Below are 57,671 nucleotides of genomic sequence, written 5' to 3' on the forward strand. Positions count from 1 at the left end.
ACGGTGTTCCAGTAATGAATGTTGGCATTTCCCCAGGCGGTGGGTTTCTTGTAGTACACCTGCAGGTTCCCGTTCGCCTGCGCCTGAACCTGCTGTTTGGTTGTGGGGGTCTGGCTCCCGCAAGAGCTGACCACCAGTGCGAGGGTCAGCAACAGTGACCCTCCCATCGTGCGTTTTGACACCATGTTGTCCCCTTCAGCCCACCTGCACCACAGGCAGCAAAATGCTGTCTGCAACCCAGATGTCAGCCTGTTTTGATTTGGTATGAATTGATTAAATACCGACCCCAACACGAAGTCAATGCTTTTCTGGAAGCATTTCCAATCACTCCATCTCCGCTCATTTTTCTCATGGTATTTTACAAATGGCATTGTGTAAGTTAGTTTCTTTTTAGCCATCTTCGCTGAAAGAACCTCAAACCTGACCAGAAACATTTCTGATGGTTGCGCAGTGCCTTCTGGGTGCAGGTGTTTTGAATTCGTTCTCAAAAAAAGATTCCCAAGAAGAACTCTGTAAGACAATTTGCGCACAATGGGAACCAACCAACAGCCTGAAGCCCTCAAAAGATTAAGGTTAGATAAAGACCAGTCGAACCTGCCTGATCCTTTGCAGGCTTCGTTTTTTCAAGAAACAAACTTCTGGCATGAAAGGATGGTGAGTTTCAATGGTTTTGTTGCAAATCTGCTGGGTGGGCACTAATCCTTTCAGAAGCTGCTTCTGCAGCCACTGGACAGGGTTTTCTGTTTACACTTTTCAGGTTTTGCTGCAAAAGCTTGAAATTCTTTCTGAATGTTCTGGATTTTTTCGGAAAGGTCTGGCAAACCTCGAAATCACCACCAACTTTGAAAACGCATTTTTTATCTTCCAGCACGCCTTTCAAGATTTTTCTGAAAGATTTCAGGGCAATTTGAGCAAACGCTCTCTTGACAACGCTTTCAAATCATGATTCACTGTATGCACACCAACTGAAAAGAACCTGAAAGCGTGTTCCACAGGGAGGACATGTGCGCGAGACTGTTACCTTAAATCATGTTGCCCGAGAAGCTGGAGTTTCCCCCAGCACCGTCTCGCGGGTGATCAATGGCACTGCCCAGGTGGCTCCTGAGAAGCACAAAGCCGTTCTGGAAGCCATTCAGCGTCTTGGTTACAGCCCCAACGTCCTCGCCAAAGGTCTGGCACAGGGAAAATCTCTCAGCATTGGTGTGGTGACCCAGGAAATCTCCAGCCCGTTCTACGGAGAAATCCTCAAAGGCATCGAGCAGGGTCTGGACGGCAGTCCTTACCACCCCATTTTTGCCAGTGGACACTGGCGCGCCGACCGCGAGAAAGAAGCCCTGCGGGTGCTCAGCGGCAGACGTGTAGACGCCATGATCGTCCTGGACGGTCTGGTTCCCGAACGCGAACTGCTTCTGCTTGCCAAATCCATGCCCATCATCGTGATCGGACGCCGCATCAAAGGCATGGAAAGGCACTGTCTGGACATCGATCACACCCAGGGGGCCTACATGGGCACCCGGCACCTGATCGAACTGGGACATTCCCGCATCGCCCACATCTCCGGCCCACTGCACAACAAGGCCGCGCATGATCGCTACCAGGGCTACAAAAAAGCCATCCAGGAAGCCGGTTTGCAGCTCGATCTTGACCTGGTGGTGGAAGGCAATTTCACCGAGCAATCGGGTGTTCTGGCCATGGACGCCCTGTTTTCCAAGACCCGCAATTTCACTGCGATCCTGGGAAGCAACGACCAGATGGCCTTCGGGGCAAAGCTCGCCCTCTACCGCAGAGGCATCCGTGTTCCACACGACATTTCTCTGGTGGGTTTCGATGACCTGCCCGGCTGCTCTTACATGACGCCCCCCCTCACCACCGTGCGTTTCCCGACCCTGGAATTTGGTCGTGAAGCCGCCAGGGTGATCCTGCTCATGCTGGAAAACAGGCCCTACACCCTGCACAATTTCCAGTCCCAGCTCATTGTTCGTGAATCCACAGCGCTTTTGCGCTGAGTCCGCAAGGCTCTTTCACGGAGGTTTCAGGTTCCATGACATAGAACCCACCTGAAAGCGGTTTCAACTGGTCAAACGTTTGCTCTAAAGTCGTCTCAACATTCTTGAAGAGGAATGAAGTGGAGGAAAGTATGAAGAAAGCTCTCGGTCTGTTTGTTGTTCTTGCCCTCGGTAGTGCCGCTCAAGCTGCCACCCTCACCATCAACTGCTTCTCCAACCTGAACGAACCCATCGAAGCAGCCATCCCCATGTGGAAAAAGCTGCACCCCGATGTGGACATCAAGGTCAACACCCTGAACTACGGTGACCACCACAACGCCCTCACCACCGCCCTGGCCACCGGCTCCGGCGCTGGCGACGTGGCCTGCGTGGAAATCGGCTTCGTGGCCAAGTTCGGCGAATCCGGCGGTCTGGAAGACCTGACCAAATCCCCCTACAGCGCCAAGCAGTACCAGAACCTGATCACCGGTTACGCATGGGCTCAAGCCTCCAACCCCGACGGTGGCATGTTCGTGTTCCCCGTGGACATCGCTCCCGGCACCCTGTTCTACCGCGACGACATCCTCAAGAAAGCCGGCGTCAGCACCGCCAGCCTGACCAAGAGCTGGGAAAGCTACATCGATGCTGGTAAGAAGATCAAAGCCGCCACTGGCGCTTACCTGCTGCACAACGCTGGCTTCATTGCCCGTGCTTACGTCCGCGCCAACATCGCCGCTGGTGAGAGCCTCTACTTCGACGCCAAAGGCAACCCTGTCCTGAACAGCGCCCGTTTCGTGAAAGCCGCTCAACTGGCCAAAGCTGCCCGTGACGCCAAGATCGACGCCAACGTCGGTGAGTGGAGCCCCGAGTGGACCGACGGACTGAACAAAGGCAAGATTGCCACCCAGCCCTTCGGCGCCTGGTTCGAAGGCACCATGCACGGCGTTGTGCCCGAAACCTCCGGCAAATGGCGCGCTGCTGACCTCCCCGGCAAGAGCTACGCCACCTGGGGCGGAAGCTTCCTGGCCGTGCCCAAGCAGAGCAAGCAAAAAGACCTGGCCTGGGAATTCATCAAGTTCTACGCCCTGAACAAAGACGTGCAACTGAACTCCTTCAAAGCCATCTCCGCCCTCCCCTCCCTCAAAGCTGCCCAGAACAGCCCCCTGATGCGCCAGCCCGTTGAGTTCCTGGGTGGCCAGACCACTGCCCGCACCATGTGGGTCCGTGCAGCCAACAACACCCGTCCCTTCGATGCCAACAAGTACGACGCTGTGGCTGACGACGCTTTCGGCGCTGCCCTCACCAAGATCCTCAACGATGGCGCTGACATCAAGGGCGCTCTGGACGAAGCCCAGGCCCTGGTTGAGCGTCGCGTCAAGCGCGGAAACTAAGCACCTGACTTTTTAGTGCTCTCCTCCCCAAAGCCTCTAGAAGGGGGGCTTTGGGGAGACAACCTTGAGAGCTGTTCAGCAAGCAGCAGCCATTCTGAACAATCAGTGCGCTTTCTCGGACAGCCTTCACCAGAAAGGTGCAAGAGGGTAAGGAGTTTTTATGACCACCACCACCAAAAAAGAGATACAACGGAAGTCCTTCAACTGGAACACTTTCCAGAAGGATGCTGCTCCATACGTTTTTGTCAGTCCGTTTTTTATTCTGTTCGCCATTTTTGGCCTGCTGCCCATCGTCTTTTCGCTGGTGCTGGCTTTCAGCAGCTGGAACTCCGCCGCTGGTCTAAGCACCATGAAATTTGTCGGACTCTCCAATTTCACCTACGTGCTGGCTGAGCCCGAGTTTCGCACCACCATCTACAACACCCTGTGGATCGCCATCGTTTCCGGCCTTCCCCAGCACATGGTGGCCATTCCTCTGGCTTACATCCTGCACACCCAGGTCAAACGCTTCAAACACTTCTTCACTGCAGCGTTCCTGGTGCCTTACGTCACCTCCACGGTGGCCATCGCCATCGTGATCTCGGTGCTGTTCAGCGAGCAGCGCGGCATCGTCAACCAGTTCCTGCTGTGGCTCAACGATTTCCCCATCCTGGGTTCCATCATCCCTGACAAAGACGGTGAAAACTACATCAAGTGGACGTTTGACCGCAACTATACCAAGCCCCTGCTGTGCATTCTGATTTTCTGGCGTTACTTCGGCTACAACACCGTGCTGTACCTCGCCGGTCTGCAGACCATCAGCAGTGACATCTACGAAGCCGCTGAAGTGGACGGCGCTTCCCGCATCCAGCAATTCTGGTACATCACCCTGCCCCTGTTGCGCCCCATCGCCTACTTTGCCACCATCGGCACCGTGGTCGGAAACCTCAACCTGTTTGACGAAGTGCTGATCCTGCTGTCTGGACCACCCGCCGGTGGACAGGACCACAGCGGTGAAACCATTGGCTATTACCTTTACTACAATGCGTTCATTGCCAACGACATGGGTGCTGCTGCTGCAGTGGCCTGGCTGCTCTTCATCCTGGTTCTGATCATCACCGTTCTCACCAACCTGGCCTTTGGACGCAGCGCCAACAGCACGGAGGCTTGAACATGACCACTTCTTTAAACAAACCCACCAAAGTCCGTTCCCTGGAACAACGCGCACTGGGCGGAAAGCTCGCTCTCAACGGTGTGTTGCTGTTCATGGCCATCTTCACTCTGGCCCCTCTTTACCTGATGTTCGTGCTGGCCACCTACGCTAAAGGGCACACCTTTGACCTGCCTGTGCACACCTGGTTCGGTACAGACATGCCTCTGAATTACCAGATCCTGCTGGAAAAAGCCAATTTCTGGCGTGCTTTCTGGAACAGCACCTACATCTCCATCATGAGCGTGGCCTTCACCCTGTTCTTCTGCTCTCTGGGCGGTTACGCCTTCGCCATGTACGAGTTCAAAGGCAAGAAGATCATGTTCGGTCTGCTGCTGGGCACGGTGCTGATTCCCGGTCTGCTGGGTCTGGTGCCTTACTACCTGATCATGCAGCAAATCGGCTGGGTCGGAAAACCCATCGCGCTGTACTTTCCCGGTGCTGCCAACGCTTTCGGCATCTTTCTGATGCGCCAGTACATCATCTCCTCCATCCCCAAAGAACTGATGGAAGCTGCCCGCATCGACGGTTGCTCTGAATTCCGCATCTACTGGGCCGTGGTGCTGCCCCTGCTGGGTCCCGTGATGGCCACCCTGGGCCTGACCACCCTGATTGGTTCCTGGAATGCTTTTTCCAACGCCCTGGTGATGCTGCGTGAACAGGAAACCTTCACGCTTCCCCTGGTGCTGCGCAGCCTGCAGGGCCTGAGCACCACCGAATGGGGAGCATTGCTGCTTGGCACCTCCATTGCCACCATTCCCCTCCTGATCCTCTTCGTCTTCACTTCACGCCAACTGGTTTCCGGGATCACCTCCGGGGCAGTGAAAGGGTAAGGAACTTTCAGATGACTGTCAAATCCGCCGATCCGATTCAAAAAGTTTCTGCTCTGGGCATGCCCCAGTTCCCCACAGGGTTTGTGTGGGGCACGGCCACCAGCAGCTTCCAGATTGAAGGTGCAACCTTTGAAGGGGGGCGCAGTCCCAGCATCTGGGACACCTTCTGCGCCACCGAAGGCAAGATCATTGACCAGACCAACGGAGAGGTGGCTTGCGACCACTACCACCTGTGGGAACAGGACCTGGATCTGATCAAGAGCCTGGGAGTGCAAGCCTACCGCTTCTCCATCGCCTGGCCACGCGTGATTCCCAGCGGCAAAGGTGAAATCAACCAGGAAGGCCTGGACTTCTACGAGCGCATCGTGGACGGCCTGATCGAGCGCGGCATCGAGCCCCACGTGACCCTGTACCACTGGGATCTGCCCCAGTGCCTGCAGGACATTGGAGGCTGGGAAAACCGCGATGTGGCCTATTACTTTGCAGATTATGCAGCTGTGGTTGCTGATCGCCTGGGCAGCCGCGTCAAGAGTTACGCCACCTTCAATGAGCCCTGGTGCGTGTCCATCCTGTCCAACGAACTGGGGCACCACGCTCCCGGCAAGTTCGACCGCAAAGCTGCACTGGCCGTGGCCCACCACCTGCACCTCGCACACGGTCTGGCCCTGCAACGCCTGCGAACCATGAACCTGACCAGCCAGCTGGGCATTGTGCTGAACCTCACCCCTGCCTACGCTGCCAGTGAAACTGAAGCCGACAAAGCCGAAGCCTGGCTTGCCGATGGCAAGGGCAACCGCTGGTTTTTAGACCCCATCCTGAAAGGTTCTTACCCCCAGGACGTGTGGGACCACTACAGCGAAGACGTGCGCCCCACCGTGCTGCCCGGAGACCTGGCCCTGTCTTCACAGCCCATTGATTTCATGGGGATCAACTATTACACCCGTGCTTTTGTGTCCACGGCAGACCAGCAACTTCCCGCAGACACCAAGTACACCGACATGGGCTGGGAAGAATACCCCTCTGGCCTCAGTGATTTGCTGATCCGCCTGCACAAGGACTACAACCTGCCTGACATCTACATCACCGAGAACGGCGCAGCTTACCCGGACAAGGTGGCAGACGACGGCCAGGTGCATGACACCGACCGCATCAATTACCTCTCCGAGCACTTCAAAGCTGCCCACAAAACCATCGAAGCCGGAGTGCCCCTGAAGGGTTACTTCGTGTGGTCCCTGATGGACAACTTTGAGTGGGCCTTTGGGTACAGCAAACGCTTCGGGGTGGTCTATGTGGACTACGAAACCCAGCAGCGCATCCTGAAAGACAGTGCATTATGGTATCAGGACTTCCTGAAACAGCAATAACCCCTGCTGGGCCGCAAGCCCACAGGATCCAGAACCCCGTTTTGCGGGGTTTTAATCCTGATCCCAGCATTCTGCGGGTCGGTGAGGACTTCTATCTGGCGACCTCCACCTTCGAGTGGTTTCCCGGAGTGCAGATCCACCACTCCCGCGATCTGGTGAACTGGAAACTGCTGACCCGCCCTTTGAATCGCACTTCCCAGCTGGACATGCTGGGCAATCCTGACTCTGGTGGCATCTGGGCACCCTGTCTGACCCACGATGGTGAGAGGTTTTACCTGATCTACACCGATGTGAAACACTGGGGCAATTTGAGGGAGCCTTTCAAAGACACCCACAATTACCTGGTGACCGCAGAAAACATCGAAGGTCCCTGGAGTGAACCCATTTACCTGAACAGCAGCGGTTTTGACCCCAGCCTCTTTCACGATGATGACGGCAGAAAATGGCTGGTCAACATGCTGTGGGACTGGCGCAAAGGCAAAAACCCCTTCGCCGGAACCGTGTTGCAGGAATACGATGCCGTGCAGCAGAAACTGGTCGGACCCATCAAGAAGATCTTTTCTGGTTCTTCCATTGGCCTGACCGAAGGCCCCCACATCTACAAAAGAGGTGACTTCTATCACCTGATGGTGGCTGAAGGCGGAACCAGTTACGACCATGCGGTGACCGTGGCCCGTTCCAGAACCCTGGATGGTCCTTACGAACTGGATCCCCAGACGCCCCTGCTGACCTCCAGAAACCATCCAGAGCTGCCCATCCAGAAAGCCGGTCATGCCAGCCTGACAGACACCCCATCTGGCGAATGGTACCTGGCCCACCTGTGTGGCAGACCCCTGGAAACCGGAACGCTGGGACACTGCTTGCTGGGTCGGGAAACCTCCCTGCAAAAGGTGGAATGGACTGAAGAGGGCTGGCTGAGGCTGGTTTCGGGCAAGAACACCCCTGAACAGGACGTTCCTGCGCCCCAACTTCCTGCCCACCCCTGGCCAAAAGAGCCTGAGCTGGACGGCTTTGATTCTCCAACCCTCAACCTGCACTTCCAGAGCCTGCGCATTCCTGTGACAGAACACTGGCTGAGCCTCTCTGAAAGACCCGGTTTCCTGCGTCTGAAAGGACAGGAATCCCTGCTCTCCAGACACAGACAGAGCCTGATCGCCAGAAGGTTGCAAGCTTTCAGAGCAGAAGCAGAAACCTGTGTGGAATTTTCACCCGAAAGCTTCCAGCAGATGGCAGGTCTGGTTGCTTTCTACGATGTGCGCCACTGGGTTTACCTGCGGGTCAGCTTCAGTGAAGAAAATGGCAGAAACCTGCAACTGCTGCAGTGCGATGCAGGCAAATACGATGAACCCACCACAGAAATTCCTCTTGATCCACACCAGCAAAAAGTCTGGATGCGGGTGACTTTCCAGCACGACACCTTCCACTTCAGTTACGCCCTGGATGGTCAGAACTGGACCCGATTGGGGCCTGATTTCCAGTCCAGCAAGCTCTCCGATGACTACGTGAATGGTCTGGCTTTCACGGGCGCTTTTGTGGGCATGTGTGTCCAGGACCTCGGCGGCACCCGCAAAGCCGCTGACTTCGATTTCTTCCGCTATACCGAGCTGGAATGAGATCTGATTTTCCGAGAAAGGAGGAGAACCCATGCATCTGAAAGCGCTTTCCAGTCAAAACAACGTTCCAGTGAAGGGTTTCCCATCCTCCTTTCCTGAAAATCATCACCTTTCAACTCCACCAGTAAGCCCTTCTTTTTCAAGAAACAGAAAAAATCTGTTTCACAGCACAAAAAGAGAACAGCCTTTTCCCCAGAGATCCCTTTTCGTGGATCAACTTTTCAGAACCGTCTGGCCTTCCTGACATTTCTCAGGTCATTTTGAGGCCAAAAATCCGCCAGAAGTCCTCTTTTTAAGATGACGTTTTCAAGCCCTCTCCCCTCTCCTTCTGGAGAACCCGATCACGGGCAGGCGTTGCGGCAGATGCCTCCTCTGAGCGTTTTAACGAAGTCTGGTTCTCACTCCTTTCCTTCTCTTCAAGCGGCAGTCTGCGGTGCGAGCGGCAAATCCACCGCAGACAACTTTTTTGTCTGGTCTGCAGCACCCTGAATCCAGTGCGTTTTCATACACCTGAAAGCCAAAAGTTTTACCCTGTTACTGATGATTCGGTATGAAGTTGCACTCCCCCTGCTGATCCTGGCCCTGCTTGGTGTGGGTCTGGTGGCGGTCAGTTCTGCAGCCACCCCTGCAGATTTTCAAAAACAGATTCTGGGCATCGGCATCAGTCTGGTTCCCATGGGCATTTTGTGGGTCACGGGCAGAGAACGTCTGTACCGTTTCTCTTTTCTGATTTACGGTCTGGCTTTGCTCTTGCTGGTCGCCACCATGGTGATTGGCCGCGAGGTCAACGGTTCCCGCAACTGGCTGGTGATTGGCCCTCTGCAATTCCAGCCTCTGGAAATTGCCAAACTGGCCCTGATCATCACCCTTGCAAGGGTGATGAAAGGTGGTTATCAGGGTCTGAGGAGTTACTTCTTTCCCCTGCTCTTGTTCCTGCCCATCCTGGGATTGGTGATCAAAGAAGATTTCGGGGGAGCCATGGTGCTCAGCGGAATCTTTGCAGGCATGATGCTGGTGTACCGCATTCCCATCTGGCATTTTCTGGCGGTGGTGGTGGCGGTGGCCATTGCTTTTCCCACGGTGGTCTATCCGAAATTGCAGCCTTACCAGCAGCAACGCCTGACCATCTTCATCAACCCCATGAAAGATGCCCGCAACTATGGCTACCAGCAGGTGCAGGGCATGATTGCCATTGGATCAGGGGGCCTGATGGGCAAGGGCTACAAGCAGGGCACCCAGACCCAGAACGGCTTTGTGCCTTTCCCTCACACCGATTTTATTTTTGCAGCCTGGGCTGAAGAGCAGGGTTTTGTGGGGGCCATCTTCCTGCTGGTGCTGTTTGGGGCGCTGTTCTGGCGGCTGGCAGTGATGGGCGGAGAAAGCCCGCACTTGCAGGACCAGTTGCTGTTTGCAGGGGTGCTGGGCCAGATGGGGGCCCAATCCCTGGAAAACATGGGAGCCACCATGTCCCTGCTGCCCCTGACCGGTATCACCCTCCCTCTGGTGTCTTACGGCCTGAGTTCCCTGATTTCGGTGCTCTCCACGCTGGCCATGGCTTACGTGATTCATCGGGACCGTTACAACAGCATTTGAGAGAGCGATCAGCCATCAGCCATCAGCTGTCAGCAAAACATGAGAGAAGCCAGGTGCTTTTTCAGCAGGGAGGTTGACAAGTCCCAGCGGTCTGCAAAGGTTTCTGCTGCGTACTGAAAACTGTGAACTGAAAACCCGCCCTAAGCCGTCTGGCTTACCCTCAATTGTGAGCTTCCACGGCTTTGGAAAGTGGATCAAAACAGTAAAGTGTTCCCGATCAACTGCCATTTTTTAAGGAGCGAAACATGGAATACCGCAAACTGGGCAGAAGTGGCCTGAAGGTCAGCGAAATTTCTCTGGGAGGCTGGGTGACCTTCGGAAACCAGGTGACAGACACCGATTTGACCCGAGACATCATCCTGAAAGCCTACGAGTCGGGCATCAACTTCTTTGATCAGGCTGATGTGTACGCTGGAGGCAAATCCGAAGAAATGATGGGGAATGTCCTGAAAGAACTCCCCCGTCACCGTCTGGTGATCTCCAGCAAGGTCTACTGGCCCATGTCCGATGATGTGAACGACCGGGGCCTGAGCCGCAAGCACATTCTGGGCAGCATTGACCGCAGCCTGAAGCGCCTGCAGACCGAATACCTGGACATTTACTTTGCCCACCGTTATGACCTGGAAACCCCCATCGAGGAAACCGTGATGGCTTTCGATCAGGTGGTGCGGGATGGCAAAGCCCTTTACTGGGGGACCAGCGAATGGACCGCAGCCCAGATTGCCGAAGCCGTGGCCTTTGCAAAAGCCAACGGCCTGCATGCCCCCGTGGTCGAGCAGCCCCAGTACAGCCTGATGTACCGGGACCGGGTGGAGAAGGAAATCCTGCCCTACACCGACCCGCACGGTCTGGGGCTGGTGGTCTGGAGCCCTCTGGGCATGGGCATGCTGACCGGCAAGTACGACAACGGCATTCCCGAAGGCACCCGCATGGCGCAGAACGAGGGTTTCGCCAAACGCTTCGTGACCGATGAAAACGTGGAGAAGGTCAGGCAATTCAAAGCCATTGCCGATGACCTGAACCTGACCCGCAGCGAACTGGCCCTGGCCTGGGTGCTGCGTCAGAAGGGGGTGTCAAGCGCCATCATCGGAGCAACAAAAGTCAGCCATGTGGAAGACAACATCCGGGCTGCTGGCGTGAAGCTTTCTGATGATGTGCTGGCCCGCATTGAGACCCTCTTTCCAGGGAAAACCAGCGTCTACTGAGCCCTCCCACAAACAGAAAAGCCGCCAGTTGGCGCCTTTTCTGTTTGTGCTGCTCTGTCTGACCGGATCAATCCAGCATTTTCAGTAGGTCGGCCATCACTTGCATTTCCAGGTCGCTGATCTTGTTGGGCTCGGCATTGAAAAGGCCACCCTCTCTGGCGGCCCCGGCCACCCGACTCAGCACTTTGCCCAGGAAATCTGTGTAAGCACGGTAAATTTCGCTGTTGCTCTTGCGTTCCAGCAGGCCGCGCACCATCAGGATCTGTCCCTGGGCCAGGGATTTGAGTTCTGTGCCGTTGGTGCCGCGTTTTTCGTCCAGCAGGCCCCGTTTGAGCACTTCGGACTTCAGATACACGATCACGGCGTGGTCGTCTGCCGTTTCCTCAAAGCAGTTGGCCAGAACGCGGTATTCTTCCTGCACCCCCGTCCAGCCAGAAGCATGGGCGTGGGCCACGGTCAGGCCTGCCAGAATCGGGGTGGTCAGCAGGACATTCCAGTCCTGGTCGTCAAAGTTGTATTCCACAAGGTGCTGGGGTTTGAGGTCCATGACCGGATCTTACTGCTTTCAGCAGAGGTCAGCAACCTGGACCTGGGTGATTCATTCTGGGTCCAGAGCGCGAGAAAGCTCCTCAATCACCGCGCGTTCCTGGGGGCTGATGTTCTGGGTCTGCGAACCCAGGATGCCCCCTTCTCTGGCCGCATCTGCCACCCTTTCCATCAGGTTTTTGATGAATTGCAGATAAGCAGTCTGGGAGGGCTCATCCAGACGGTCTGGCAGAACAGCAGACAGGTTTCTGAGCACCTGCAGGGTGCGTTCCCTGATCTCAGCAAAGGATTTCTGGCGTTCTGGACCAATCAGATCCTGGGCCAGGATGGATTTTTTCACCTCGACAATCAGGGAATGGTCGTCTGGCACAGGGGCAAGACAGGCTTTCAGGCTCCTGAGTTCTTCCAGGCTGCCCAGCCATCCCGAAGGGTGCGCGTCCATCACGGTGATTCCGGCCAGCACCGGGGCTTCGCAGAGCTCTTCCCATTCATAGGCAGAGAAATTCAGGCTGTAATCGGGGGTGTTCATCCTGAGTGCATCTTACTGCTGCTGCAGTTTCTGCAAAAGGGGTTTCAGCCCTTGACCCCTTAAACTGAATCCATGATGGAAAAACCAGCAGAGAAACCAGAGAAGTCTGCTTTCCAGAAGATGCGCCTGAAACCCGGGCACCAGATTCAGGTGTTTGGAAATCCCAGTCCCAGACCCGAGGAATGGATTGAAGCCAACACCACCGAAAAGCCTGATGCTGTGCTGGTTTATCTGCACAACCAGAGCGAGCTTGATGGTTTGCTGGATGCCATCAAAGCAGCGACCAGCAGCAAAACCCTTTTGTGGCTCCTTTATCCCAAAGGCAACAAAACCTTCAACCGGGACACCCTTTACACCCACCTGAAACCGCTGGGACTCGAAGGCATCGGGATGGTTTCTGTAGACAGAGTCTGGTCTGCCATGCGTTTTAAAGTGTTAGACTGACCGTCATGTCAGGACTCATTGTTGAAAAACTGCACGAAGGCAACGGCCCCCAGCTTCAGAAGGGCCAGACGGTGCGGGTGCATTACACCGGCACCCTGGAAAACGGCAAGAAATTTGATTCTTCCCTGGACCGCGGTGAACCCCTGGAATTTCCTGTGGGCATCGGTTACGTCATTGCCGGGTGGGACCAGGGCCTGCTGCAACTCAAAGTGGGAGACAAGGCCAAACTCACCATTCCTGGTGATCTGGCTTATGGCCGCCATGGCATTCCCGGCGTGATTCCCCCCAATGCCACCCTGATTTTTGATGTGGAAGTGGTCGGGGTCAAGTAAACCAGGTTTTGCAGATCTCCCCTCTCCTGATCGGAGAGGGTTTTCTGTTTGAGGGGTGCGAAAACTCGTTTCTGTTGCAGCTTCTTGGTACAATAAGATTATGTCTGTAACGAATTCTTCGGGTGCTGCAATCAAGAAAATTGTGATTGTGGACGGCCATGCCCTGGCTTTCCGGTCTTACTTTGCCATCACATCCCTGACCAACTCCAAAGGCGAATCGCTGAACGCCGTTTTCGGATTCCTGAAAACCATCACACGCCTGCTCAAAGACGAGGGGCACTGCATTCTGGTCACCTTTGATCTGGGCCGCACCTTCCGGCACGACCAGTACGAGGGGTACAAGGCGGGTCGGGCAGAGATGCCCCAGGACCTTCCCGGCCAGATCAAACGCATCAAGCAGACCCTGGACCTGATGGGCATCCGCCGCTTTGAGGTTGAGAACTACGAGGCCGATGACATCATCGGAACCCTCTCCAAGAAAGCCGAAAAAGAAGGCTACATCGTTCACATCCTGACCAGCGACCGCGATTCCTACCAGCTGATCAACAAGAACGTGCAGGTGATCCGCAGCGACTGGTCCCTGATGACCGAAGACGGCGTGAAAGAGAAATACGGGGTCACGGTAGAGCAATGGGTGGACTTCCGGGCCATGATTGGTGATGCCAGCGACAACATCCCGGGAGCGAAGGGCATCGGGGAGAAAACCGCTGCCAAACTGCTGCAGGAACACCAGACCCTGGATGCCATTCTGGAAGCCGCCAAAAACGGCACCCTCAAACCCCCCAAGGTGGCAGACAAAATCCTGGCCAGTTACGACGATGTGCTGTTTTCCCGTGAGCTGTCCTGCATGGTCACCGACCTGGACATCAGCCTGGATTTTTCGGAAGCACACCAGCGTTCCATGCAGGAAGACGAGCTGCGGGATTTGCTGAACGAACTGGAATTCCGTTCGCTCTTAAAAGAACTGGGGGTGGGCACCCAGGTGTCGGCAAAAGTCGCCACCGAATGGCAGGATGCGCCCCAGGGGGCCGTGTGGGCTTTCGGGGTCAGCAAGCTCCATGACCTGAATGCAGACCTCAAAGCCATCTCCTACGCCACCGAGGAGGCTGCATATCTGGCCCTGCCCCCCAGTTACAGCGTGCTGGAAGGTCAGGAGAGTGTGCAGGCGGCCAACGCCAAGGAACTCGCCACCCTGGCCACCCTGAACGGCATCGAGGTGGACCCCGGAGACGATCCCCTCCTGATGGCTTACGTGCTGGACCCCAATTTTGCCAGTGCAGCAGATGTGGCCCAGCGGTACCTGCACAGTGAATGGCCTGAAGATGTTGCTCAGCAGGCGAGCCTGACCCGCAAAATGCTGGATGAATTGCCAAAACTCTTCAATGCAGAACAGAAAAAGCTGTACGAGGAACTGGAAAAGCCCCTCGCCTGTGTGCTGGCCCGCATGGAACTGGCCGGGGTCAAACTGGACGTGCCCTTCCTGAAAGGCCTATCAGAGAGTGTGGGGCAACAGCTTCGCAACCTGGAACAGGCCATTTACGGTTTTGCAGGCAAAGAATTCAATGTCAACTCACGTGACCAGCTGGAAACCATCCTGTACGACGAACTGCAACTGGCCAGCGGCAAGAAGACCAAACTGACCGGGAAACGCTCCACAGCGGCCAGCGTGCTGGAAGAACTGCGGGAAGAGCACCCCATTGTGGGCCGCCTGCTGGAATACCGGGAAATGGCCAAACTCAAAGGCACCTACCTGGATCCCCTCCCCTCTCTGGTGCACCCCAAAACCGGACGCCTGCACACCACTTTTGCCCAGACGGTGGCTGCCACAGGTCGCCTAAGCAGCCTGAACCCCAACCTGCAGAACATCCCGGTGCGCTCTGATCTGGGGCGTGAAATCCGCAAAGGCTTCATTGCAGAACCCGGCAACGTGGTGATGACCGCAGATTACAGCCAGATCGAACTGCGCATCCTGGCCCACATCTCCGGCGACCCCAGCATGATTGATGCCTACCTGCACGATGCAGACATCCACCGCCGCACCGCAGCGCAGATCTACAACATGCACGAGGAGTTCGTGACCCCCATGCAGCGCCGCGCAGCCAAAACCATCAACTTCGGGGTGCTGTACGGCATGAGTGCCCACCGCCTCACCAACGAACTGGGCATCAGTTACGCAGAGGCCAACACCTTCATCCAGCGTTACTTCAACATCTACCCCAAAATCCGCGAGTACATTGAAAACACCCTGGCGTTCTGTCGTGAACACGGCTATGTGCAAACCCTGCTGGGCCGCAGGCGCTACGTTCCCGAAATCCACACCAAAAACAAGGTGGCCCGAGAAGCTGCAGAACGGGTGGCCTACAACATGCCCATCCAGGGCACCGCTGCAGACATCATCAAAAAAGCCATGCTGACCCTGGACAGAGAACTGCAAGGCACCGGAGCGAGACTCACCCTGCAGGTCCACGATGAACTGGTCCTGGAAGTTCCCGAGGACCGTGTGGAAGAGGCCAGCAAGATCCTCAAATCCTGCATGGAAGGGGCTTACGAAATGAAAGTGCCCCTGACCGTGGAAGTTGGGGTGGGGAAAAGCTGGTACGAGGCGAAATAAGGTTGCTGTTTGAGATTGCTGCGGGTAAGATCCCCCTGCCTTTCGCTGACGCCTCCAGGCTGTCCCCCTTCTTGATCCTGACCACGTGCCTCCGGGACGGCCCGGTCGGCACTGGATCGCTTAACGAAGGGGGATTTTTCTCGTTCTAGACCAACCCCCTTTCGTTAAGGGGGGACCTTCGAGCAAATGCGAGAAGCGGGGGGATCTCACCCCCAGGGCTCTCAGACAAATAACCCTTCAACGCTGACAGGGGATCTACCCCTCAGCCTTCTCAGTCTCCCCTGCCTTCAATATCCCAGTGCACTCTGTTTCCTGTGGTTCAGCAAAGCAAAAAACACAGGGAAGAAAATGCCCACAGCCAGTGCAATAAGCATCCAGGTGGTGTTGTGCTGTCCGTAAGCAGCCACCAGTCCAGCCCATCCCACAAAGGTAAAGAGCTCTACAAAACCCTGCAACACCCCACCCTGTGCTTTGCCATTTTTTTGCATGAGGTCAGCACGCTTGATGGGCTGTGCCCACTGGGTCTGCATGTAGGTCAGGGTCAGGCAACTGGCAGGCAACACAGCAGCACCCAGCAGCATCAGGGAAGGGTCGCTTCTTCCCAGCACCAGGGCCAGAGGGATAAAAAGCAGAAAGACGGGCAGCAAGGTCACCCACATTTTCTGCTTTCTGAGGCTGCCTCTGGGGTGTGGAGCCATGGCCAGCAGGTCTGGCAGGTCTTCTGCAGCAATGAAAATGCGCCCCAGCCACACCGTGAGGCTGGAAGACACCATCACGGTTGCCGCCACCCAGAAAGCGGGCGTCATCATGCTGGTCATGCGGTTGCCTCTTCCAACGCCAAACAGCATGAAGAACAGGGGAAGCAGGTAAATCACCTGCATGATCAATTGTGAGAACAGGGCGGGATCCCGCAAAATCAGCTTCCACTCTTTGAACCACAACAACCCAAACACACCAGACCGGAAGGGTGAAGCTTTCAGTGAGGTTGTTCTGGGCCGACTGAAACCGCTGGCCTCACTGGCCCCTTTCAGGTATGCCCGGTGGGAGGACAGCACCACCCCCACCAGCAAGGCCACACTGATCACCAGCATGAACAGGGTGGGCAAGGGTTCCAGCCACAGGCTTCTGGACCAGTACCAGATGGGTGAAGATGCAGGAAGCGTTTGAACCCTGAGCATCCAGGATCCCAGCAGGTTCCCGCCTGTTCCAGTGCTCCCCAGCAGGTTGGGCAACTGGGTGGCCACAAAAATCAGGGCACCCAGCAACACCGTCAGGGTCTGGACGAGGGTGCGGGTGCGCTGCAATCCCAGGTTGCGGACCAGCAGAAAAGTCAGGCCCACCCCCATGGTGGAAATCAGGCTGCCCAGGGTCAGAAAGGCCAGCGGCACACCCAGAAACCTCCAGGTGCCCAGCAGCAGGCCCAGCAACCCCATCACCAGGCCAAACAGCACCCACCAGATGCTGACCGTCATCACCACACCCAGCACCCGCACCGTGAAGATCCCACGCGTGCCCACAGGGGAAGAAATCAGCAAATCCAGATCTTTGCGTTCAAACATCATCTGCAGGCTGTTCTGGATGGCCGTGGTCACCATCAGCAGCGTTGCCATCAGGCCCAACAGGGTGAAAGGCAGCAACAGGGGCTGGGGCAGTTCTGCTGGAGAACCAACCAGCAACCCCCTCTGTTCCCTCAGCAGGAACCACAATCCAACCGTGGCCCCAAGCACCACCCCCCCCAGCAACACCACCGCCCATTTCTGGCTGGAAGACCAGAGGCTGCGCCAGTACAGCAAGAGTTCAAACCTGAGAAGCCAGGGCAGGCTTCCTGGTTTCATGCCTCACCCACCAGGTCCAGAAAGACATCTTCCAGGCTGCCTTCGGTGTCGCCACTCTGGGTGCGCAATTCCTGCAAGGAACCTTCTGCAATGATCTGGCCTTTGTTGATGATGGCAATGCGTTCTGCCATGCGCTCTGCAACCTCCAGGATGTGGGTGGTCAGGACCACGGTGTTGCCGTCTTTCACAAACTGGGAAAGCAGGTCTTTCACCTGTCTGGCAGCGGCAGCATCCAGACCAGTGAGGGGTTCATCAAGCACCATCACCTGGGGTTTGTGAATCAGGGCAGCAGCCAGGGCCAGTTTTTGCTTCATGCCTCTGGAGTAGCTTTCGGTGAAGGCACTGCGGTGCTGCCACAAATCCAGCCATTTCAGCAGTTCTTCCGCTTCCCTGTATGCCTCAGAGGCTTTCATGCCCCACAGTCCTGCCACAAATTCCAGGTGTTCCATGGGGCGCAATTTGCCATACAGCAGGGGTTCATCTGGCAGGTAGGCCAGCGGGCGTTTGGCCTGCTGAGGATGGGACACCACACTTTCCCCCAGAATGCGGATGTTTCCCTGATCTGGGATCAGGAGGCCTGCAATCATGCGCAGCGTGGTGGTTTTGCCTGCTCCGTTGGGTCCCAGCAGACCATAAATCTGGCCTGCCGCGATGTTCAGGCTGAGGTGATGGACAGCTGTAAATGCTCCGAAAGTTTTCTGTACATTTTGCAGTTCAAGTGCCGGGAAGTCAGATGCCATATGCTCTATATATACGACATGTTGGGAAAGCAGGTGACATCTTAAGTTTTCATTCAGGAAGGCCCCTCCTGAAGCAAACCTTTAGAGTCCCGTGTCCTTTCTCACTGTGCTGCTGCCTATAACTGAAGCATGAGAATGAAATCTGCACTTCTGATTGGTCTTCTGCTTTGCGGGGTTGCATCCGCACAGAAAAACAAAGAGGTCACCACCAAAAAGAACCAGCATGCCCGGACCCAGCCTGTGGGTGTGGTGCCTGGTCAGCTGATTGTGAAATTCAAGAAAAAAGGCAATGCCAACGGGATTTTCAAACAACTGGCCAAAGCAGGCATCAACCTGTCTCCCATCCGTGAACTCGGAGATGGCTCTTTCCTGGTGGAGTTTTCTGAGGACTCTGGCCTGTCGGTTTCCGTGCTGGGTCTGGATGTGAAAGCCGGAGGTAGCGCCCTGGATGCCCTGGACAAGAAAACCCGTCAGGCCCTGGACAAGCTGAACAAGTTCTTCGACATTGAGTATGCCGAACCCAACTATGTGTTCAAGCCTTACGCGGTGCCCAACGACCAGTTTTATTCTTTGCAGTGGCACATGCCCAAACTGAACCTCCCCAAAGCCTGGGATTACACCAGAGGCAGCAACGTGGTGGTGGCCGTGCTGGACACCGGCCAGACCAAGCACCCTGACCTGATGCCCAACTACGTCACTGGCTTTGACTTCCTCAGCGATCCCAAAATGGGTGGAGACGGCAACGGACGGGACAACGACCCCACCGACGTGGGCGACGGTGGCACCTGTGACGACGGCATCACCTACGAGAACTCCTGGCATGGTACACACGTGGACGGCATCATCGCCGGGGCCACCAACAACACCGAAGGGGTTTCCGGGGTGGGCTGGACCACCAAAATCCAGAACCTGAGGGTGCTGGGCAAGTGTGGTGGCTCCATGGCTGACATTGCCGATGCGATCCGCTGGGCAGCTGGCATCACTGTGGCCAACATGATTCCCAACCCCAACCCTGCAAAAGTCATCAACATGAGCCTGGGGGCTTACACCGGAATTGCCTGCCCCATCACCTACCAGAATGCCATCAATGATGCAGTGGCCCGTGGGGTCACCGTGGTGGTGGCCGCCGGGAACGATGGCAAGAATGCCTCCGGGTCCTCTCCTGCCAACTGCAACAACGTGATCGCTGTGACGGCAGTGAACCTCAACATGACCCGCGCCTACTATGGCAACTTCGGGGCCAATGTCACCCTGGCAGCTTTCGGTGGAGACACCACCCGTGATGACAACAACGACGGTTACGGCGACGGCATCCTCTCTGATCTGTGGAGCGAAGACGGCAAAGAGTGGTACTACGCTTTCATGGAAGGCACCAGCATGGCCACCCCCCAGGTGTCTGGTGTCGTTGCCCTGATGTACGCCCTGAAGCCCAAAATCACCCCTGCTCAGGTGAAAGACATCCTGAAGAAATCCGTGACGGTGCTGCCTTCTGGGGCTTGCACCCAGGGATGTGGAGCAGGCTTGCTGAACGCTGGCAAAGCGCTGGAATTGACCAAAGCCCTGCCTTAAAAGTGGACGGTTTAAAGCAGACAGTAAAAATCAAAAACCAGCAACCCAATAAACAATGGTTGCTGGTTTTTGAAGTTGTTTGAAGCTCACCTCTGAAAACTGCTCACTGAAAACTGTGCACTGTAAACTTCCTCAAACAATTTCTCCCCATGTTTATGTTGAGCAACACTTTAAAGCCCACCCAGCCAGTTCAGGTACTCTTTCAGGCGCACCACCCGGCGGTCCGGGCGGCCCCCACGGGAAAGTTCGTGGTTTTCTTCCGGGAAGCGCACAAAACGGGTTTCAATGCCCAGGGTTTTCAGGGCAGCGTACCACTGCTGGCCCTGCTCCAGAGGGCAACGCAAATCCTGTTCGCTGTGCACCACCAGGGTGGGGGTTTTCACCTGAGACACGTATTTTAAGGGGCTGAGGTTCCAGAGCACCTCGGGATCTCCTGTGTAGGGATTTGAGCCCCATTCATGGGGTCCAAAAAAAGCTCCGATGTCCGAGGTGCCCACAAAAGACACCAGGTTGCACAGGCAGCGGTCTGTGATGGCCCGTTTGAAGCGGGTGGTGTGGGCCGTGATCCAGTTGACCATGTAACCGCCGTAACTGCCCCCAATCACAGCCATTCGTGAAGGATCAAGCTGGCTGTACTGGGAAAGGGCGGCATCCAGAAAGGACAGCAGGTCATCCTGATCCACACTGCCCCAGCAGCCCTGAATGGCCGAAGTGTGGCTCTGACCATATCCCACGCTGCCTCTGGGATTGCAGTACAGCACGGCATAACCCTGCTGCACCAGCACCTGAAACTCATGCATGAAAGCATGCCCATAAGCCATGTGGGGACCACCGTGGATGCTCAGCACCACAGGAAACCGTTCTGCTGCACCAGCAGGCAGGAGCACCCACCCTTCCACATTGCCCACCCGCAAAGACAGGGGCGCAGTGATGTCCCACTCCACAATCAGGTTGCCCTGCTGGGACACCGGAGTGACCACCCCATCCTCCCAGAGGTACACTTCCGGAAGCTCTGTGGAGGATTCATCAATGAAGGTCACCTTGCCAGAACACACCTGGAAAGCACTGACCACCCTGGCATGGTGGTGCAGGAGGGGGGTCACTTCCCCGGAAAGCTTGAGGGTGAACAGCCCTGAAGATCCTCCCAGGGTGTAAACCGCCAGCAAAGTCTGGGCATCCAGCCAGCGGGCACGGTTGGGGTAAGACCCGTATTGCATGTCTCCCAGAATGAAATTCCCTGCTGGATAATCAAAACCCTCATCCAGACGCTTGTGGGTGCCGTCCCAGTGGTAGTAGTACAGGTGAGCATCCTGCCAGTTGTGCTCCCGTTTCACCACCACAAAACCCGAACCATCCGGTTGAACCGCCAGCTGGCTGAACTGGGCACTGGCCTCCATGACCTGCTGCAATGGACCCTGCAAACGCTGCAGGTACACACACTGGCGGTCCTGTGACATCTCCTGATCTGAAGGGGCAGAAATGTAAGCCACCCCGGAACCATCTGGCAGCCACTGGTGTTCGGTGATGTAAATTTCAGCCTGGGTCAGCACAGAAAGGGATCCATCAGAGACCCTGAGCAGGTGAATCTGGTCTGGAGGATCGGGCAGCAAGCCCTCTGCATTGAACTGGTATTCCCGGTGATTGGTGATGAACACCACATCCTGATCCTGTCTGGCACTGCCTGCCAGAAAAGACAGGTGCTCTCCATCGGGGCTCCACTGCACATCCCAGGGGTCAGTGTTCAGGTCTGTCAACTGTCGGGCTTCTCCGCCTTGCAGCCTGAGCAGGTGAATCTGGTTTTTCCCAGAGCGGTTGCTGATGAAAGCCAGAGACTGCCCATCCGGGGAAAACCTGGGGGAGGTGTTGCGGTGCTCACCGTGGGTCAGGGGGAACAGTTCACCCTCCTGCCACAGGTAAAGGTTAGAAATGTATTTTTTCTGCTGGGGGGTGGAGCGCACAAAGACCACCCGGGAACCATGTACCTGGGGATCCGAGACAAAATGCAAATCAAGCAGGGTTTCGGGTTGCAGCATGCCCTGATTGTCTCATGACACAAAAAGGAAGATGTCAGTTTTCTGTCAAATCCCGTTTATTGATCTACGCAAAAAGAACTGTGCGTGGTCTGGGCATTCTGACCGTTCTATTCGCTTTGCTCAGCCATCAATCAAATCTGTGGTGTCCTGACGGGTGTTCACGTTTTTGAAGTGGTGCTGGGGAACACCGGAAAGGGTGTGGTGCAAGAGCTTCCTCTCGATCACCTGACGGAGCCCGTAACGCTGTTCCTGCAGTGCAGCCTGCAAATGCGGCAGTGCACTGACATGGTAAGCCGCAGCCAGGGCTTCCATCTTGCCTTCCTCATTGAGGGGCACAATCACCTGCACATCGGGATTCAGGTGGTGGTGCAAATGGGACCAGTAATGGGCATCCAGCTGGGGCATGTCCACCCCCGTAAAAAACACCCAGCCATTCTGGGCATGCTGCAAAGCAGAAACCAGACCTGAAATGGGCCCCACACCGGGAAAAGGATCCGGGTAGGTCTGCCAGCCTTTCAATGCATAAGGCCCAATGATCAGCCTCTGGTTGCAGGCATGCAGGTTGTGCGCCGCAATTTCCAGCAGGGTGTACTGTCCAACCCGATACAATGCCTTGTCTGAACCAAATCGCCTGGACTTCCCTCCGGCGGTAATTGCAGCAGTGATGTGCATTTTTTTATTCTAGACGGTTTTCTGAAAATCAGGCAAAGGTGCAGAAATCGGACACCTCAAAATTTCTTCCATTCTCAGAGACCGTCCGAAAACCGTCTGAGCATGACAAAACAGCATTGAATTGATAAAATGCTGTCTGTGACGAGAAAGCCTTACCCCAGTGACCTCACCGACCGTGAATGGGCACTGCTCGAACCCCTGATTCCACCTACCAAGCCCGGTGGCCGTCCAGCTCGCATCCACCGACGAGAAATCGTCAACGCTCTGCTCTATGTGCTCTGTCAGGGCACCTCATGGCGGGGCCTCCCCCACGACTTTCCCCACTGGAAGACCGTCTATGAATACTTCCGACTCTGGAAGAAAACCGGCGTCTGGGAGCAGGCCAGCCAGAAACTGGTCAGGACCTATCGCAGCCTGGATGGACGAAATGAAGACCCCAGTGCCGCTGTTCTGGACTCTCAGAGTGTGAAAACCACCCAAAAAGGGGGCTAGAGAGAGGCTTTGATGCAGGCAAGAAGGTCAAAGGCCGCAAGCGTTTCTTGCTGTGTGACACACTAGGAAATATCCTGCATGTGATGGTCTGTGCTGCCAGCACCCAGGAACGAGAGGGTGGAAAAGTCCTGCTCGAAGCCGCCAAAGAAAAATGTCCCCGGCTAGAGACGATCTTCGTGGACAACGGCTACAACGGAGAAAAATTTCAAGACTGGGTCCTGCAAAAGACCTCCTGGAAGGTCGAAGTGGTCAAGCACCCTTCCTCGGGCAGTCGGTACGCTTTCATCGAAGGTCAAGACATCACTGCTGAGACCTACCAGGCTGCCATTGCCAAATGGAAAAGTCGAAAGAAAGGCTTTGTGGTGCTGAAAAAGCGCTGGGTGCTGGAGCGGACCAATGCCTGGGTGCTCAGCCACCGTCGTCTGCGGGTAGATTACGAATATTTGCCCCAAACCACCGAAGCCTGGATCTATCTGGTCAACATCCGCCTACTGATTCGCCGTCTGGCACAGCATTCAGATCATGAAGCGCTAAAGAATGCTGCCTGATGGCCTTTTCGGACGGTCTCTCAGCCCACGGCTTCCTTGCTTTCTGTCTTCTGCCTTCTGCCTTCTGCTCTCTGCCTTCTGCTCTCTGCCTTCTGCTGTTACTATTGACCATTATGTCGAACCTCAGAATCCTCGGGGGAAGTGCCAAGGGCCGCAGCCTGATTGTGCCTGCCACTGCTGTTCCCACCGGAGCCAAAGTCCGCAAAAGCCTCTTTGACATCCTCGCCCAGCATTATGAAGAAGGGAGCAGTTTTCTGGATCTGTATGCAGGCAGCGGTGCTGTGGGTCTGGAGGCTGCCAGCAGGGGGTATCAGGTGGCCCTGGTGGACAACAGTAAGGGAGCGGTCACCATCCTGGACAAGAACGCCCGTGCGCTGAACCTGAAAGTCAAAATCCACCTGGGTGATGTCAAATTTTACGTCAACCGTGTGGGGCCGCAGGACATCATTTTTGTGGATCCCCCCTACCCTTTAGACATCCCACAGATTGCCCTGCACGTGCTGACCCAGGCCCCAGTCAATGAGGATGGGGTCATCATCATCCAGCACCCGGACAAAACCCACCTGCCAGAACATGAAGGCTTCACGCTGGACCGCAGGGAGTATGGCAGCAACGCCCTGACGTTGTACTGGAAAGAAAGCTGAGATTTGCTACACCGCTTTCTGGCATGTTTATGATGGTGCATGATCCAGCCAATTAAAGCAGTGTTTCCGGGATCGTTTGATCCCATCACCAATGGACACATGGATGTGCTGTCTCGGGCCTGCAAGCTTTTTCCCGAAGTGACCCTGGCGGTGCTGCAAAACCAGCGCAAAGCCTCCAAAAACCTCTTCACCATTGAAGAGCGCCTGGAGATGCTCAGGAAAGCCACCGAGCACCTGCCCAATGTGCGGGTGGAGGCTTTTGGTGGTCTGCTGGTGGAGTACATGCGGGAAAGAGGGGCAACGGTGATTCTTCGTGGTCTGAGGGCCGTTTCGGATTACGAGTACGAGTTGCAGATCGCCCACCTGAACCGCCAGATGAACCCCGATGTGGAAACCGTCTTCATCATGGCCGCCACCCGCTGGTCTTATGTCAGTTCCAGCATGGTCAAAGAAATTGCCTCTTACGGCTCAAAAGAGGTCAGCAAGATGGTGCCCCCTGCCAGTGCAGAAGCCCTGGTCAAGAAGTTTGCAGAGCAGCAGTAAACCAGAAGAGCAAACAAAAAGCCCGGTTTTCCGGGCTTTTCTGGCATCTTGTCCTGGATCAGGTGAGGTCAGAAGAGTCCAGAGCCCCTGGGAATCTCCACCACCAGATCATGCTGTTTGAAGGCATCTTTGAGGGTCTGGTAATTGAACAGGGCATGACCTTTGGTGGTGTTCTGGAAGAACAGATAAACCGTGTCCACATCCTTTAAAACGGCAATCTGGTCTGCAATGTCCTGAATTTCTTCTTCGCTGTACCGGTAGTCGTGGCGGTCCGAGGCACTCTGGCCTTCCCACCAGGTTTCCTGGTTGCGACCATGCAAACGGATGTAAACCGTCTTTGTGCTGGCCTGCACCTGATAGGGAGGCAAACCGTCCATTGGAGGGTAATCTGCGCTGACCCAGATGATGCCCAGTTCCTTGAAAGCTTCAAGCACCTCATCTTTGAGCCAGGAAGCATGCCTGAACTCAACGGCCAGGGGGTGCCCTTCAAAGGCCGTCACCAGATGCTGCAGGTATTTGCGGTGCTCCGGGGTGCGCTTGAACGAGTACGGGAACTGCGCCAGAAAAGGCCCCAGCATGCCCGCTTCCCGGATGGGTTTGGGGCTGAGGATCATGCGCTGCACGTCGTCTTCGGTGTAACTGCGCTCATGGGTGAAGACCTTGTTGAGTTTCACCGTGAACATGGTTTTGCTGTCGGTCTTGCGCAACATCCCAGCAAAGGCTTTCTCACCAGGGATGGCGTAAAACGAACTGTTGACCTCCACAGCGTTGAAGTAACGGCTGTAGATCCCCAGGTAATCTCCCTGCTTGGTGCCTTCTGGGTAAATCAGGCCCAGCCAGTCGTCGTTGGTGTAACCTCCGGTGCCAATCAAGAGTTTCAAATTCAGTCCTCCTGCCAGACCCCCGAATGGATGGGATAAATGCCTTCCTGCTGCATTCTGGCCTGCCTGATGTAAATGTAGACGATGCAATCCTGGGTGCTGCCATCTTCAAATTGCACCGTCAGCACGTCCCGGCGGTATCCCGGTGGGTCCAGATGCAGCTCTTCAAGCTCATCCAGAATGGGAAGTGCGGTGTCCATGTCATGGTACTTCAGGACCACTCCGGCAATGGTGCCTTCTCCCTCAGTGATGCCCGGATAGAACTCGGGGGTCAGGCCAAACATGGTAAACCCGGACAGCAAAGCCGGTCCCACCACATCATGGGGACCGGCTTTCAAAGCCACGGCGTAATTGCGGTGACCGGGTTTCAGGGTGCCATAAACGAAAACGCAAGCAGGAAGGTCCTTCATGGGGGACAGGATAACATGCTGTCCCCCACCCTCACCCCACCTCGCTCGTTACACTTCCTTTCCTCCCCTGCTTGCAGGGGAGGACCAGTCGAAGACTGCGGCGGGGGTGGGGGTCTAAGGATTCAACCCCGCATCCAGCACATTCAGCAGGCTGCCACCGTCCTGGCTGAGTTCCCAGAACATGGCACCGCCCAGACCCATTTTCTTGATGAAGGCCACCTTGTCTTTGATGGTGTCCGGGTCATCGTAGGCCACAAAATTCAGGTCTTTTTTGCTGTACAGCCACACGGTTTTGGTCTGGCGGTCGCGGTATTTGCGGTAATTGGGGTTCATTTCCAGTTTCAGGATGTCCGAGTAACTGAGGATGCCGGTTTCACCCAGGGTTCCGGGGGCTCCTCCGGTGGTGGGCTGGTAGAGGCCGTTGCCTTCAGAACCCACCTCTTTGAAGGTGTAGCCGTAGAATGGCACCCCGACCACGATCTGTCTGGGGTCCACACCCAGGCCAATCACGGTTTTGACGGTGTTTTCCACGCTGTTGGTGTCTCCTGCGGGCTCTTTGCCAGAGGCGAACAGTGAGCTGTGGTGGTTGGTGGTTCTGTCCCAGCTTCCGTGGAAGTCGTAGGTCATCAGGTTGATGAAGTCCAGCACGTTGGCAAGGTTGGCAGTTTCCATGTGCTGGGTCAGGATGGTGGGGCTGGCACTGGCAGCAATGGAAAGCTGGTATTCCTGTCCGGTGCTGACCGAGACCTTGTTGAGCGCCTGACGGAATTCTTCCATCAGGAGGGTGTAGTTCTGCTTGTCGCTGGGGTCCACGATGTTGCCCTCATTGCCGACCACCACAGGGTATTCCCAGTCGATGTCGATGCCATCAAAGACGCCCTGACCGTACTGCGGGTCCACCCCATCAAACTGCCCCAGGATGAACATGTTCACGCAGGAATCCACAAAAGCCTTGCGGCTTTCCGGGGTGCGGGCCGCCACCGAGAAGTATTTGCTGAAGGTCCAGCCTCCCACCGAGATCATCACTTTGAGGTTGGGGTGTCTGGCTTTGAGGTGCTTGATGGCGGCAAAGTTGCCTTTGAGGGCTTTTTCTCCTTCCCCCACCATCCCGAGGTTGCCGTTCTGGATGTCTGCCCAGGGGTCTCCCAGCACGCATTTGCCTTCTGCATTCACGTTGGCGAATGCGTAATTGATGTGGGTGATCTTGTCTGCTGGAATGTCCTGCACGAAATAATTCTTGCCGTACACGCCCCAGGAGGGGTAGTAGCCCACCACAATGTGCCCGGGGGCCGCAGGAAGGTTTGCCTCCTGTGCCTGGGCCAGAGAAGCCGTGAGTGCCAGCAGGGCGTAAATCAGGGTCTTTTTCATGAAATCCTTTCAGCGCGTGGATGGTGCAGGGAAATGGCGCGTTCAATGGTGATTGAAGCAATAATACCAATTAAATACCAAATAGGCAAAATGTTGGAATTGGTATGATACCATTTGTGAGGTTACGCCGAGAGCCGAGAGCCGAGCTTATGATGCTTTGGCAAAAGCCACAGGTCAAATGCTGACCGCTGACCGCTGATGGCTGAAAGTGGATGGCTTTTTGCCCTCGGCCCTCGGCCCTGCGCCCCCGGCACCCAAGATGCATACGCAAAATCCTTTACTCCCCTCCCCCGTCCCGTACAATGACTGCTGTGATTACCAAGCGCATCATCCCGTGTCTGGATGTCCAGAATGGCCGGGTGGTCAAGAACGTCAAATTCTTTGAAAACCACCGAGATGCCGGAAACCCCCTCCTGCTTGCCCAGAAATACGAACACGAACAGGCCGATGAACTGGTCTTTTACGACATCACCGCCAGCCATGAAGGCCGCAAACTGATGCTGGAAGTGGCCCGTGATGTGGCCGAGAGCGTGATGATGCCCCTCACCATCGGGGGTGGCGTCAACAGCGTGGAGGATTTCAGGAATTTGCTGCTCTCAGGGGCAGACAAGATTTCGGTGAATTCCAGTGCCATTCGCAACCCTGACCTGATCCGGGCCGCCAGCGATCACTTTGGAGCCCAGTGTGTGGTGCTGTCCATCGATGCCAAGAAAAGGCCTGATGGCACGGGCTGGAATGTGCACCTGAACGGTGGCCGTGTGGACACTGGCATCGACCTGCTGGAGTGGGTCCAGAAAGGCCAGGAACTGGGCGCGGGCGAAATCGTGCTGAACGTGATGGACGCAGACGGCACCCAGTCCGGCTTCGATCTGGTGGCCACCCGCACGGTCAAAGAGCATGTGGATGTTCCGGTGGTGGCTTCGGGCGGTGCAGGCAAACTGGAAGACTTTTACGATGTGCTGACCGAGGGCAAAGCAGATGCTGCTCTGGCGGCCAGTGTGTTTCACTTTGGGATGCTGACGGTCCGGGAGGTCAAGGATTACCTGACCGGACGGGGCATTCAGGTGAGGGGATTTGTCGAATGAATCTGACTGAACTGAAATACAACGAAGATGGTCTGGTGCCTGTGGTCACCCAGGATGCCAGAAGCGGCGAGGTACTGATGCTGGCCTGGGCCAACCAGGAAGCCCTGGAACACACCCTGACCCACAAAGAAGGCACCTATTTTTCCAGAAGCCGCCAGGAACTGTGGATCAAGGGCAAAACCAGTGGTCACACCCAGAAGGTGCTGGGGGTGCGCTACGACTGTGACAGTGACGCTGTGCTGTATCTGGTGGAGCAGCAAGGTCCAGCCTGCCACACCGGCAAGCAGTCATGCTTCCACAATCCCCTGCTGGAAGAAGAGGGGCACACCCAGCTGGGTTTCGTGGTCAGCGAGGTGTACAAAACCATTCTGGACCGCATTGAGCACCAGCCTGAGGGGTCTTATGTGACCACCATGCACAAAGCTGGTCTGGACCGCATCCTCAAGAAGATTCCTGAAGAGGCCGGAGAGGTCCTGCTGGCTGCCAAAAACAACGACGTGGCAGAACTGGCCACCGAAACCGCAGACCTGCTCTTTCACACCCTCTTTGTGATGGCAGAACTGGGTGTGAAGCCAGAGGACATTGCTGGTGTGCTTTCCAAACGCATGGGGAAAAGTGGCCTGAGGGGTCCCAAAGCAGTGGGCTGATCTTGACCGACCTCTCCAAAAGAAAGAATCCCGGGACGTCCCGGGATTCTTTCTTTTGGGTTCACTTGAGTTCGTCGTACACCACGCACAGATCCAGCTTGCCGGATTTGAAGTTTTTGTCCACATGCACGAACACAGAGTTGTAATCGGTTTCGCCCATGTACTGGAAAGAATAGAGGATCGAGTGGAAGAAGAATTGGGTTTCTGGATCTTTTTCCGTGAGGTAGCGCAGGGTGATCCCGGTGTACCCCCGGGCCATGGAGTCGTTTTGCACCTGTTTGAGGTAAGACACCATGTTCTGGTCTGAAAGCACATAATATTCGTAGCGGGTGTTATAGCGGGTGTTGTCGATTTCTTCTTCTGGGTCTGTGTTTTTGTCTTGCTCGTTTTCGATTTTTTCTTTGTTCTTTTCGATCACTTCTTCTGAGCTGTGCATGGCATCACAGTTGCTGGCCACCGGAGCCCGTCCCACGGGAATGCCCATGATCTCTTTGAGGTCGATCAGGGCAGTGAGGCGGGAAAGCTCCTCAGGATTGCTCTGGGTGGGTTTTTTCACTGTGGGGCTCAAAATGTCCATCACACTTGAGTGGTAAACCCGACCGGTGGGGGTGGATTCAAAAGTGGAGTTGTAGGTGTAGGTGTTCTGGGGGGCACAGCCCACCAGCAGGATCCCAAGCATCCAGGCATATCTTTTCATTTTTCCTCCGAAACCATCATTTGACCATGACTGCTGCCACATCATTCGGGCTTCAGAATGAATTTTACATGAATGCCTGCTGAAGTTAAAGTGAAATGCATCTTCATGAAGCAAAGAAATATTTGTACGAACAGAAGACAAAGAAAGGCCTTGCAAGACAGTTTTTTTCTGTTTTTTGCCCAGAAGTTCTGTTGTACTGAACAAATTTCACTCTGGTAAACCGAAAAACAGGTAAAACAGTGTAGTACACTACAACACTGTAAACCAATTGAACCCTTTCCACATGTTACAAAGCCATGTATGGAACGTGCTCTTGTACTGGAAACCGTGCGTGTCACCGAACAGGCCGCCCTCGCTGCCAGCCGCCTGATTGGCAAAGGAGACAAAAATGCAGTGGATGCTGCTGGCACAGACGCCATGCGTCAGGTGCTCAATGAACTGGACATCGATGGCACCGTGGTGATCGGTGAGGGGGAAATGGACGAGGCCCCCATGCTCTACATCGGGGAAAACCTGGGCCAGAAGACCAAACATTCCCACAGGGTGGACATTGCTGTGGATCCCGTAGAGGGCACCGAAGCAGCAGCCAAGGGCCTGCCCAATGTGATTGCCGTGATTGCCATGAGCGAAAAAGGCGGTCTGCTGCACGCCCCCGATGTGTACATGGACAAACTGGTGGTTCCGCCTCCAGCCCTCGGGCACGTCAATCTGGACTGGCCTGTAGAGGCCAACCTGAAAGCCCTCGCCATGAGCCTGCAGCGCAGCGTGGAAGACCTGCTGATTGTGGTGCTGGACCGTGAACGCCACACCCCGCTGATCCAGCAAATCCGTCAGGCTGGAGCCAGGGTCAAGCTGATCAATGCAGGAGATGTGATTGCAGGTCTGGCTGCAGCCATCCGTGGGACCGGAGTGCACGCCCTGATGGGATGGGGAGGTGCCCCGGAAGGGGTGGTCACTGCAGCCGCCATGAAATGCCTGGGGGCCGAATTCCAGGGCCGTTTCATCGCAGAGAACGATGAGCAGCGGGAACGCCTGAAGCTGATGGGCGTCTCCACAGAAAAAATCTACAAAACCAACGACCTGGCCCCCGGAGACAACATTGTTTTCAGTGCCACGGGCATCACCGATGGGGATCTGCTGGAAGGGGTGCGGCCTTTCGGCGGAGGGGCCAGAACCCATTCCATCGTGATGGGACACTCCACAAGGGTGGTGCGTTTCATTGATTCCATCCATCTGCAGGACAGCAAAGCCCGTGTGGTGGTGCGGGTTTAAAAGCTTCATCGAAACCTGCAGAGGGAACGTGCCGTTTTGGGAAGTGGACAGTTCACAGTTGACAGTTCACAGCAAACAGAAAATTTCCCCTGCAGAGGATCAGGGCTTCATTTGCTGCAGCATTTTCAGGCGTTCTTGCACTCCAGGATGGGTGGAAAGCAAAGTGGTGCTTTCAGAACCCTCATGGTCTTCAATCAGCCTCTGCAGCATGTCCTGCAGGGGCTTTGTTCCCCAGCCACGGGCCAGCATGTATTTCCCTGCAGTCTGGTCTGCTTCGGCTTCAAAACCCCTGGAGTAACCGTTCTGGATCAGCAGAGCAGGCACAGAAGCTGCCAGGGACGTGGGAGAAACCACATCTCCCAGGGCCACCGAGATCATGAAGAACACCCCCAGGCTCTGGTAAATGCTTTTCAGACCATGGCGGTGAATCACATGTCCCACCTCATGGGCCAGCACCCCCAGGATTTCCCTGTCGTTTCTGGCCAGTTTGATCAGGTCATCGGTGATCACAATGTTCCCTGAAGGCAAAGCGAATGCATTGGCTCCCAGTTCTGAACTCTGGTAAAAGTGCAGTTCATAGGGGTAATTTTCTCCAATGTCCTGCACCACTTTCTGGAATTCAGAGCGGATTTTTTGCTGGCGTGATTCTGGTATTGCGGAAGGTTGCAGGTACTGGCGGTCCAGCAATTTCAGGGCATTGTCGCTCACAGTGACCAGCACAGAAATGGAGGTCACTTCTGCAGCTTTCTGCGCCACCACTGGAAGGCCGAACCTGAAAAATCCCAGCAGAAAGACGCCCAGCACCACAAAACCCAGCAGCACCCATTTCCAGTTGTGCTCTATGGCATGCACCCAGCGCATGCCAGCATTGAGCCCCAGGGCCATTTCAACGCTTTCGATGGCCTGCAGGTCTGCCGTTTCCACACGACCCCCATCCTGCAAGTGAAAAATCCGCCGGGTGTTGCCCAGTGGAGGTTGCAACTCCCACCCGCCTTCTGGAATCAACAGGTGCAGGTGCTCTGATTCCAGCTGCAGGTGCACCCCATTCCAGAAAGCCCGTATGGGGTGGGCCCTGGAGCTTTTGCCATCAAAGTAGGTGGCGGCAAATTCAATGCGCATGCTTTACAGTCCGATGTCCAGGTCAAAGAAACCCACTGCGGCATCCCCCAGGGCATTCTCTTCTTCAGAGCCGATTGCAGCAATCTCATCCAGGGCACCCGGAACCGCCACCACACCAATGCGGCTCAGCACATACTGCATGTACCTGATTTTGGCCCAGGGGCTCAGCAGTCCCAGAGACACAGCAATGGCCAGGATGTTGACCAGCTGAATCTTCATCAGGGTCCAGTGGTTGAGCTTGCTGCGGAAACGGATCTGGCCGTCTTTGAGGGTGGTGTTCTCCAGGCTGTAATTCATCAGCTGGGCATAAATGTACTGCTGCAGGGCAACCCCACCCAGCAGGGCAATGATGTAAAAGACCCCCATGATGATGTAGGTGCCCACCAGGTCGCTCAGGCCGTCTCCTCCGCTGTACACCTGACCCATGGCGGCCCCCAGCAGCACCACACCCACCACAATGGAAAAAACAAAACCAATGCCATAAGAGATCAGGTACACCCTCCAGAATGGAGAGGAGTTGCCTGTGAATCTGGCCTGAGCCGTTCCCAGAGCAACATTGTCCAGCAGGTATCTGCGCTGGTAGAACTGAATCAATGGGAAAATGATGCCCCCGGTCAATGGCATCAACAGCATCCAGAGCAGGTAATACTTGTAGGCATCCCCTGAGCTGCCCCAGAATTTGAAGCGCACATTGCGGTAGGCAGAATTGCTGGCCATGAAACGCAGGGATTTGTAGATCAGGTAAGGGTAAATCAAAGCAAAGATGGCCAGAACAGCATACAACCATTTGATCTCGTAATACTGGGCCAGGAAGTACACCGCTGCCCCTACACCCACCACAATGTTGCCTTTCAGAATGGAAATGGGGTTGCCCAGGTACTCAAAAGACTGCCCATCCAGGCGGGTGTTGGCGTACAGGTACTGTCTGGCCCGCACTTTGGCCCAGGCGGCATAAATGCCCAGCGTGATGATGCTCAGGAACAGATTGACAATCCAGATCCTGAAGTACTCATTGGCATTGCCCGTGAATTCAAAACGGTGCAATTTGGGGGTGGCTTGAGTGGGCTTTTCCAGTGTCAATTCATTCATTTCACATTCACCTCATTTGAGTGTAACAAAGCCTTGCAAAATTGGTGTAAAAAAATTTGACATGCAGCACCAGCTTCAGCTTGCAGTATAGTCATGAAGTGATTGTTGCCATTGGAACCGACCTGATCGAAATCCACCGCATCCGCAAGGTGCTGGAGCGGGAAGGCGAACACTTCCTGCACAAGATTTTCACCCCTGAAGAACTGGCCTACTGCCTGAAAATGGCCGATCCAGTGCCCTCTCTGGCCGCCCGTTTTGCCGCCAAAGAAGCCTTCCAGAAAACCTGGTTTGAGGGGCACAGCTGGCAGGACGTGTGGGTGGTGCGGGATGAAACCCCACAGGAACCATTCCCTTTCTCCCGCCCATACCTGAAATTCAGTCCTGAAGTGCAAAAAAACATGCAGGCAAACCACTGGGTGGCCCACCTGTCCCTGACCCACACCAAGGAACATGCCCAGGCTGTGGTGGTGCTGGAAAAACTGGAGCAGCCACATGAACAGTAAAAACGCCTGTTGCAAAGACTGACGTTTGGCATGCAAACCTTTCAGCGTTGCAACAGGCTCAGCACTTCCACATGCGAAGTGTGCGGGTAAAAATCCCAGGGGATGGCTTCCTGCAATTTAAAGCCCCATTCAGACAGCTGTTTGACATCCCTGGCCCAGGTGGCGGGATCGCAGGACACATACACCAGTGTGTCTGCCTGACTGCGCCCCAGGGTCTCGATGACTTCCGGGGTCAGGCCTGCTCTGGGGGGATCCAGGGTGATGGTGCTGTACCCGAGGTTCATGCGTCTGGCATCCCCACGCTGGAATTTGATGTTTTTGATGCTCAGGCGCTCTGCGTCTTTTTTGCCCCGGTCCAGGCTTTCCTGGTTGATGTCCAGCACTGTGACCTTGCCGTAATGGCTGGCGAGGTGCAAACCCAGAGCACCACTCCCGCCATACAGGTCCAGGGCCGTCTCCCCTGCTCCTGCCAGTTCGGCGGCTTTTAGAAACAGTTCGCTGGCAGCTTCAGGGTTCACCTGGGCGAAACTGCTGACCATCACGCTGAGCGGGTATTTGCCGTACTGTTCCAGTGTGGAAGGCTCGCCCCACACCAGTCTGGCTCCATGCTGGAAGCGGTATTTTCCGGGTTTGGCATGGGACACCCCTTGAATGCCCAGATCTGCCAGATACAGGGCTGCTTTCTGGTAATCCTGCGGGTTGCCTTCCCCAATCAGGGCAGCAAGGGTTTCTCCAGACAGGATGCTGGTGCGGAACACCACTTCATATGCTCCACCCAGTTTTCCAGGGTCCACAGTGCGCAGCAGGGCATCAATGCGGTCATGGGCGATGGGGTCTGCACGCAGGGTGCGTTTCTCATGGCTGCCCCGCTCCCGGTAAAAAAACCGTCCCGAATCAATGCCATACTGGGCCACCGTGCGGTAATGCCACTGGCTGGGACTGGACTGTGTGGAAGCCACCTCCAGATGAATTTTTCCAATGCGAACCAGCGCGTCCTGCACAATGCCCTGCTTGTAACGCAACTGGGCCTCATAGGTGGCGTGGGCCAGGTTGAGGGTGGGTGGAGCGTCCAGGGGATCGGTCCGGTCCGGGGATTCCTCGATGATCTTCAGGATGCGGGCGGTGCGCACAGGTTTCTCCTGAAAGACCTGCACATCCAACACCTCTTTGGGCAGTCCTCCTTCAATCAGCACCACACCGGTTTCATGGCGGGCCAGTCCCAGCCCTCCAGAAATGATTTTTTCGACAGTAACGATCAACTTCACTCCTTGTAATACGAAGGGCCAGTGGTGGCAAGAACCTTCAGAAGAGACTGGCTCTGCTCTCCTTCAATGCCCTTGACCCCGTACTTTTGCATCTGTTTGCGGCTGGGGATCAGGAAAATGTAGGTCTTTTTGTCTCCAGCGCCCTTGTCGGTTTTCTGGCTTTCCGTGAACAGGTCCTGGCTGATGCCCAGATCCCGGTAGAATGCTGCTTCTTCTTTCAGGGTGGTCTTGAAGCGCTTGTACGCCGTTTCCAGTTGTTCTGGGGTGCCACGGGTGCCTGTGGTGTCCTTGAATTCCTTTTCCAGGTTCTCCCGGATCTGGGCCTCGGTCAGGTTGGACACTGCTGCAGTGATGTTGCCCTGAAAACCCACCAGTCCGCCTTCCAGCATTTTGGTTTTGCCTGCCAGAAACCAGTAGCTGGCACAGGCAGCCATGCAAAACCCATCCACCTGCACGTCCACACCCTGCTTCTTGAGCATTTTGCCAATTTCAAAAGCAGCGTGGTGGTCCCCGGTGATGGAGTTGATCACCACCTTCTTGATGGACGGGGTGAAAAAGCGTTTGAACTCTGCAAGGCTGTCTGGAAGGATTTCCCCTGCAAAGCTGAGGGTCTGGTCATCCACTTTCTTCCACTGCGGATCAAACCGGTAAGCCGGAACGCAGTAAGAGCTTTTCAGGGTGGGGTCCAGGTTGCGGTACACGATCTGGCAACTTGCGGCCTTGAGGTCCACCATCGAAAAAAAGGCGATCAGGGCAATGATGCTGACAAAGATGATCCAGAATTTCCTGCCCGAGAAGAATTCCAGAATGCGAGAAAAGTCCATGTGGCCTGATTCTACCGGATTTTGCAAGAGCAGTTCAGAGTTTACAGTAGACAGTTGACAGAAAAATGGATGGCAAACCCTGTGCACTCCATACACTCTGGAATTCCTCCAGGCAGAAGCGACAGGGGGTTTTGACTGTGAACTGCACACTGTAAACTGAAAAGCTGCCCTTTACAGAGCAGCTTCAAGTTCTGCTGAATTTATTCCAGGTAGGTGTACCCGAGCAGTTCCTCGGTGTAGGTGGTTCCGAGTTCTTTGGCTTCGGTGGGTGTGAAGTTGCCTTTTTTGCGGGCGGTTTCGATCTGGGCTTCAATGGAGTCGCGCAGGTCGTCTTCTTCGTAACCCATGTTCTCAATCATGCGGCGGGCTTTCTGGCCGCGCACGAACAGGTCAATGCGGTAGCCTTCTTCCTTGTCTGCCACCACATGGGCTTCATTGACCTTGCCAAAGAGGTTGTGTCCGCTTCCCAGCACATCCTGGTAGGCTCCGGCCAGGAAAATCCCCAGGTAATAGGGATTGCCGTCCAGTTCATGCAGGGGCAAAGTGCGTTTCACATCACGCAGGTCAATGAATTTGTCGATCTTTCCGTCACTGTCGCAGGTGATGTCTACCAGGGTGGCTTCACGGGTGGGACGCTCATCCATGCGGTGAATCGGAATGATTGGAAACAGGGTGTCGATGGCCCAGTTGTCTGGCAGTGACTGGAACAGGGAGAAGTTGCAGACGTATTTGTCTGCCAGCACCCGTGGCAGGTCTTCCAGCTCATCTGGCACGTACTTCATGTCCTGCACGGCCTTGGCGATCTTGCGGATGATGGCATTGAAGAGGGCTTCACCACGGGCACGGTCATGCAAACTCAGGTACCCGAGGTTGAACAGGTTGTTCATGGTCTCTTTGTCTGCCACAGCATCGTTGTAGATTTCGCGGGCGTTGCGCACCGTGATGTTTTCCTGCAACTGCTCAAGGTCGGTGACGATCTGGTGCTGTTCTTCCTTGCGGTCTGGAATGAAGTTCTGGTCCACATTGGGGCCCGTCACGTCCAGCACGGGAATCACCAGCACAGAGTGGTGCGCCGTGAGGGCACGTCCAGACTCCGAAACGATGATGGGCTCCTGAACTTCCATGCGCTGGCAGACTTCCTGAATGGTGTAAACCACGTCTGCAGCGTACTCTGCCATGGTGTAGTTCATGCTGGCATAAAAGGTGGTTTTGGAGCCGTCGTAATCGACGCCCAGACCGCCGCCCACGTTCAGGTATTTGACAGGCACCCCGGCTTTCACCAGGTTGGCGTACACGTTGGTGGCTTCACGCACGGCCACCTTGATGCGGCGGATGTCGGTGATCTGTGAGCCGATGTGGCAGTGGATCATGGTGAGGGCGTCCAGCATGTCTTCTTCACGCAGGCGTTCCACCACGTGCAGCAGTTCTGCTGCGTTCAGGCCGAATTTGGCGTTGTCTCCACCGGATTCTTCCCACTGGCCGCTGCCCTTGGCGTTGAGTTTGAAACGCACACCCACTGCAGGTTTGACGTTCAGTTCTTTGGAGAGCCTGAGCACCCGGTCCAGTTCGCTCATTTTTTCCAGGGTGATCACCACGTTTTTGCCCAGCTTGCGGCCCCACAGGGCCAGGCTGACAAAACCATCGTCCTTGAAGCCGTTGCAGCACAAGAGGGCTTCCGGGTGGATGTTCTGGGCCAGGCAGAGGGCAAGCTCGGCTTTGGAGCCTGCTTCCAGTCCGGTGTGGTAGGAGTAGCCTGCTCTGGCGATGGTTTCGACCACCACCCGCCTCTGGTTCACCTTGATTGGGAAAACGCCCTGATACTTCCCCTGGTAATCGTATTCCTTGATGGCTTTGCGAAAAGCCTCGGAAAGACTTTTGACACGTTCTGCCAGCACCTGCGGGAAACGCAGAATGATGGGCATGCTCTTGCCGCGTGCCACGAGTTCCTCAATGACTTCCTCTAAAACGATGGAAAGTCCGCCGGGCAAATCCACTTCCAGTTTGCCCCCGTCATTGACACGAAAATAACCGCTGGACCAGTACGGTACCCCATAAAGTTCAGCGGCGTCCTGAGGCTTGAATCGGGTGTTTTTCAACGCTAGGTTTCCTCCTTGGCTACAGGCTCAGTCCTGATTGCAGAGTCGAGTGTACCACCTTTTCTGCGGGATGATGTCATGATGCTGACAATCGAGCCAGACGGGGTTATTCCAAAGAAAAACCCTTCAGTATTTCATTTTGAAACTGACTTTGTCTCCCACTTTGATGTGGTTCTTTTTGAACCAGCCCAGGTTCATTTCAATGGCCCCCACCACGGGTTTGCTGGAAGGGTAAGTGGCACAATTCTCATCGCTGGCCTTGCAGGGTTGCATCTGCAGCACATCCACAATGACGCCTCTGGAATTGAAAAAGGCAATGTCCAGCGGAATCAGTGTGTTCTTCATCCAGAAAGCAGCAGCACGGTCCTGCATGCCCAGAACAAAAAGCATTCCAGCATCTTTTGCCATGCTGGTGCGGTACATCAGGCCCCGCTCGGATTGCTGGGGAGAAATGGCGGCTTCCAGCAGCACGGTTCTGGTGACGGTGCCTTTGAAGGTCACTTCAGCACTGCCAAAAGCGACAGCTTCGATTCCAGCTGGAAGCTTGATCTGGGCAGAAGCAACGGAGAGGAACAAAACAGCAGCGAGAAGGGGTGTTTTCATGCTGTCTCAATGCTACCGAATGTGAGGGTGAAGAAAGATGAAAAACCCACTGCACATTGAAGCAGTGGGTTGAGCAAACCTTGGGTTTTGCAGGTTTGGCGCAGGGTTATTCTGCCGCTGCAGGAGGTCTGTTGCCAGAACGCATGGGCACCTCAGGCATCAGCACCGTCACCAGGAAAGCCAGGGCCACAATCAGGATGGTGGATTTGTAGAGCGCCTTGATGGAATCGGTGATGGATTCTTTGAAGGCCAGCCCCACCTTGTCGATGGTCTTTTCAGCGGTGACTTTTGCTTCATCGATGCTCTGGGTGGCTGCTTTGAGGGCCTGGTCAGGCACTTCTTTGAGGGTTCTGGCTTCTGCTGCGTCCAGTCCGGTCAGCACCTGCTTGAGCGTCTGGTCAGGCACCTGTGCCAGGGTTTGCTGTTCTGCAGCGTTCAGTCCAGCCAGAGCAGTGGTGTTGCTGGCGGGAATGCTGGCACGTTTCAGGGCAAAACCTTGTTTGATGCTGTCCTGAATGGAACCGTTCTTGAAGGCGTCTTTCAGTTGCTGGGGAGTGTTTGCAGAGGCGAGCAATTCCTGAATGGCGGCTTTGTCTTCGTTTTTGATGGCACGGGTGAACAGGTCACGCTGCCCATCAAAGCCCTTCTGGATGGAGGCCTGGATGCCACCCTCCTGGAAAGCTTTGCGGCTGTCTTCAGGCAGGTTTTCGTTGGCAGCGAGGCTCTGAATGGCTGCTTTGTCCTGGTCCCGGATGGCCTTGACCAGCGTGACTTTCTGCTCGTCAAGTTTCTTGCCGAGGTCTTTCTTGAGCTGTTTGGTGTCGAGGTTTCCGTTGGTGCTGCCCTCTCCACCGGATCCTCCACTGCCAAAACCCTCAAATTGTTTTTGCAGGGCAGCAGGCAGGTCTTTCTTGATGACATCCAGCTTACTGGTCATCTCCTGGGACAGTGCCGAAGCAAAGATGGACCCAAGAATGGCAATGCCCACGGTGTTTCCAAGCTGGCGGGAAAAGGTGCCCACCGAGGTGGCCACACCAATGTAACGGGGCTCCACTGCACTCTGAATGGCCAGGGTGAACAGCGGAATGGTGGGGCCCAGACCAATCCCGATCAGGAACATCTTCCAGGACACCGAGAACTGGGTGGCATTGATGTCCAGTGTGAAGGCCATCAGGGCAAAGGCAGTGGCCAGAATCACCATGGCAACCAGCAGGATGATCTTGTAGCGGTTGAGTCTGGCGACCAGTTGACCGCTGAAAACATTGCCCAGAACAATCCCGAAGGTCAGGGGCAGGGTGGTGAGGCCCGAGCGGGTGGCAGACAGGCCCACCACGTTCACCATGAAGAGGGGCAGAAAGACCACTGCGGCAAAGAAGGCTGCACCTGCCACAAAAGCGGCCACGTTGCCCCAGGCAAAAGCCCGGATGCCGAACAGTTCCATGTTGATGATGGGATCTTTGACCCGCTTTTCAGTGAAGTAGAAGGTGATCCAGCCCACCACAGACAGGGCGAACATGGAGAGGATCTGCCAGGAGCTCCACAGGAAGCCGCCAGAGCCTTCAGTGACTTCATTTTTACCCAGGGAGAGAGCAATCAGCAGGGGAACAGCAGCCACCAGCAACCAGAAGGTGCCTGCCCAGTCCACTTTGGGTCGGTTGTTGCCCCAGTCGCGCTTCAGGGAGGGCATGCGGCTGAGGATGAAGACAATGGCAATGGCTCCCAGAGGCACGTTCACATAGAAAATCCAGTGCCAGGAGAAGCTGTCCGTGAGCCATCCACCCAGCAATGGACCAATGACGCTGGAAATCCCGAACATGGCTCCAAAGAGGCCACCAAATTTGGCCCGCTGCTGTGGGGGAAAAATGTCAGCAATGGCGGCCAGTGCGGTGGTGAACAGGGCAGCGGAGCCCAGACCCTGAATCCCACGGAACCACACCAGTTCCATCCCGTTCTGGGCCAGACCGCACAACACAGATCCAAACAGGAAGATGGACAGACCGGTCATGTAAATGCGTCTGCGTCCGTAAATGTCTCCCAGTTTGCCCCAGACGGGCACCATCACGGTGCTGGCCAGCAAATAAGAGGTGGTCAGCCAGGAAAAGAGGGCTGCGGGGATGTCCAGGTCCTTCTGGATGATGGGGGCTGCGGTGGCCACAATGGTCTGGTCCAGGGCAGAGAGGAAAATCCCGAGCATGAGACCCACCAGGGTGAAGGTGGCCTGCTGCTGGGTCAATTTGGGCATCTCGCTGGAGGGGCCAGCCTGAGATGGGCCCTGATTGGGCCGGGCATTCTGGGGGGTTTCGGTCATGCCTTGTCTCCTGGGGTTTGAATGTCTTCAAGGGCGTCTGTAAGTTTTTCCATGCCGTAAGTGAACATCTCCAGATACTGTGTGGGAAAACCTTGCAAAGCCTGCGCAATGATGCCGTGCATCAGGTCACGGGCCTGTTGCAAAACTTCTTCTCCTTTTGCAGTGAGGTGGAGTTTGACCCTGCGTGAATCTTCGCTGTCCAGTTGCCGTTCCAGCAGTCCCAGTTTCTGCACTTCCTCGATCATGCGGGAAACCTGGCTGGGACCCACGGACATGCAACCAGAAAGGTTGGTGGGGTAAATCTTGCCTTCCTCCACAAACCCCAGCAGCACAAAATGCTTGAATTCGATCCCATACTGCTCTTGCAGCATGGGGGCCACGTTCTGCTTCATCACCTGCAGGGATTTCCACAGCGACCGGCCAATCCGGGTGCTGCACTGGGTGACGTTGGGAAGATCTTCCATATGGATATATTTATAACACGAAAATAATTCCAAAATGAAACTATTACGTCATTTCAACTATCCCTCTTCGGAAGCATCACAGGGGTTGCCCCAGCTGTCCCCCGTCGGCATTGGGGGTGAGGTGTGCGTTTGAGATTGTTGCGGGTGAGATCCCCCTGCACATCGCTTCGCTTTGCGGTTCCCCTTACCGAAGGGGGATGGGTGTAGGACGAGAGAAATCCCCCAACGCCGATGGGGGACAGCCTGGAGTGCAACGACAGGCAGGGGGATCTCACCCTCAGTGCTCTACAACGCACACCCCAAAAACGCAGAAGGGGATCCTGGAGATCCCCTTCTCATGAACAGCACGATGCAGACCAGCTCAGGCCCGCGTCAGATTCGCAAATTTGGTCAGCAGGGTTTTGTTCCCCACCCCTGCAAAGTTCACCGTCACCTGCTGCTTGTCTCCAAAACCAGCCACCGCCAGCACAATGCCATTGCCAAATTTGGGGTGTTTGACTTTCTCTCCCCCTTTAAAACCATCGGAGGCAGAAGGGGTTGTGCTGGGAGCCGTGGATCTGGGCACACTGGGTGCACTGGGATGAAAAGTGGACCAGCCTCCACGCTTTTTGGCAGAAGCAGGCTGTCCGTAAAGGTCCACAGGAACAAAGCCACCTTCAATCTCCTCCAGAAAACGGCTGTCCTCGCAGGCGTTGGTTTTGCCGTACTGCATGCGGTTCTCGGCAGCGGTCAGGTACAGGCGGTCCATGGCACGGGTGATGCCCACATAGAACAGGCGGCGCTCCTCTTCCAGACCTCCGGGTTCCATCAGGCTGTTGCGGCTGGGAAGGAGTCCCTCCTCCACCCCCACAATGAACACCACCGGGAATTCCAGCCCTTTGGCGTTGTGCAGGGTCATCAGGGTGATGCTTTCTTCTGGAACATCCCCGTTGGCCAGTTTAACTTTTTCGTCGTCCACGCTGGAAAGCAGGGCTGCATCGTCCAGGAAGTCTGCAATGGAACCTCCTTCATGCTGCTCGCTCCAGTCGGTGGCTGCGTTCAGGAGTTCTTCCAGGTTTTCCCGGCGGTCATGCCCTTCCTGACCCTCGGCTTTGAGCATCTCCAGGTAGCCTGTGGACTCAATGACCATCCTGAGGAAGTGGTGCGGCTCGTACAGGTCCACGGCTTCGGAGAGGGACTGCATGAGCAGGGCAAAATCCTGGCACTTGTTGGCCCCCCGTTCCAGAATGGTGTCTGCCATGCGGGCCGCTTCCAGCAGAGATTTTTTGTACAGGCTGCCCCAGTCCAGCAGTTTCTGCACTGCAGTGTCCCCGATGCCCCGTTTGGGACGGCCCACCACCCGCCGGAAGGCCACATCGTCTGATGGATTGATGGCCAGTCGGGCGTAGGCCAGGATGTCCTTGATTTCCCGGCGGTCATAGAACCCCACACCACCAATGATCTTTGCTGGAATCTGGGCCCGTCTGAGCGATTCTTCCACCACCCGGGACTGGGCATTGGTGCGGTACAGCACAGCCATGTCGGTGAGTTTGTATCCCCGGTGGCTCATCAGGGTGATTTGCTGGGCCACAAAGTCCGACTCAAACTTCTGGTCGGTGGCCCGGTAAAACCACACGTCTTCCCCATCGGGTTTGACGGGAACCAGGGTTTTCTCCAGACGCTCTGCATTGTTCTCGATCAGTTTGTTGGCGATGGTCAGCACCTTGGCACTGGACCGGTAATTCTCCTGAAGTTTGTAAACCTTAGCATCTGAATAATCTTTCTGAAAATCCAGAATATTCTTAATATCAGCGCCACGAAATTTATAGATGCTCTGGTCGGGGTCACCTACAACCAGAAGATTTCTTTCTTTGCTGGCAATCAGCCTTGCAAATTCATACTGGGCGGTGTTGGTGTCCTGGTACTCGTCAATCATGATGAATCGGGCACGGGCCTGGATTTTTTCCAGCACCTCCGGGACTTCCCTGAACAGGCGCACCGTTTCAGAGAGCAAATCCCCGAAATCAATGGCATTCATGCCCCGCATGCGGGATTCATAGCGGCGGTACCCTTCCACGGCAACGTCTTTCCTGAGGCCCGCCATGAACTCATCCCCTTTGACATACAGGTCGTCGGGGGTCCAGAGGTTGGATTTGGCCTTGTCGATGATGGAACGCAGGTATCTGGGGTTGGCGTCCTGGGGCATTCCGGGAATGCCTCCCATGATTTCTTTGAGCAAATCCAGCTGGTCGTCGTCATCCAGGATCACAAAGCCCCGTTTGAGGCCGATGTTTTCACCGTAAGCCCGCAGGATCCTGACTCCGGCAGAGTGGAAGGTGCTCATCCACAAATCGCTGGCACCGTAAACCAGTTTTTCGGCACGTTCTCGCATTTCTGCAGCCGCCTTGTTGGTGAAGGTGACGGCCAGGATTTCTCTTGGGGGAACATGATGGTGCATGATCAGATGCGCCAGACGGTAAACCAGGGTGCGGGTCTTTCCGCTGCCTGCTCCAGCAATGACCAGAGCGGGTCCGGTATAATGGGCAGCGGCCTCGGCCTGGTTGGGGTTTAGCTGTGACAGTAAATCCATGTGCCAATTCAGTTTACAGCAAGACAAATGGGTTGGATGCAGGTGAATGTACCTGGTGTACTGCTGGAGTGACCCCCTGAGGTCTGGATAGAAGTTATACTAGGGGCAAGAAAGTTGGTATTGTATCAAAGGGCGACTGATATCATGAGCAAACAGGAACAACTGCAACACATCATCGATCACCTTCGCAGTGCCATTCCCGAGCTTCAAGGGGTGATGGTGGCCTCCACAGACGGTCTGCCCATCGCATACTCGATGGCTGGAACCGACCCCACAAGGGTGGCAGCGATGGCGGCAACGGCTCTAGGTCTGGGGAAGCGCATCAGCGAGACGCTGAGCGCAGGAACCCTTAGCGAAACCAGCGTCACTGGCTCCAGCGCACAGATCCTGATCTATGCCGCAGGAACCAAGGGCGTGCTGGCAGTGGTTGCACCCAGCTGGTCCAGTGTGGGCCTGATTCACCTGGAAGCCCGCGATGCAACCCGCAAAATTGCAGAGTCCCTGTAAAGCACAGTGGCTGCAGCGTACAGATGACCTGTCCTTGAGGGCAGGTTTTTTGTTGGCCTTCGTCAGGAAATTTGCCGAGAGCCGAGAGCCTATGATGCTTTGGCAAAAGCCACAGGTCAAATGCTGACCGCTGATGGCTTAAAGCGGAGGCTTTTTGCCCTCGGCCCTCGGCCCTGCGCCCCCGGCATCCCTGGCAAGCCCCCTTTGAGCACAATCTACAAGTTCGCTAAATTGGTACACTACTGTCATATGCGTCTTTCCACCACCGACATCTACTCATTTCAGGCTCTCGGGTATCTGGGCATGCAGGACCTGGACCGCTGGGTGAGCAGCGATGAGATCAGCGAACACACCGGCATCGCCCGTCCCTATCTGGTGCGCATTCTGGCTTTGCTCTCCAGCAAGAGCATCATCAAATCCAAGAAAGGCATCGGAGGAGGATATGCCCTGGCCCGCAAACCCCACCTGCTGAGCCTGTGCGAGGTGGTGCGTGCGGTGGATGGTCCAGTGGCTCCCCTTTCCTGCATCAGCCTGAACTGGCACGAGGATTGCCCCGAAGAACCCAGGTGTTTTGCCCGCAACAAGATCTGGCGCAGGATCCGTGATGCTGTGCTGGAAGTGCTGGGGGAAATGACCGTGGCGGATCTGGTGCAGGACTTCAAGCAGGGGAACAACTATTCTTACTGCCTGGACCACCTGCTCAGGCCCAACGTCTAAAACTGAACTTTTCAACACCTCAACCTCATGCCTGTGCAGCATGAGGTTTTTTGTTTTTGGGGTTTCCCTGGCGGCTTTGATCCAGTGCAGCCTTTTAGACAAGTCCCAGACATCTCTTGACCGCAATCGCAGCATTGTTTACAATCCTTGTAAATTGAGTAGTTTACTATTCTACTCAACTATTCGAGGAGGGGTTTCCCCATGGACCACAGACCCAGTTTGGAACACTTTCAGCAGAGCAACATGATCGCCCTGACCCTGATTGCACTTGTGATTCAGGTTCCGGTGCTGCTGTTCTGTCTGGCTTTCAGCATCCTGCTGGGCGCAGTCCAGCCTGCCCACTCCCCTTTCCGCTGGCTGTACAGCAAACTCACTGGCATCCAGATTCCTGCCCCCGAGCACTTCGATGCCAGCCAGTTTGCACAACTGCTGGGAGGCGCTTTCCTGTTGGCTTCCAGCCTGGCCCTCTTCAGCCAGAATGTTGTGCTGGCTGCCTCACTTTCTGGCATTGTGATCGTGCTGGCCCTGGTCAACCTGACCACCGGGTTCTGCCTGGGGTGCCAGATTTACCTTCACCTCAAACTGAACCAGTACCGCCAGAGCAAACAACACTGACCCCCTCACCCCCCTGTGATGCTCAAGCCTGATTCCCAACGCTGAGCATCACTTTCAATAAAGACCCAAGGAGCACACCCACATGAAAAAACTCTTGCTCACCACCTTGCTGATCATCGGGACTGCTGCTGCCCAGAAAGCCGACACTGTTCGCATTGGCATCTTCCCCAACGTCACCCACGCTGCCGGACTGGTCGCCATCAACCAGAAACTGTTCCAGAAAGAACTGGGAAGTGGGGTCAAACTGGAAGTCAGACAGTTTGCCAACGGCTCCCAGATCAATGAGGCTTTTGCTGCTGGTGCCCTGGATTTCGCCTATGTCGGTCCTGGCCCTGCCATGAACGGTTTCATGAACGGCCTGCCTGTTCAGGTGATCAGCGGTGCTGCCAAAGCCGGAGCCGTGCTGGTGTCCAGAGGAGACATCAAGATCTCTGGTGTCAAAGGGCTGAAAGGCAAGAAAGTGGCCGTGCCCACCCGTGGGTCTACGCAGGACATCAGCCTGCGTTATATCCTGAGAGAAGCAGGCTTGAGGGCCACCGATCAGGGAGGCGATGTCACCATCGTCCCCATCAACCCCGCCGACATGCCCGCAGCATTCGCCGCCAAACAGGTGGACGCCGCCCTGGTGCAGGAGCCCTGGGGTGCGGTGCTGGAACAGCAAGGTGCCAAACTGGTCCTGAGCGAACGCCAGATCTGGAAAGGTGGCAACTACACCACCACCGTGCTGGTCGGCAACACCAGATTCATCAAGGACAACCCCAAAGTCACCGAGGCCATCCTGAAAGGCCACCTGGCGGGCATCAATTTCATTAAGAAGTCGAACGTGCTGGCTCAGAAGGCTCTCTCCAACGAGATCTATAATTTCACCAAGCAACGCCCCGACCAGACCGTCCTGTTCAAAGCCCTGGCCCGCACCCGGGTGGGCTGGGACATCCCTCTGGACACCCTGGAAGAATACGCCCAGCTCAACAAAGAGGCAGGCTTCTCCCGCAACCTTCCCGATTTTGATCAATTCCTGAACCTCGATCTGCTCCAGAAACTCGTCAAGTGAGGCTGAAGATGAAAAAACTGCTTTTTACAACCCTGCTGCTGATTGGAGCGGCCCATGCACAGAAAGCCACCACTGTCCGACTGGGATACTTTCCCAACCTGACCCACGCTGCTGCCCTGGTGGGCCTGGAAAAAGGTTATTTCCAGAAAGAACTTGGAAACGTCAAACTGACCTCCAAAGAGTTCGTGGCAGGAACCGCCCTCAACGAAGCTTTTGCCGCCGGTGAAATTGACATCGGTTACATTGGCCCCGGTCCAGCCATCAACGGAGCTGTGCGCGGTTTGCCTGTGCAGATCATTGCTGGAGCATCCAATGCAGGAGCCGTGCTGGTGGCCCGCAAAGGTTCAGGCATCAAGACTTACAAAGATCTGGAAGGCAAGAAAGTGGCTGTCCCCTCCCTGGGCAACACCCAGGACATCAGCCTCAGGCACATCCTCAAAGAGCAGGGCCTCACCGGAAAAGTCACCATCCAGCCGCTGGCACCCGCAGATGTACCCACAGCATTCGCAGCCAAGCAAATTGATGCTGCGCTGGTCCCCGAACCCTGGGCCTCTTTGCTGGAAACCAAAGGGGGCACCCTGATCGGCAACGAAAAAACCGTGTGGCGTGACGGCGATTACCCCACCACCGTGGTCATTGTGAACACCAAGTTCGCCCAGGAGAACCCTGAACTGGTCAAAGCCTTTCTGAGGGGCCACATCAAGGCCGTGAACTTCATCAAGAGCAACGGTCCGGCTGCCCAGACCTCCATTGCCAGAAAGCTGCTGGAACTGACCAAGGAAAAAGTGGATCCACGGGTGTTGCAGCGTGCCCTGAAACGCACCCAGATCACCACCACTTACAGTGTAGAGGCCCTCAAGGAATATGCAGACCTGAACAAAGAGGCGGGTTTTATTCGCACCCTGCCCGACTGGAACACCCTGATCAACAACAGTTACCTGAACGAGGTGAAATAAGTGCAGAGGACTGCAGTTGCCAGAAGAAAAAAAGCCACACCCATCTGGGTGTGGCAGATCGTTGGCGTTCTGTTTCTGCTGGGCTCATGGTATCTGTTCACCAGTGTCCTGAAACTGCAGCCCTCTTATGTGATGCCCACCCCAGAAATGGTCTGGGAAGAATACCGTTATGGCTTCATCAAATCAGACAACCCCAACGATGGGCAGCTGATTTATGCCATTGGCAACAGCCTGAGAAGGGTCTTTACAGGCTATGGTATTGGGATCATCATTGGGGTCATCATTGGGGTCATCCTCAGCACCAACCAGATCTTGCGGGCTGTGGTGGGGGGATGGCTGATTGCCCTGCAAAGCATTCCATCGATTGCCTACATTCCCCTTGCCATCATCTGGTTTGGCCTCAATGAAAAAGCCGTGCTGTTTGTGGTGGTTCTGGAAGCCACCCTGCCAGTGGCCCTGGCCCTGAGCGGAGCCCTCCTGAATGTTCAGCCCGCTGTGGTGACGGCAGGACGCAATCTGGGTGCTGTGGGATTGAAAGTGTACACCCATGTTCTGCTTCCTGCCAGCCTGCCCAACATCTTCACAGGCATCCGGGTGGCATGGAGCTTTGCATGGCGGGCCCTGGTGGGAGGAGAACTGCTCAGCCACGCTGCTGGTCTGGGACAGTTGCTGGAAACAGGACGCAATGTCAGCAACACCGCCCTGGTGCTGGCCACCATGATCATCATTGGGGTCGTGGGGGTGCTCTTTGAACAGCTGATCCAGAGGCTGGAAAACCGTGTACGCAGCAACTATGGGCTGGAGGTGCGCAAATGATCGTTCGCCTGCAAGATGTGGAGTATGCCTACACCACAGAAAGCGCCGTGGGGCCTATTTCCCTGACCATCAACAAGGGAGACTTCATCAGCATTGTGGGACCTTCAGGAAGCGGGAAAAGCACCCTGATGAACCTGCTTTCCAAAAACTACAGACCCACTGCTGGCATTCTGGAATTTGCCCCTGGCACCCGCATCATCATGGTGCAGCAGGATCCTGGCCTTTTCCCCTGGCGCACCGCCCTGCACAACGTCACCTTTGGACTGGAAATGCAGGGGGCCAGCAAGTTTGACCGTGAAGAACGGGCCAGGGCAGCAATGGATCTGGTGGGCCTCAAAGGCTTCGAGAACCGCCGCATCCATGAACTTTCTGGAGGCCAGAAGCAGCGGGTGGCCCTGGCACGGGCACTGATCATGAAACCAGACTTGCTTTTGCTGGACGAACCTTTCTCTGCCCTGGACCCCCACACCCGCAATTCTCTGGGTGAGGAACTGAGAACCATCTGGCAGGAAACCGGACAGACCATCTTGCTGGTCACCCACGACCACATCGAGGCCGAACTGCTGGCCCAGAAAGTGGTGGTGCTGGAAGACGGCAAGATCAAAACCGTGGTGGATCTGGAAGTGGAATCTCCACGCTCTGCCCGCAAAAAATAACCCCACAAATCCACAGCAAAAATCAAAACCAGAAATCAAAAAGTCCCAGTTTGCCTGGGACTTTTCTGCTTGTGGGTATCTCACTCAGGGTCGGCAATCACCCAATCGCTGCTGCTGAGCTGGATGTTGGGCACCTGTTTCCCTCCGGTGAGCTCCTGCACCCGGTCTCCCAGGTAGGCCCCCAGCCTGAGGATGCTGATCATGCCCTGGTTGTTTTGTACGCTCTTCTCTCCCCTGAGGGCTTCCAGGAAAGCTTTGGTGAATGCTCCATTGCCCCAGCTGGGGTCCTCGTAAGCATAAGATTCCCCACCTGTGGCCGCAAAAATCACTTTCTTGACATTGGGAGGCGTTGGTGCAGCATTGCTGGTGGTTTCCAGTGCACGCACCAGACCATCCACTTTGGGATTGGAGATGGCCCGAACCCCGTTGATGCCTCCGGCACGGCAGGTGTCCAGAATCACGATGGTGTTGGATTGCAGCCCTGCATAAAACTCTGTGAGTTCATCCTGCATCAGGCCCGTGCGTCGCAGGTACTGGGGGTCGGTGTCGTAGGTGATCACATAGTAACGGCCATCCATCTGCTCACCGTGCCCGGAGAAGAAAGCAATCACGGTGTCTTCGGGTTTGGCCAGTTTCTGCACCCGGATCATGGCGGCCTGGATGTTCTCCCAGGTGGCCTGACTGTTGAGCAGCATGAAGTCATACACGTTGTTGTAGACCACCCCTTGCTGCTTTTTCAGTTCATGCACGATGTCGCTGGCATCTTTCACGGAATACTTCAGGAAGCGGTCTTTGGAGACATACTTGTATTCGTCGATGCCCACGGCCAGAACATAGAGGTTGCCTTGCGGAGTCACCTGATTTTTGCCTGCTTTGCCATGGGAAACGGCAAGCTTGCCCTGTCCCATCAGGGTTTTGCCATCGAAAGCAGAGACTTCGATGTTGAGGGCTTTGGAATCGGCATCCAGGGGAATGGCCAGTTCGTATTCACTGGAAGCAGCCACCCCGATGGCCCTTGAATTGGTGCCAATGGGTTTGCCATTCACGGTGATGCGGAATTCCAGGTTGCCCATGGGTTTGCTGGTGCGAACCTTCAGGAAAATCCAGTTGTCGGTGATCACCGCGCCGGGTTTGGGGTCCAGGATCTCAATCTGGATCTGGTTGGTGTTGACCGGGTTGGTGGCAGTGGTGTCGGTCGTGTTGGTTGTGTTGTTGCTTGTGTTGTTTGTGGGGTTGTTTGCTGTGGTGTCTACAGGAGGGGCATTGAGGTCACCCAGCAGCAACTCCAGGGTGCTCTGGGCATCGGTGCTGCCCTGGGCGATGGCCTTGCGCAGCCACTCCTCCGCTTTGGCGACATCTTTGGTCACCCCTTTGCCCTTGTAATACATGATTCCAACGCGATTCTGCGCCCAGGAATAATTCTGCTGGGCCGCCTTCATGTACAATTCAAAGGCTTTTTTGGGGTCCTCTGCCACCCCGGTGCCATTCTCGTACATCACCCCCAGGTTGGAGATGCCCAGCAGGTAATTCTGGTCTGCAGCTTTCTGGTACCAGTACACGGCTTTGCTGTAATCCTGGGGCAGTCCTCCTCTGCCTCCGTCGTACATGTACCCCAGGTTGTTCTGGGCCTGGGCATCTCCGGCTTCAGCAGCCCTCTGGAAGTACTGCACAGCCTTCTGTTCGTCTTTGGGCACCCCCTGTCCATTCAGGTACAGGATGCCCAGTTCAGTGTCTGCTGCCCTGTAGCCTGCATTGGAGGCTTGCTGGTACAGCTGGGCGGCTTTGCTGTCGTTCCTGGGCACACCATTCCCATTGACATACAGGCTGGCCAGATTGTACGCCCCATACATGTTCTTCTGGTCTGCTGCTTTCTGATACCAGCTTGCGGCCTGTGCAGCATCCACTTTCACCCCATAGCCATACTGGTACATGATCCCCAGGTAATTCTGGGCATCTGCATAATTTTTGGCGGCAGATTGACTGAAATACTGGAAGGCCTTCGGGTAATCCTGATTCACTCCGGTGCCGCTGTAGTACAGGTAAGCCAGGTTGTACGCCCCATAGGTGTTGCCCAGATCTGCAGATTTCTGAAAGAGCCTGAACGCTTCCTGTGGATTCTGGTCAACTCCGGTTCCATCCCGGTACATCACGCCCAGGTTGTTGCTGGCTGCACTGCTCCCCTGTTCAATGGCCTGCTGGTACCAGCGCATGGCCTCCGGGTAATTCTGCCGGGTCCCGTAACCATACTGGTACATGAATCCCAGTTCATTCTGGGATTCTGCATGGCCTTGCTGGGCTGCTTTCTGAAACCATTTGAAGGCTTCCTGATCGTTGGTGGGGGTCAGCAGGTAACGGTAAAGGTAGCCGGTATTGTATTGCCCCAGACTGTACCCCTGATCTGCTGCTTTGCGGTACCAGGACAGGGCTTGCTGCACATCTGCTTTGACACCGCGTCCCATTTCATACATGTAACCCAGGGCATTCTGGGCCTGGGAATAGCCCTGGTCGGCAGATTTTCGGTACAGCTCCATGGCTTTGCTGAAATTCTGTGCAGTGGCCCGCCCCTGTTCATAGAAATAGCCTGCCAGATACTGGCCTTTGCGGTTTCCCAGGCTGGAAGACCGCAGGTACAGTTCAAAAGCCCGCTGGTCGCTTTGCTGCACCCCCAGGCCGTACTGGTACAGTTCTCCAAGGTTGTTGAGTGCCAGAATTTCACCCTTCTGCACAGCCAGCTGGTACCAGCTGGCGGCCTGCGCATAATCCTGTGGCAGTCCTCCCTGTCCGTAGTCATACAGGTATCCGATGATCGATTGCGCATAGCTGTCCCCTTCACGGGCCAGCGGCAGGCATTCCTTGTAGGCCGTCACAAAATCGGACTTAGCAAAAGCGTCATCGCACTGCTGGGTGCCAGCAAAAGCCCAGCTTGCAAGGCTCAGGGTGATGCAGAACAACAATTTACGCATGGGGCGTTCTCCTTGGCGTGTGGGGGCAGATTTGAAACACATGGCACACTGTCATTCCATTATAGAAAAACGCCCCTGATTGGGGCGTGATTGGAACGGCGCTGCACTTTAAGATTTGAAACTGGGGTTTACTCTTCAACGGTCTGAAAACCCAGGCGTTCTGCTTCCTGCACAAAGAAATGGATGTTTTCACTGAGGGTTTGCTGCCCCAGGCTCTTGCGGTCATAGGCATCGGTGGCTGCAATGATCAGGGTTTCGGCAAGGCAGGCAGGCACCGCTCCCTGTCCGAAGTGCAGGTTCACGTAGCTCTGCATGCTGCCTGGGGGGATCACCACTCCGCCAGGAATCACCCGCACGCCAGGGATGGCTTTGACGCTTTCATCCACATCGGCAGGGCGGCCTTCATCGAAAATCCAGGTGTTTTCTTTGACGTGCTTCGCGAAGATCACCGGATCAGGGTCGCTGGTGGCCGTGAAGATGATGTCGCATTCTTTCAGCAGGTCGTAATCGGTGGTGGCCACAAACTCAGTGCGGGCATTCGCTTTGCTGAGGGTCTTCATGCTGCGTTCCAGACGCTCCTGGTCCCGTCCCAGCAAAATCACCTTGCCCACCTGTGGGCTGATGGTGCGGGCAATCCCGAAAGCCACCACACCGTTGGCCCCCACCACGCCTGCAGTGACTTCTTTGAGGTTGCGGCCCTGCTCTTCAAAGTGCTTGAGGATGCCAGGGATGGCGTTCTTGACGGTGCCTGCGGTGTAAGCTCCACCGTTGGTGACATGGATTTCTGGAACAGCGGCCTGCACGTCAATGCCTTTGTTGCCCACCGTGCTCCAGAAGGCCCCCAGACCAAACACGCTGGCTCCAAGTTCATGGGCCAGCTTTGCGCCCTGGATGGCCCGTTTGACGGCCAGTTCAGGACGGTCCCGAAACATTTCAGGCAACACCGGGCAGGTGATCAGGTACATGCGCACTTCAATGCCTTCAGAGGTCTTGATGCCACGCAATTCATCCACCTTGACGGGCCGCAGTTGCTCTGCAATCCAGACCACCCATTTGATGGGGATGATGCCCCGATCCACCAGGGGTTTCATCCATTTGATGCGTCCAGGTTGCAACATGTCGTCGGGGGTGAGGGCATGAATCATGAAGGCAGCCACCCGCTCATTGGGGTTTTTGTCTCGCATGGGGACGCGGGCTCCTATGCGGGGTTCGGTGCCGTCCATGACCCGTCCCACCTGTTCTTTCAGGCGCCAGAAGGCCACACCCAGCATCATCCACAGCAGGAATTTGTATTCCCCTTCCATGGAGGTGAACAGGGTGACCGCCAGGGTCAGAAAAGCCAGGGCAGAAAGGGTGGCCAGCACCACAAAACGGGAGTAAGCCAGCAGTCCAGAAAAAACAGCCACCGTCAGGAAAATGACCAGGTCTGGCAGGGCTTGCGTGGCATCCCAGCCTGCCAGAACGCCCAGCAGCACCAGGTTGCCACGTCCTCTGGGAGGCACGTCGGGAAAGAACTTCTTGAAGGGGAACAAATGCCCCAGGTAAACCGCGATGCCTGCCAGCACAGCAATTTCCATCTGTCCGGTGGGCATGGCCAGCGCAATGGCAAAAAAGGCTTTCAGCACATCGGCAGCACCGCTGAGGAGGGCTGGGCCGGGGCCCAGCAGGCGCATGACATTCTCGATCCCGAGGTTGTGGGCAGACACCTCTCTGGGATGGTAGCCGTTTCTTTTGATCAGCCAGTACCCGAGGGGAAGGCTTCCGATCAGGTAACTCAGGGCCGCAACAACAAGGGCAGTGATGATCATAAATACCAGCTCAAATGTAGCACGAATGCAAAAAGCAAACCCTGCTGACGTTACCAATGCTCAGCACCAATGGTTCAGCCAAAAAAGCCCAGCAGAAACCTATCGTCCGAACAGCCACACAGACAGTCTGGTGTTGCGGATCGCATAAGCAAGGCCCAGGGGCACCAGCAAAGCCAGGGCCACATAAACCACAAAGGTCAGCATGAACAGGAAAGGTGAACTGGGGTAACCCAGCTTTTTGAAACCATCCAGCAAGATGGGGTGCATCAGGTAGATCTGCAGGCTGTGTTTGCCCAGAAAACCCAGCGGGCCTTTGAACCAGTCGGGGCCTCTGGCAAAACTGTGTGCCAGCCCGAACAGCATCAGGGCAAAGCTGGTGGTGAAAATCCAGTGGGCGATGTTGTACTGGTAATTGTTCACCGGGAGGCCCAGCATGGCATTGAAAGCCAGGGGCAGGTAAAAAGCGTAACCTGCTGCTGCCCCAATGAAAATGTACAGGCGGTAATTGCGCCACACCCACTCAAATTCGCGGTAACGGCTGCCAAAGTACATCCCGAGGGCAAGCGCTGGCATGTACCACCACACCATGGTGGCTGGATAACGGAAGTCGATGATCCCGGTTTCCTTGTTGAGCAGGTACACCCCGATCTGCAAGGCAAAGCTGATCAGGACCACCCGCCAGAAATGCCGTTCTTTGCGCTTCCAGATGGGCACAAAAAGGGGAAACAGGGCATAGAACTGCAGGGCAATCAACAGGAAATACAGATGATAGTAGCCTTTGCCGTACTGCAGCCAGAACAGCCATTTTTGCCAGTCCAGCAGGTCTCCTCCAAACACCTCAATTTTGTAGATGCCATACAGCAGCGTCCAGATCACATAAGGCATCAGGCTTTTCTTCACCCGTCCCCAGTAAAACCTGCGCACATTGAAGGGTTTGAGCACGGCAGCCTGGGTGAACACCACTGCAGTCATGAACAGAAAAGCAGGCACTGCAAAGTGCAAACTTCGGTTCAGGAAAATCAGGAAAGCATGCAGATGGGAGTTTTCTGTGGAGAAACGGATGCTGAACCCCAGCACGTGGTGGCTCACCACTTCAAGGATGGACAGCCCTCGAAAGATGTCGATGGCCTGAATGCGGGTGGGTCTGGGGCGGGTGGGTCTGGCTGTCACAATCCATCCTTGCTGAAAAAGGTCTCACATCACTGTCACACAAAACACCTGAATTGAGGGAATCACAGGGGCCTCAAGAGTTTTAGCACACCTTGGACATCAACATGCATCTTTCAGGGCCAGAACGCCGAAGCTTCTGTTTGCCTTCAAGGCAGTCTGGTGTTAGATGCAAGCATGACCACAAAAGTTCCAGATGGTTCCCAACTGCACAGTGCATCCCAGACAACACTTGATCATCCATAAAAATCTAAACTGGGTACAGAATGAAAATCCTGCGCCGTTTCTCCTGGCTTTTCTGGTTGCTTTTTGGTCTGCTGGTCGGTTTCCTGATGCCCACCCTCAAACGCCCTGCCCTGCTGCTTCATCAGGATGCCGTTGTTGCTGGAGTGCCCCAGGCCTCCTACACCTCCAGCTTTCACCCTGAACTGGGAGGGTATCTGGACATTGCCCCGACAGGTCCCGTGCGCAACATGCTGATTTTTTATCCGGGTGGATTGGTGAGGCCCCAGGCCTACGAATGGCTGGGGGTGGCCCTGAGCAGTTCTGGAACCCGCACCATCATTCCGGTGTTTCCACTGGATCTGGCCGTCACAGACAAAAACCGTGCAGCAAAACTGCTGACAGGCCTCAAGCCTGATGTTCCTGTTTTGCTGGGCGGACACTCTCTGGGAGGAGCCATGGTTTCCAGTTTTCTGGCCGGTCGTCCTGAAGGCATTGCAGGCCTGATCCTGATGGCCGCTTATCCTCCCAAAGGAGATGACCTGAGCACCCTGAACATCCCTGTGCTGACCCTGGCAGCAGAAAATGACGGTCTGGCAAAACAGCAGGACATTGATGAAAGCCTGAAACAGCTTCCCAGCAACACCCAGAAAACCGTGGTTGAAGGGTCTGTGCATGCTTTCTTCGGTCGCTACGGGCCACAACAGGGCGATGGCCTTCCCACAGTCACCAGAGATCAGGCTGAGCAGCAAATTCTGGCTGCAATTCAAGGATTTCTTACCAAGATCCCCTAGAATCAGGGAGATGCGCACACCCACTTTGATTGCCGATGAATTGCGCAGCATGGCCCACGCAGGCCTGCTGTATTCCGGAAATGTTTATGACCAGCACCGTTATCTGAAACTGATGGAACTCAGCGCAGAGGTGGCCCAGCTCGAAATTCCTGCACCAAAACCTCAACTGGTGAAAGCCTACCTGGAACAGGCCACCCACATTTGCCCCCTGATGGGCGCAGATGCCGTGGTGGTCAAAGAAAACCAGATTCTGCTGATTCGACGCAAAGATTCAGGCCTCTGGGCCTTGCCTGGAGGCAACATTGATGTGGGGGAATCTGTTTCTGAGGCTGCAGTGCGAGAGCTTTTTGAGGAAACAGGCCTGAGGGCAACCCCGGTTCGTCTGCTGGGCGTTTTCGATGCAAAAATCTGGAGAGGACGGAGCCTGATGCACTTTTACCAGATGGTCACCCACCTGGACATTCAGGGCGGAGAACTCCAGACCACCATGGAAACCCTGGATGTGAAGTTCTGGCCCCTGGATGCACTCCCAGAACTGGATGAGGGACACCGTCTGATGGTCCCAAAAGCCATCGAGATGCTGAAAAGTGGAGAAACCCATCTGGACCTCCTGACCCCTGAAGACTTGAAAGCCCAGATCCCTCCTGCACCCAGAAAAAGGGCTCAGCCTTTCAGGTACAAAATGATCCGGGGGCTGGTTCATCTGCTCTTTCTGATGCAGCGCACTCCGGCCCCCAGATGAAACCCTGACAGAAATGCGCTCAGTCTGCGCTGTACAAGCTTGAATGAAGTCTGCAGGGTGTGGTAAACTTCTCGCTAGTGTTTTGTGTGTGGTAGCATCAAAACTCCCGGATTATGGCACCGGGGCGAATGACAGAGCTTTCCCCGAAGCAAGAAGTCAAGAGCCAAAACGCTAAACCCCTTCTTTGGAGTTGAGCGATGTTCAAAACCTACGTGCCTGAAAACCATGATGCAAAATGGGTCCTGATTGACGCCGAAGGCAAAACCCTCGGCCGTCTCGCCACTCAAGTGGCCAGCATCCTTCGTGGTAAAAACAAGCCCACTTTCACCCCCAACGAGCTGTGCGGTGACTTTGTCGTTGTGATCAACGCTGGCAAGGTGAACCTGACCGGCGCAAAATTGGACAAGAAAGTCTACACCCGTTACACCGGTTACCAGGGTGGTCTGAAAACGGAAACCGCTCGTGTGGCTCTGGCCAAACACCCCGAGCGCGTGATTGAGCATGCTGTGTTCGGCATGCTGCCCAAGGGTCGCCTGGGCCGCCGCATTCACACCCGTCTGAAAGTCTATGCTGGCGCTGAGCACCCCCACGCTGCCCAGCAACCTGAAAAACTGGAGATCAAATAATGGAACAGTTCTACGGTACTGGTCGTCGTAAGGCTTCTGTCGCCCGTGTTTTCCTGCGCCCTGGCGAAGGCAAAATCGTGGTCAACGACAAAGACTTTCAGCAATACTTCCGTGGTCTGG

Annotated in this window: 53 protein-coding genes and 1 pseudogene (1 of these 54 running past the window's edge); 30 read left to right on the plus strand and 24 right to left on the minus strand. The window is 55.5% G+C overall.

What is annotated here, in order from left to right; genetic code table 11:
* Together IEY52_RS13625 and IEY52_RS13630 are read right to left on the minus strand one after the other, a co-directional pair.
* A partial coding sequence (locus IEY52_RS13625; RefSeq protein WP_189003255.1) for a hypothetical protein occupies window positions 1-185 on the minus strand: 185 nt, incomplete at its 3' end.
* Between the two features lie 476 nt (window positions 186-661).
* Window positions 662-880, minus strand: coding sequence for a hypothetical protein (locus IEY52_RS13630; RefSeq protein WP_189003256.1), 219 nt, complete (start codon window positions 878-880; stop codon window positions 662-664).
* A 124-nt stretch (window positions 881-1,004) separates the two neighbouring features.
* On the opposite strand from IEY52_RS13630, the gene IEY52_RS13635 reads away from it, so the two are divergent.
* The 8 genes from IEY52_RS13635 to IEY52_RS13670 all read left to right on the plus strand — a co-directional run bounded on the left by IEY52_RS13635 (window position 1,005) and on the right by IEY52_RS13670 (window position 11,173).
* Window positions 1,005-2,006, plus strand: a complete 1,002-nt coding sequence (locus tag IEY52_RS13635) for a LacI family DNA-binding transcriptional regulator (RefSeq protein ID WP_189003257.1) — start codon at window positions 1,005-1,007, stop codon at window positions 2,004-2,006.
* Window positions 2,007-2,137: 131 nt separating this feature from the next.
* Window positions 2,138-3,376, plus strand: coding sequence for an ABC transporter substrate-binding protein (locus IEY52_RS13640; RefSeq protein WP_189003258.1), 1,239 nt, complete (start codon window positions 2,138-2,140; stop codon window positions 3,374-3,376).
* A gap of 160 nt (window positions 3,377-3,536) precedes the next feature.
* Complete coding sequence (locus tag IEY52_RS13645; RefSeq protein ID WP_189003259.1) at window positions 3,537-4,526, plus strand: carbohydrate ABC transporter permease; 990 nt, start codon at window positions 3,537-3,539, stop codon at window positions 4,524-4,526.
* A gap of 2 nt (window positions 4,527-4,528) precedes the next feature.
* Entirely contained in the window at window positions 4,529-5,398 is an 870-nt protein-coding gene (locus tag IEY52_RS13650; protein ID WP_189003260.1) for a carbohydrate ABC transporter permease, read from the plus strand.
* A gap of 11 nt (window positions 5,399-5,409) precedes the next feature.
* Entirely contained in the window at window positions 5,410-6,762 is a 1,353-nt protein-coding gene (locus IEY52_RS13655) for a GH1 family beta-glucosidase (protein WP_189003261.1), read from the plus strand.
* Window positions 6,732-8,375: a glycoside hydrolase family 43 protein gene (locus IEY52_RS13660; protein ID WP_189003262.1), complete on the plus strand. Its 1,644-nt coding sequence runs from the start codon at window positions 6,732-6,734 to the stop codon at window positions 8,373-8,375. Before IEY52_RS13655 ends, IEY52_RS13660 begins: the two co-directional genes overlap by 31 nt.
* A gap of 540 nt (window positions 8,376-8,915) precedes the next feature.
* Window positions 8,916-9,968 carry an FtsW/RodA/SpoVE family cell cycle protein gene (locus IEY52_RS13665; protein WP_189003263.1) on the plus strand — a complete coding sequence of 351 codons (1,053 nt, stop codon included), beginning with the start codon at window positions 8,916-8,918 and terminating at the stop codon, window positions 9,966-9,968.
* A 245-nt stretch (window positions 9,969-10,213) separates the two neighbouring features.
* The gene (locus tag IEY52_RS13670; protein WP_189003264.1) at window positions 10,214-11,173 is read left to right on the plus strand and encodes an aldo/keto reductase family protein; all 960 of its coding nucleotides are present in this window, start codon (window positions 10,214-10,216) and stop codon (window positions 11,171-11,173) included.
* Between the two features lie 67 nt (window positions 11,174-11,240).
* Here IEY52_RS13670 and IEY52_RS13675 read toward each other — a convergent pair whose 3' ends face one another.
* Together IEY52_RS13675 and IEY52_RS13680 are read right to left on the minus strand one after the other, a co-directional pair.
* The gene (locus tag IEY52_RS13675) at window positions 11,241-11,720 is read right to left on the minus strand and encodes a hypothetical protein (RefSeq protein ID WP_189003265.1); all 480 of its coding nucleotides are present in this window, start codon (window positions 11,718-11,720) and stop codon (window positions 11,241-11,243) included.
* Window positions 11,721-11,771: 51 nt separating this feature from the next.
* The gene (locus IEY52_RS13680; RefSeq protein ID WP_189003266.1) at window positions 11,772-12,248 is read right to left on the minus strand and encodes a hypothetical protein; all 477 of its coding nucleotides are present in this window, start codon (window positions 12,246-12,248) and stop codon (window positions 11,772-11,774) included.
* Window positions 12,249-12,320: 72 nt separating this feature from the next.
* Here IEY52_RS13680 and IEY52_RS13685 point away from each other — a divergent pair, with 72 nt between their 5' ends.
* The 3 genes from IEY52_RS13685 to polA all read left to right on the plus strand — a co-directional run bounded on the left by IEY52_RS13685 (window position 12,321) and on the right by polA (window position 15,635).
* A complete protein-coding gene (locus IEY52_RS13685; protein ID WP_189003267.1) occupies window positions 12,321-12,692 on the plus strand; it encodes a hypothetical protein in 372 nt (123 codons plus the stop codon).
* 5 nt (window positions 12,693-12,697) lie between these two features.
* The gene (locus IEY52_RS13690) at window positions 12,698-13,024 is read left to right on the plus strand and encodes an FKBP-type peptidyl-prolyl cis-trans isomerase (RefSeq protein WP_189003268.1); all 327 of its coding nucleotides are present in this window, start codon (window positions 12,698-12,700) and stop codon (window positions 13,022-13,024) included.
* Between the two features lie 100 nt (window positions 13,025-13,124).
* Window positions 13,125-15,635: a DNA polymerase I gene (gene polA, locus IEY52_RS13695; RefSeq protein WP_189003269.1), complete on the plus strand. Its 2,511-nt coding sequence runs from the start codon at window positions 13,125-13,127 to the stop codon at window positions 15,633-15,635.
* Window positions 15,636-15,922: 287 nt separating this feature from the next.
* Here the strand turns inward: polA and IEY52_RS13700 are convergent, their stop codons facing one another.
* Both IEY52_RS13700 and IEY52_RS13705 read right to left on the minus strand, forming a co-directional pair.
* Complete coding sequence (locus IEY52_RS13700) at window positions 15,923-17,470, minus strand: hypothetical protein (RefSeq protein WP_189003270.1); 1,548 nt, start codon at window positions 17,468-17,470, stop codon at window positions 15,923-15,925.
* Window positions 17,467-18,210 (minus strand): ABC transporter ATP-binding protein, encoded by a 744-nt coding sequence (locus IEY52_RS13705; protein WP_189003271.1) that lies wholly within the window; start codon window positions 18,208-18,210, stop codon window positions 17,467-17,469. Before IEY52_RS13705 ends, IEY52_RS13700 begins: the two co-directional genes overlap by 4 nt.
* A 135-nt stretch (window positions 18,211-18,345) precedes the next feature.
* Here IEY52_RS13705 and IEY52_RS13710 point away from each other — a divergent pair, with 135 nt between their 5' ends.
* Window positions 18,346-19,779: a S8 family peptidase gene (locus IEY52_RS13710; RefSeq protein WP_189003272.1), complete on the plus strand. Its 1,434-nt coding sequence runs from the start codon at window positions 18,346-18,348 to the stop codon at window positions 19,777-19,779.
* A gap of 170 nt (window positions 19,780-19,949) precedes the next feature.
* Here IEY52_RS13710 and IEY52_RS13715 read toward each other — a convergent pair whose 3' ends face one another.
* A complete protein-coding gene (locus IEY52_RS13715) occupies window positions 19,950-21,812 on the minus strand; it encodes a S9 family peptidase (protein WP_189003273.1) in 1,863 nt (620 codons plus the stop codon).
* A gap of 120 nt (window positions 21,813-21,932) precedes the next feature.
* A complete protein-coding gene (mobA, locus tag IEY52_RS13720; protein ID WP_189003274.1) occupies window positions 21,933-22,484 on the minus strand; it encodes a molybdenum cofactor guanylyltransferase in 552 nt (183 codons plus the stop codon).
* Window positions 22,485-22,613: 129 nt separating this feature from the next.
* Here mobA and IEY52_RS13725 point away from each other — a divergent pair.
* The 3 genes and pseudogenes from IEY52_RS13725 to coaD all read left to right on the plus strand — a co-directional run bounded on the left by IEY52_RS13725 (window position 22,614) and on the right by coaD (window position 24,711).
* A pseudogene (locus IEY52_RS13725) lies at window positions 22,614-23,524 on the plus strand (IS5 family transposase).
* 113 nt (window positions 23,525-23,637) lie between these two features.
* On the plus strand, window positions 23,638-24,168 hold the full coding sequence (locus IEY52_RS13730; RefSeq protein WP_189003275.1) for an RsmD family RNA methyltransferase: 531 nt from the start codon (window positions 23,638-23,640) through the stop codon (window positions 24,166-24,168).
* A 51-nt stretch (window positions 24,169-24,219) separates the two neighbouring features.
* Window positions 24,220-24,711, plus strand: coding sequence for a pantetheine-phosphate adenylyltransferase (gene coaD, locus IEY52_RS13735; protein ID WP_229684801.1), 492 nt, complete (start codon window positions 24,220-24,222; stop codon window positions 24,709-24,711).
* A 68-nt stretch (window positions 24,712-24,779) separates the two neighbouring features.
* On the opposite strand, the gene IEY52_RS13740 is transcribed toward coaD, so the two are convergent.
* From IEY52_RS13740 to IEY52_RS13750, 3 genes are all read right to left on the minus strand, one after another.
* Complete coding sequence (locus tag IEY52_RS13740; RefSeq protein ID WP_189003277.1) at window positions 24,780-25,592, minus strand: DUF72 domain-containing protein; 813 nt, start codon at window positions 25,590-25,592, stop codon at window positions 24,780-24,782.
* A gap of 2 nt (window positions 25,593-25,594) precedes the next feature.
* On the minus strand, window positions 25,595-26,002 hold the full coding sequence (locus tag IEY52_RS13745) for a gamma-glutamylcyclotransferase family protein (RefSeq protein ID WP_189003278.1): 408 nt from the start codon (window positions 26,000-26,002) through the stop codon (window positions 25,595-25,597).
* Between the two features lie 114 nt (window positions 26,003-26,116).
* Window positions 26,117-27,370, minus strand: coding sequence for a glycoside hydrolase family 18 protein (locus tag IEY52_RS13750; RefSeq protein WP_189003279.1), 1,254 nt, complete (start codon window positions 27,368-27,370; stop codon window positions 26,117-26,119).
* Window positions 27,371-27,681: 311 nt separating this feature from the next.
* On the opposite strand from IEY52_RS13750, the gene hisF reads away from it, so the two are divergent.
* Together hisF and hisIE are read left to right on the plus strand one after the other, a co-directional pair.
* Window positions 27,682-28,455, plus strand: coding sequence for an imidazole glycerol phosphate synthase subunit HisF (gene hisF / locus IEY52_RS13755; protein WP_189003280.1), 774 nt, complete (start codon window positions 27,682-27,684; stop codon window positions 28,453-28,455).
* Window positions 28,452-29,102 (plus strand): bifunctional phosphoribosyl-AMP cyclohydrolase/phosphoribosyl-ATP diphosphatase HisIE, encoded by a 651-nt coding sequence (hisIE, locus tag IEY52_RS13760; protein ID WP_189003281.1) that lies wholly within the window; start codon window positions 28,452-28,454, stop codon window positions 29,100-29,102. Before hisF ends, hisIE begins: the two co-directional genes overlap by 4 nt.
* A gap of 61 nt (window positions 29,103-29,163) precedes the next feature.
* Here hisIE and IEY52_RS13765 read toward each other — a convergent pair whose 3' ends face one another.
* Window positions 29,164-29,799, minus strand: a complete 636-nt coding sequence (locus IEY52_RS13765) for a hypothetical protein (protein WP_189003282.1) — start codon at window positions 29,797-29,799, stop codon at window positions 29,164-29,166.
* A 300-nt stretch (window positions 29,800-30,099) separates the two neighbouring features.
* On the opposite strand from IEY52_RS13765, the gene glpX reads away from it, so the two are divergent.
* Window positions 30,100-31,071 carry a class II fructose-bisphosphatase gene (glpX, locus tag IEY52_RS13770; protein ID WP_189003283.1) on the plus strand — a complete coding sequence of 324 codons (972 nt, stop codon included), beginning with the start codon at window positions 30,100-30,102 and terminating at the stop codon, window positions 31,069-31,071.
* Between the two features lie 99 nt (window positions 31,072-31,170).
* Here glpX and IEY52_RS13775 read toward each other — a convergent pair whose 3' ends face one another.
* Entirely contained in the window at window positions 31,171-32,190 is a 1,020-nt protein-coding gene (locus tag IEY52_RS13775) for a M48 family metallopeptidase (RefSeq protein WP_189003284.1), read from the minus strand.
* A 3-nt stretch (window positions 32,191-32,193) separates the two neighbouring features.
* Window positions 32,194-33,279, minus strand: coding sequence for a YjgN family protein (locus tag IEY52_RS13780; protein WP_189003285.1), 1,086 nt, complete (start codon window positions 33,277-33,279; stop codon window positions 32,194-32,196).
* Window positions 33,280-33,377: 98 nt separating this feature from the next.
* On the opposite strand from IEY52_RS13780, the gene acpS reads away from it, so the two are divergent.
* Window positions 33,378-33,782 carry a holo-ACP synthase gene (gene acpS / locus IEY52_RS13785; protein WP_189003286.1) on the plus strand — a complete coding sequence of 135 codons (405 nt, stop codon included), beginning with the start codon at window positions 33,378-33,380 and terminating at the stop codon, window positions 33,780-33,782.
* A gap of 41 nt (window positions 33,783-33,823) precedes the next feature.
* On the opposite strand, the gene IEY52_RS13790 is transcribed toward acpS, so the two are convergent.
* The 7 genes from IEY52_RS13790 to IEY52_RS13820 all read right to left on the minus strand — a co-directional run bounded on the left by IEY52_RS13790 (window position 33,824) and on the right by IEY52_RS13820 (window position 43,911).
* Window positions 33,824-35,041 carry a class I SAM-dependent RNA methyltransferase gene (locus IEY52_RS13790; RefSeq protein ID WP_189003287.1) on the minus strand — a complete coding sequence of 406 codons (1,218 nt, stop codon included), beginning with the start codon at window positions 35,039-35,041 and terminating at the stop codon, window positions 33,824-33,826.
* Window positions 35,042-35,043: 2 nt separating this feature from the next.
* Window positions 35,044-35,871, minus strand: a complete 828-nt coding sequence (locus IEY52_RS13795; protein WP_189003288.1) for a hypothetical protein — start codon at window positions 35,869-35,871, stop codon at window positions 35,044-35,046.
* 200 nt (window positions 35,872-36,071) lie between these two features.
* Window positions 36,072-37,967, minus strand: a complete 1,896-nt coding sequence (gene speA / locus IEY52_RS13800) for a biosynthetic arginine decarboxylase (RefSeq protein WP_189003289.1) — start codon at window positions 37,965-37,967, stop codon at window positions 36,072-36,074.
* Between the two features lie 126 nt (window positions 37,968-38,093).
* A complete protein-coding gene (locus IEY52_RS13805) occupies window positions 38,094-38,570 on the minus strand; it encodes a DUF192 domain-containing protein (RefSeq protein ID WP_189003290.1) in 477 nt (158 codons plus the stop codon).
* 106 nt (window positions 38,571-38,676) lie between these two features.
* Window positions 38,677-40,878, minus strand: a complete 2,202-nt coding sequence (locus tag IEY52_RS13810) for an MDR family MFS transporter (RefSeq protein ID WP_189003291.1) — start codon at window positions 40,876-40,878, stop codon at window positions 38,677-38,679.
* Window positions 40,875-41,342 (minus strand): MarR family winged helix-turn-helix transcriptional regulator, encoded by a 468-nt coding sequence (locus IEY52_RS13815; RefSeq protein ID WP_189003292.1) that lies wholly within the window; start codon window positions 41,340-41,342, stop codon window positions 40,875-40,877. The genes IEY52_RS13810 and IEY52_RS13815 overlap by 4 nt, the downstream gene beginning before the upstream one ends.
* A gap of 361 nt (window positions 41,343-41,703) precedes the next feature.
* Entirely contained in the window at window positions 41,704-43,911 is a 2,208-nt protein-coding gene (locus IEY52_RS13820) for an ATP-dependent helicase (RefSeq protein ID WP_189003293.1), read from the minus strand.
* Window positions 43,912-44,055: 144 nt separating this feature from the next.
* On the opposite strand from IEY52_RS13820, the gene IEY52_RS13825 reads away from it, so the two are divergent.
* The 7 genes from IEY52_RS13825 to IEY52_RS13855 all read left to right on the plus strand — a co-directional run bounded on the left by IEY52_RS13825 (window position 44,056) and on the right by IEY52_RS13855 (window position 49,229).
* On the plus strand, window positions 44,056-44,418 hold the full coding sequence (locus tag IEY52_RS13825; RefSeq protein WP_189003294.1) for a roadblock/LC7 domain-containing protein: 363 nt from the start codon (window positions 44,056-44,058) through the stop codon (window positions 44,416-44,418).
* Between the two features lie 249 nt (window positions 44,419-44,667).
* Window positions 44,668-45,135, plus strand: coding sequence for an Rrf2 family transcriptional regulator (locus IEY52_RS13830; RefSeq protein ID WP_189003295.1), 468 nt, complete (start codon window positions 44,668-44,670; stop codon window positions 45,133-45,135).
* 201 nt (window positions 45,136-45,336) lie between these two features.
* Window positions 45,337-45,750: a DUF4395 domain-containing protein gene (locus tag IEY52_RS13835; protein ID WP_189003296.1), complete on the plus strand. Its 414-nt coding sequence runs from the start codon at window positions 45,337-45,339 to the stop codon at window positions 45,748-45,750.
* Window positions 45,751-45,832: 82 nt separating this feature from the next.
* On the plus strand, window positions 45,833-46,801 hold the full coding sequence (locus IEY52_RS13840; protein WP_189003297.1) for an ABC transporter substrate-binding protein: 969 nt from the start codon (window positions 45,833-45,835) through the stop codon (window positions 46,799-46,801).
* Between the two features lie 8 nt (window positions 46,802-46,809).
* Entirely contained in the window at window positions 46,810-47,757 is a 948-nt protein-coding gene (locus tag IEY52_RS13845) for an ABC transporter substrate-binding protein (protein ID WP_189003298.1), read from the plus strand.
* The gene (locus IEY52_RS13850) at window positions 47,758-48,573 is read left to right on the plus strand and encodes an ABC transporter permease (protein WP_229684790.1); all 816 of its coding nucleotides are present in this window, start codon (window positions 47,758-47,760) and stop codon (window positions 48,571-48,573) included.
* Window positions 48,570-49,229 (plus strand): ABC transporter ATP-binding protein, encoded by a 660-nt coding sequence (locus IEY52_RS13855; protein ID WP_189003299.1) that lies wholly within the window; start codon window positions 48,570-48,572, stop codon window positions 49,227-49,229. Before IEY52_RS13850 ends, IEY52_RS13855 begins: the two co-directional genes overlap by 4 nt.
* 80 nt (window positions 49,230-49,309) lie before the next feature.
* On the opposite strand, the gene IEY52_RS13860 is transcribed toward IEY52_RS13855, so the two are convergent.
* From IEY52_RS13860 to IEY52_RS13870, 3 genes are all read right to left on the minus strand, one after another.
* The gene (locus IEY52_RS13860; protein ID WP_189003300.1) at window positions 49,310-52,192 is read right to left on the minus strand and encodes a caspase family protein; all 2,883 of its coding nucleotides are present in this window, start codon (window positions 52,190-52,192) and stop codon (window positions 49,310-49,312) included.
* A 128-nt stretch (window positions 52,193-52,320) separates the two neighbouring features.
* Window positions 52,321-54,000, minus strand: coding sequence for a glycerol-3-phosphate acyltransferase (locus tag IEY52_RS13865; RefSeq protein WP_189003301.1), 1,680 nt, complete (start codon window positions 53,998-54,000; stop codon window positions 52,321-52,323).
* Between the two features lie 99 nt (window positions 54,001-54,099).
* Window positions 54,100-55,170, minus strand: a complete 1,071-nt coding sequence (locus IEY52_RS13870; protein ID WP_189003302.1) for an acyltransferase — start codon at window positions 55,168-55,170, stop codon at window positions 54,100-54,102.
* 263 nt (window positions 55,171-55,433) lie between these two features.
* On the opposite strand from IEY52_RS13870, the gene IEY52_RS13875 reads away from it, so the two are divergent.
* From IEY52_RS13875 to rpsI, 4 genes are all read left to right on the plus strand, one after another.
* Window positions 55,434-56,183, plus strand: coding sequence for an alpha/beta hydrolase (locus tag IEY52_RS13875; RefSeq protein ID WP_189003303.1), 750 nt, complete (start codon window positions 55,434-55,436; stop codon window positions 56,181-56,183).
* A gap of 10 nt (window positions 56,184-56,193) precedes the next feature.
* Entirely contained in the window at window positions 56,194-56,925 is a 732-nt protein-coding gene (locus tag IEY52_RS13880) for an NUDIX hydrolase N-terminal domain-containing protein (RefSeq protein ID WP_189003304.1), read from the plus strand.
* Window positions 56,926-57,122: 197 nt separating this feature from the next.
* On the plus strand, window positions 57,123-57,551 hold the full coding sequence (rplM, locus tag IEY52_RS13885) for a 50S ribosomal protein L13 (RefSeq protein WP_189003305.1): 429 nt from the start codon (window positions 57,123-57,125) through the stop codon (window positions 57,549-57,551).
* Window positions 57,551-57,671: the 5' end (the start) of a 30S ribosomal protein S9 gene (gene rpsI, locus IEY52_RS13890; protein WP_189003306.1), read on the plus strand. It continues 266 nt past the right edge of the window; only the first 121 of its 387 coding nucleotides appear in the window; its start codon is at window positions 57,551-57,553; its stop codon lies beyond the right edge, outside the window. The genes rplM and rpsI overlap by 1 nt, the downstream gene beginning before the upstream one ends.

Source organism: Deinococcus roseus (genome assembly GCF_014646895.1).
In the GTDB taxonomy this organism is placed as follows: domain Bacteria; phylum Deinococcota; class Deinococci; order Deinococcales; family Deinococcaceae; genus Deinococcus_C; species Deinococcus_C roseus.

Coding starts and splice junctions, on each gene's coding strand:
- IEY52_RS13640 (WP_189003258.1), top strand. CDS start 2,138: ATGAAGAAAGCTCTCGGTCTGTTTGTTGTTCTTGCCCTCGGTAGTGCC.
- IEY52_RS13645 (WP_189003259.1), top strand. CDS start 3,537: ATGACCACCACCACCAAAAAAGAGATACAACGGAAGTCCTTCAACTGG.
- IEY52_RS13650 (WP_189003260.1), top strand. CDS start 4,529: ATGACCACTTCTTTAAACAAACCCACCAAAGTCCGTTCCCTGGAACAA.
- IEY52_RS13655 (WP_189003261.1), top strand. CDS start 5,410: ATGACTGTCAAATCCGCCGATCCGATTCAAAAAGTTTCTGCTCTGGGC.
- IEY52_RS13660 (WP_189003262.1), top strand. CDS start 6,732: ATGGTATCAGGACTTCCTGAAACAGCAATAACCCCTGCTGGGCCGCAA.
- IEY52_RS13665 (WP_189003263.1), top strand. CDS start 8,916: ATGATTCGGTATGAAGTTGCACTCCCCCTGCTGATCCTGGCCCTGCTT.
- IEY52_RS13670 (WP_189003264.1), top strand. CDS start 10,214: ATGGAATACCGCAAACTGGGCAGAAGTGGCCTGAAGGTCAGCGAAATT.
- IEY52_RS13675 (WP_189003265.1), bottom strand. CDS start 11,720: ATGGACCTCAAACCCCAGCACCTTGTGGAATACAACTTTGACGACCAG.
- IEY52_RS13680 (WP_189003266.1), bottom strand. CDS start 12,248: ATGAACACCCCCGATTACAGCCTGAATTTCTCTGCCTATGAATGGGAA.
- IEY52_RS13685 (WP_189003267.1), top strand. CDS start 12,321: ATGATGGAAAAACCAGCAGAGAAACCAGAGAAGTCTGCTTTCCAGAAG.
- IEY52_RS13690 (WP_189003268.1), top strand. CDS start 12,698: ATGTCAGGACTCATTGTTGAAAAACTGCACGAAGGCAACGGCCCCCAG.
- polA (WP_189003269.1), top strand. CDS start 13,125: ATGTCTGTAACGAATTCTTCGGGTGCTGCAATCAAGAAAATTGTGATT.
- IEY52_RS13700 (WP_189003270.1), bottom strand. CDS start 17,470: ATGAAACCAGGAAGCCTGCCCTGGCTTCTCAGGTTTGAACTCTTGCTG.
- IEY52_RS13705 (WP_189003271.1), bottom strand. CDS start 18,210: ATGGCATCTGACTTCCCGGCACTTGAACTGCAAAATGTACAGAAAACT.
- IEY52_RS13710 (WP_189003272.1), top strand. CDS start 18,346: ATGAAATCTGCACTTCTGATTGGTCTTCTGCTTTGCGGGGTTGCATCC.
- IEY52_RS13715 (WP_189003273.1), bottom strand. CDS start 21,812: ATGCTGCAACCCGAAACCCTGCTTGATTTGCATTTTGTCTCGGATCCC.
- mobA (WP_189003274.1), bottom strand. CDS start 22,484: ATGCACATCACTGCTGCAATTACCGCCGGAGGGAAGTCCAGGCGATTT.
- IEY52_RS13730 (WP_189003275.1), top strand. CDS start 23,638: ATGTCGAACCTCAGAATCCTCGGGGGAAGTGCCAAGGGCCGCAGCCTG.
- IEY52_RS13745 (WP_189003278.1), bottom strand. CDS start 26,002: ATGAAGGACCTTCCTGCTTGCGTTTTCGTTTATGGCACCCTGAAACCC.
- IEY52_RS13750 (WP_189003279.1), bottom strand. CDS start 27,370: ATGAAAAAGACCCTGATTTACGCCCTGCTGGCACTCACGGCTTCTCTG.
- hisIE (WP_189003281.1), top strand. CDS start 28,452: ATGAATCTGACTGAACTGAAATACAACGAAGATGGTCTGGTGCCTGTG.
- IEY52_RS13765 (WP_189003282.1), bottom strand. CDS start 29,799: ATGAAAAGATATGCCTGGATGCTTGGGATCCTGCTGGTGGGCTGTGCC.
- glpX (WP_189003283.1), top strand. CDS start 30,100: ATGGAACGTGCTCTTGTACTGGAAACCGTGCGTGTCACCGAACAGGCC.
- IEY52_RS13775 (WP_189003284.1), bottom strand. CDS start 32,190: ATGCGCATTGAATTTGCCGCCACCTACTTTGATGGCAAAAGCTCCAGG.
- IEY52_RS13780 (WP_189003285.1), bottom strand. CDS start 33,279: ATGAATGAATTGACACTGGAAAAGCCCACTCAAGCCACCCCCAAATTG.
- IEY52_RS13795 (WP_189003288.1), bottom strand. CDS start 35,871: ATGGACTTTTCTCGCATTCTGGAATTCTTCTCGGGCAGGAAATTCTGG.
- IEY52_RS13805 (WP_189003290.1), bottom strand. CDS start 38,570: ATGAAAACACCCCTTCTCGCTGCTGTTTTGTTCCTCTCCGTTGCTTCT.
- IEY52_RS13810 (WP_189003291.1), bottom strand. CDS start 40,878: ATGACCGAAACCCCCCAGAATGCCCGGCCCAATCAGGGCCCATCTCAG.
- IEY52_RS13815 (WP_189003292.1), bottom strand. CDS start 41,342: ATGGAAGATCTTCCCAACGTCACCCAGTGCAGCACCCGGATTGGCCGG.
- IEY52_RS13820 (WP_189003293.1), bottom strand. CDS start 43,911: ATGGATTTACTGTCACAGCTAAACCCCAACCAGGCCGAGGCCGCTGCC.
- IEY52_RS13825 (WP_189003294.1), top strand. CDS start 44,056: ATGAGCAAACAGGAACAACTGCAACACATCATCGATCACCTTCGCAGT.
- IEY52_RS13830 (WP_189003295.1), top strand. CDS start 44,668: ATGCGTCTTTCCACCACCGACATCTACTCATTTCAGGCTCTCGGGTAT.
- IEY52_RS13835 (WP_189003296.1), top strand. CDS start 45,337: ATGGACCACAGACCCAGTTTGGAACACTTTCAGCAGAGCAACATGATC.
- IEY52_RS13840 (WP_189003297.1), top strand. CDS start 45,833: ATGAAAAAACTCTTGCTCACCACCTTGCTGATCATCGGGACTGCTGCT.
- IEY52_RS13845 (WP_189003298.1), top strand. CDS start 46,810: ATGAAAAAACTGCTTTTTACAACCCTGCTGCTGATTGGAGCGGCCCAT.
- IEY52_RS13855 (WP_189003299.1), top strand. CDS start 48,570: ATGATCGTTCGCCTGCAAGATGTGGAGTATGCCTACACCACAGAAAGC.
- IEY52_RS13860 (WP_189003300.1), bottom strand. CDS start 52,192: ATGCGTAAATTGTTGTTCTGCATCACCCTGAGCCTTGCAAGCTGGGCT.
- IEY52_RS13865 (WP_189003301.1), bottom strand. CDS start 54,000: ATGATCATCACTGCCCTTGTTGTTGCGGCCCTGAGTTACCTGATCGGA.
- IEY52_RS13875 (WP_189003303.1), top strand. CDS start 55,434: ATGAAAATCCTGCGCCGTTTCTCCTGGCTTTTCTGGTTGCTTTTTGGT.
- IEY52_RS13880 (WP_189003304.1), top strand. CDS start 56,194: ATGCGCACACCCACTTTGATTGCCGATGAATTGCGCAGCATGGCCCAC.
- rplM (WP_189003305.1), top strand. CDS start 57,123: ATGTTCAAAACCTACGTGCCTGAAAACCATGATGCAAAATGGGTCCTG.